Raw genomic sequence first — 55,104 nt, 5'->3', positions numbered from 1 at the left:
TCAATGGTCCATTCTGTCCAGATCAGCGCCTGTTCCAGATCGCCGCCTGCCAGCGCCAGCATCGCCTTCAGCTCACCAATGCGCAGCGTATACCAGCCGTTGTCTTTGCCCGTCGCCAGACCCAGCAGTTCGCGCACGCGGGTAAAATCGTCATTACCTTCATCGTCGAGCTGTTCAATCAGCGCGAGATAATCTTCTTTCTCCCACTCACTGCCCGGCAGGGAAAGCAGGGTTTCGCGCAAATGGCTGCCCATGCTGTTATTCGCCAGCCACAGATCTTCTGCCGGATAAATGTCAGACATCCCCGGAACGATGATGCGGCAAGCGTAGACGCTCAGGTGCTCGTAGTCAGCGATGTAAACTTCTTTATCTTCTTGTTTGAAGATGGCCATCAGGGTCGCGAACTCTTCTTCCGTCGTACCGGAGAAGTTCCAGTCGACGAACGGGTAGTCGGCATCCTGCTTGAACATATCCCAGGAGATTAAACCGCTGGAGTCAATAAAGTGGGTTTCAAGGTTGGCATGCTCGGCGACCTCTTCATCATCGAAGGTCGGCGGCGTGAAGACATCGAGATCTTTCAGGCTGCGGCCTTGCAGCAGCTCGGTGACGGTACGTTCCAGCGCGACGCCGAAATCCGGGTGGGCGCCGAAGGAGGCGAAGCAGGTCCCGTTCGTCGGGTTAAACAGCACCACGCAGATCACCGGGTATTTGCCGCCCAGCGAGCCATCGTAGGCAAAAATCGGGAAACCCTCCGCTTCCAGCTTATTGATGGACTCCACCACGCCCGGGTAGCGCGCCATCACCTCAGCCGGGATTTCCGGCAGGCTGATGCTTTCAGCGATAATGCGGTTTTTAATGTGACGCTCAAAAACTTCCGACAGGCCCTGAACACGCGCTTCATTCGGGGTATTACCCGCAGACATGCCGTTAGATACATACAGGTTGCCGACGATATTCATCGGAATATAGACGGTTTCGCCATCGGACTGACGGGTGAACGGCAGGCCGCAAACCCCGCGCTCATCGTTACCTGATTGCAGATCTACCAGCATGCTGGCGGTCAGCTGATCGTCAGGATCGTAGAATGCGCGCAGGCGCGGATCCAGCAGGCCCTCCGGCACGTCGTCGTTTTCAGTCAGCGGGAACCATTTTTCGTTCGGGTAGTGAACGAACGGCCCGTTGGCGATCGTTTCGCCCAGCCAGAAGTCGGCGAAGAAATAGTTGGTGGACAGACGTTCGAAGTATTCGCCCAGAGCAGAGGCCAGCGCCGCTTTTTTGGTCGCGCCTTTACCGTTGGTGAAGCACAGCGAACACTCTTTATCGCGGATATGTACTGACCACACGTGGGGTACCGGGTTCAGCCATGAGGCCTCTTCAATATCAAATCCGAGGTCGAGCAACTTCTGCTGGAAGCGAGCGATGGAGTCTTCCAGGGCGGCGTCTTTGCCGGGAATAAACGTTTGAGTCATGGCGATCACTTTTATCGTACGTAAAGCGCGCAATGATACGGCTTTTAGATGACCGGCGCTATCTCCATCGTCTGGCTATCCTTACTGACACCCGATAACTGTTCAGGCGTTAACCATGAAGGCATTTGATTGGCATCGTATGGCGTTGGATAAAGTGCCAGTGGATTTTTTGGCTGAGGTGGCGCTGCGCAGCGTGTACACCTTTGTACTGGTCTTTATTTTTCTTAAAATCACCGGCCGACGCGGTGTGCGGCAGATGTCGCTGTTTGAAGTTCTCATTATTCTGACCCTCGGTTCCGCGGCGGGCGATGTCGCTTTTTATGATGATGTCCCGATGCTGCCGGTGCTGGTGGTCTTTGTCACCCTGGCGCTGCTTTACCGGCTGATTATGTGGCTGATGGGCAAAAGCGAGAAGCTGGAGGACTTACTGGAGGGCAAACCGATCGCGGTCATCGAACAGGGTGAACTGGCCTGGGAAAAATTACAGGCGGAAAACATGACCGAATTCGAGTTTTTTATGGAGCTGCGGGTCAACGGTGTTGAACAGCTGGGTCAGGTCAGGTTGGCTATTCTGGAAACGAACGGACAAATTAGTCTCTACTACTATCCTGATCGAGACGTTAAAGCCGGCCTGTCCATTTTACCTCCGCCGCACAACGCGAGCTTCGCCACCATTCCGCGCGACGATGAATATGCCTGCGTACGTTGTAGCGCAGTTCTTAGGCTACGCGCCGGGGATAAACAATTATGTCCGCGCTGCGCAAATGCAGAATGGTCGCGGGCCAGCCGGGCGAAAAGAGTCACCTGACAGCAATTATGTCGGTTTTATGACGTCAAGCTGGTAGATTCTTTTGTGTGACGGCGGCCGCATTTCGTGGCCGCTTAGTTTTACTCGTTGCGGTGTGTGTCACTGAATGATAAAACCGATAGCCACAGGAATAACTTATGCTCGCGATGGTTCGCGGGCAGACAACATAGCAACGTGGTGAGGGGAAATGGCTCAGGTCTATAACTTTAGTTCGGGCCCGGCAATGCTGCCGGCGGAAGTTCTCAAACTGGCACAGCAGGAATTGTGTGACTGGCATGGTCTGGGGACGTCGGTCATGGAAATCAGTCACCGTGGCAAAGAGTTTATCCAGGTGGCCGAGGCGGCAGAACAGGATTTTCGCGATCTGCTCAATATCCCTTCCAACTACAAAGTTTTATTCTGCCACGGCGGCGGTCGCGGTCAGTTCGCGGGCGTTCCGCTGAACCTGCTGGGTGATAAAACCACCGCAGACTACGTCGATGCGGGTTACTGGGCGGCAAGCGCGGTTAAAGAAGCGAAAAAATACTGTTCGCCCAATACCATCGACGCCAAAGTGACGGTTGATGGCCTGCGGGCGGTCAAACCGATGAGCGAGTGGCAGCTGACCCCTGGCGCGGCGTATCTGCACTATTGCCCGAATGAAACCATCGACGGTATTGCGATTGATGAAACGCCGAATTTTGCTGACGACGTGATTGTTGCGGCCGATTTCTCCTCCACCATTCTTTCTGCGCCGATCGATGTCAGCCGTTACGGTGTTATCTATGCCGGCGCGCAGAAAAACATTGGTCCGGCGGGCCTGACGCTGGTCATCGTACGCGAAGATCTGCTGGGTAAAGCCAACGTCGCCTGTCCGTCAATCCTTGACTACACCGTGCTGGATGCCAACGACTCGATGTTTAACACCCCGCCGACGTTTGCCTGGTACCTGGCGGGCCTGGTGTTCAAATGGCTGAAAGAGCAGGGCGGGGTGGCCGCAATGGACCAGATCAACCAGCAAAAAGCCGATCTGCTCTATGGCGTTATCGATCGCAGCAGCTTCTATCGTAACGACGTGGCGGCGGCCAACCGTTCCCGTATGAACGTGCCGTTCCAGCTGGCCGACAGCGCGCTGGATAAACTGTTCTTTGAAGAGTCCTTCGCCGCGGGCCTGCACGCGCTGAAAGGCCACCGGGTGGTTGGCGGTATGCGTGCCTCTATCTATAACGCGATGCCGCTGGCGGGCGTGAAGGCGCTGACCGACTTTATGCAGGACTTTGAACGTCGTCACGGCTAATCACGGTCTTGCTTTTCATCCCCGCAGCTGGCCTGCGGGGTTTTTATTCTGTTTGTTTGAGAGTTGAGTTTGATGGAATCCCTGACGTTACAACCCATTGCGCGAGTCGATGGCACCGTGAACCTGCCTGGGTCAAAAAGTGTCTCTAACCGCGCTTTGCTGCTGGCGGCATTAGCCCGTGGCACTACGGTGCTGACCAATCTGCTGGACAGCGACGATGTACGCCATATGCTGAATGCCCTGAGCGCCCTGGGAGTTCATTATGCCCTGTCAGCCGATCGTACCCGCTGTGAAGTGACCGGCAACGCTGGTCCGCTGCGGGCCGGTAGCGCGCTGGAGCTGTTCCTCGGTAACGCCGGGACCGCGATGCGTCCGCTGGCGGCCGCGCTGTGCCTGGGAAGCAACGATATCGTGCTGACCGGCGAGCCGCGGATGAAAGAGCGCCCGATTGGTCATCTGGTCGATGCTCTACGTCAGGGCGGCGCGCAAATTGATTATCTGGAGCAGGAAAACTATCCGCCTCTGCGCCTGCGCGGTGGTTTTGCCGGCGGCCAGGTTGAAGTGGACGGCAGCGTCTCCAGCCAGTTCCTGACCGCGTTGCTGATGGCCGCGCCTCTGGCGCCGCAGGATACTACGATCGCCATTAAAGGCGATCTGGTTTCCAAACCGTATATTGATATCACCCTGCATCTGATGAAAACCTTTGGGGTTGAGGTCGAGAACCAGGCTTATCAGCGTTTTGTCATCAGCGGCAATCAGCAGTACCAGTCGCCGGGCGATTATCTGGTGGAAGGCGATGCCTCTTCGGCTTCCTATTTCCTCGCCGCCGGGGCGATCAAAGGCGGTACCGTAAAAGTGACCGGCATCGGTCGCAATAGCGTGCAGGGCGATATCCGCTTTGCCGACGTGCTGGAAAATATGGGGGCCACCGTCACCTGGGGTGAAGACTATATTGCCTGCACTCGCGGTGAGCTGAATGCGATTGATATGGATATGAACCATATCCCGGATGCGGCGATGACCATCGCTACCGCGGCGCTGTTTGCGAAGGGGACCACCACCTTACGTAACATCTATAACTGGCGCGTCAAAGAGACCGACCGTCTGTTTGCGATGGCGACCGAACTGCGTAAAGTGGGCGCCGAAGTGGAAGAGGGTGAGGATTATATCCGCATCACGCCGCCGCTCGAACTGCAGTTTGCCGAGATTGGCACCTATAACGATCATCGCATGGCGATGTGCTTCTCGCTGGTGGCGCTGTCCGATACGCCGGTGACCATTCTCGATCCAAAGTGCACGGCGAAAACCTTCCCGGATTACTTCGAGCAGCTGGCGCGGATCAGTACGCTGGCTTAACGTTCGCCGACGCAAAAAAGTAAAACATTGTCATCTCCCGGGCTGATGTTCCATCGGCCCGCTATAATTGCGCAATTCTTCTGCATTACATTTCTGGTAGTCCGTAATTTGCAAGCAATGCTCACTTTCCGGCGTATAGATGCGTATAATGCGCGGCGTTTATATTCTATGCGCCTTGCTGAAGGAGAAAAAGATGACGGCAAATATTCCGGTAATCACCATTGATGGGCCTGGCGGCGCGGGTAAAGGCACGTTGTGCAAGGCAATGGCGGAAGCGCTGGGCTGGCATCTGCTGGATTCCGGTGCTATCTATCGCGTTCTGGCCCTCGCGGCGCTGCATCATCATGTTGATGTCGAATCGGAAGAGGCGCTGGTGCCGTTGGCCGCACATCTGGATGTACGTTTTATTTCCACCGACGGTCATCTGGAGGTCGTGCTGGAAGGCGAAGACGTCAGCGCTGAAATCCGTACCCAGGAAGTGGCGAATACCGCCTCGAAAGTGGCTGCGTTTCCGCGCGTGCGTGAAGCGTTACTCCGTCGTCAGCGCGCTTTTCGTGAATTGCCCGGCCTGATTGCCGATGGACGTGACATGGGAACCGTGGTGTTTCCCGATGCGCCGGTGAAAATTTTCCTTGATGCATCCGCGCAGGAGCGTGCCCACAGACGCATGCTGCAGTTGCAGGAAAAGGGCTTTAGTGTTAACTTTGAACGTCTTTTGTCCGAGATAAAAGAGCGTGACGATCGCGACCGCAATCGCAGCGTGGCGCCGCTTGTCCCGGCCGCTGATGCTTTAGTTCTCGATTCGACTGAACTAAACATTGAGCAAGTTATTGAAAAAGCGCTACACTATGCGCGCGAAAAATTGGCAGTCGCCTGACCGTTAAACGGTGAAGCGCCAGGCCTCCGAATTATAGCAGTACCCCCGCAGCAATGGAGTGTTAGCGGGTATGTTAAACAACCCCATCCGGCATGGAGCCAGGTGGACGTTAAATATGAAACCTGAAGATTAAACATGACTGAATCTTTTGCTCAACTATTTGAAGAATCCTTAAAAACAATCGAAACCCGTCCGGGTTCCATCGTTCGTGGTGTTGTTGTTGCTATCGACAAAGATATCGTACTGGTTGACGCCGGTCTGAAATCTGAGTCTGCCATTCCGGCAGAGCAGTTCAAAAACGCCCAGGGCGAGCTGGAAATCCAGGTCGGTGACGAAGTTGACGTTGCCCTGGATGCAGTAGAAGACGGCTTCGGTGAAACCCTGCTGTCCCGTGAAAAAGCTAAACGTCACGAAGCTTGGATCACGCTGGAAAAAGCTTACGAAGAAGCTGAAACTGTAGTCGGTGTTATCAACGGCAAAGTTAAAGGTGGCTTCACTGTTGAGCTGAATGGTATTCGCGCGTTCCTGCCGGGTTCCCTGGTTGACGTTCGTCCGGTTCGCGACACCCTGCACCTGGAAGGCAAAGAGCTTGAGTTCAAAGTCATCAAGCTTGACCAGAAGCGTAACAACGTTGTTGTTTCCCGTCGTGCCGTTATCGAATCCGAAAACAGCGCAGAACGCGATCAGCTGCTGGAAAACCTGCAGGAAGGCATGGAAGTCAAAGGTATCGTTAAGAACCTCACTGACTACGGCGCATTCGTTGATCTGGGCGGCGTTGACGGCCTGCTGCACATCACCGACATGGCGTGGAAACGCGTTAAGCACCCGAGCGAAATCGTCAATGTTGGCGACGAAATCACGGTTAAAGTGCTGAAGTTCGACCGCGAGCGTACTCGTGTATCTCTGGGCCTGAAACAGCTGGGCGAAGATCCGTGGGTAGCTATCGCTAAGCGTTATCCGGAAGGTACCAAACTGACCGGTCGCGTGACCAACCTGACCGACTACGGCTGCTTCGTTGAAATCGAAGAAGGCGTTGAAGGCCTGGTTCACGTTTCCGAAATGGATTGGACCAACAAAAACATCCACCCGTCCAAAGTTGTTAACGTTGGCGACGTAGTGGAAGTTATGGTTCTGGATATCGACGAAGAACGTCGTCGTATCTCCCTGGGTCTGAAGCAGTGCAAAAACAACCCGTGGCAGCAGTTTGCGGAAACCCACAACAAGGGCGACCGTGTTGAAGGTAAAATCAAGTCTATCACTGACTTCGGTATCTTCATCGGCCTGGACGGCGGCATCGACGGCCTGGTTCACCTGTCTGACATCTCCTGGAACGTTGCAGGCGAAGAAGCAGTACGTGAATACAAAAAAGGCGACGAAATCGCAGCGGTTGTTCTGCAGGTTGACGCAGAGCGTGAGCGTATCTCTCTGGGCGTTAAACAGCTCGCAGAAGATCCGTTCAACAACTGGGTTGCACTGAACAAGAAAGGCGCAATCGTCAACGGTAAAGTCACTGCAGTTGACGCTAAAGGCGCAACCGTAGAACTGGCTGACGGCGTTGAAGGTTACCTGCGCGCTTCTGAAGCTTCCCGCGACCGCGTTGAAGATGCGACTCTGGTTCTGAGCGTTGGCGATGACGTTGAAGCTAAATTCACCGGCGTTGATCGTAAAAACCGCGCAATCAGCCTGTCTGTTCGTGCTAAAGACGAAGCTGATGAGAAAGATGCTATCGCCACTGTTAACAAACAGGAAGATGCAAACTTCTCTAACAACGCAATGGCTGAAGCTTTCAAAGCAGCTAAAGGCGAGTAATTTTCGTCATTCAGGTTACAACAACCTGAATTATGACGAGTTTACTTGACAGATTGCAGGATTCGTCCTGTAATCAAGCACAAAGGGCGGCTACGGCCGCCCTTGTTTAAAGCAGTTAGCTAATTTTGCCTTGAAGGAAACCGGAGGAATAATGACCAAGTCAGAATTGATAGAAAGACTTGCCAGCCAGCAATCTCACATTCCTGCGAAAGCGGTCGAAGATGCTGTTAAAGAAATGCTGGAACATATGGCCTCAACGCTTGCTCAAGGTGAGCGCATTGAAATCCGCGGTTTCGGCAGTTTCTCTTTGCATTATCGAGCACCTCGCACCGGGCGTAACCCGAAAACTGGCGATAAAGTCGAACTGGAAGGTAAGTACGTTCCGCACTTTAAGCCCGGGAAAGAATTACGCGACCGCGCCAATATTTACGAAGAGTAAGTCTCGCAGAACGGCGACAACGTACTCTGACAATAAAAAAAGCACCGCAGAAGGTGCTTTTTTTATGCCTGCTATTTGTCCCTCCTCACAAAAAAACATCCTCTTTGCGGCAAGCCGAATGTTTCTGCGGAAGCAAAAATCCGGGCTAATCGAACGGTGACTGACGAGCCTCTGGCTTAGCGTGATACTTCTGGTTAACAGGGAGGGCGCTATGCGTTTGCCACAGCTTGCCGGGTGCGCGATTTGCGGGATGTTACCGCTGTTGTTATTACCTGATTTACCCACGTTGGCCACCGTACAGGGCACCGTTGTCGGCGCTCTGCTGGTCGCGCTGTCCCGCAGAACCGTTGCCCGCTATCTGGCACTGACAATGCTGTTTTTCGCGTGGGGCGTACTCCACGCGCAGCAGGCGCTATGGCCGACTCAGGCGTTAGCGGGCGGTTCCCGTCAGATAGAGGTTGAGCTGAGCGCCGTGGACGGGGAGACCACGTTCCAGGGAAATATCACCCGTTTAAACGGGCGGCGCCTGTCTCCCGCACCGGGCGTTACGTTTTACGGCCGTTCTCTTCCCGAGCCACCGTGCGCCGGGCAGCGCTGGCGAATGACCGCCCGGATTCGGCCGATCCATAGCCAGCTCAATGAGGGGGGCTTTGACGGCCAGCGTTACGCCCTGGCCCAGCATCGCGCTTTAACCGGGCGCTTTACCTCCGCTGAGGCGCTCGACCTGAACTGCAGCCTGCGGGCGCGCTATCTGGCGTCGTTAGAGCATACCCTTACCGCATTCCCCTGGCAGTCGGTGATATTAGGGCTCGGGATGGGGGAGCGTCTGGTGGTGCCGGGAGAGATAAAAGTCCTGATGCAGGAAACCGGAACCTCGCATCTGATGGCGATATCCGGCCTGCATATTGCGCTGGGGGCATTGCTGGGTGGGTTAGCGGTACGTGGCCTGCAATTCTTTTTGCCCTGCCGCTGGATAGGCTGGCAGATGCCATTACTCACGGGCCTGGTCTGTGCGTTATTTTATGCCTGGCTGACCGGGATGCAGCCGCCGGCCCTGCGGACCTGCGTCGCGTTAGGCGCGGGGGTAGGCCTGCGCTTATCCGGCAGGCACTGGTCGCCCTGGCAGATATGGGGATGCGGTATCGCCGCGATTTTATTCGCCGATCCGCTGGCGGTGTTGTCCGATAGCCTGTGGCTGTCGGCATTTGCCGTCGCGACGCTGATTTTCTGGTATCAGCTGGTGCCGGTGTCATTACACGCCTGCCGCTGGCCGCTGCGCCAGATACTGGCTTTATGCCACCTGCAGTTCGGACTGATGTTCCTGCTATTACCTCTCCAGATCGTCCTCTTTCACGGCATGAGTATGACTTCCTGGGTGGCGAATCTTATTGCCGTCCCGTTAGTGACCTTTGTTATCGTGCCCCTCATTCTGGGGGCGATGGTGGTACACCTCTGCGGACCCGTGCTGGCCGAGATGGCTTTGTGGCTGCTGGCCGACCGGCTGCTGGCGGGGTTATTCTGGTTTTTGCGTCTGCTGCCACAGGGCTGGCTCAGCCTGGATTTCCGCTGGGCAGGGGTGAGCGTCCTGCCGTGGCTGATGCTTCTGGTCTGGCGCTTTCATGCCTGGCGTTCGCTCCCGGCTGTCTGTCTCAGTAGCACCGTGCTGCTGAGCTGGCCCTTCTGGCGCCACCTGCCACAGGATGAATGGCGGGTGACGATGCTGGATGTCGGGCAGGGGCTGGCGCTGGTTATCGAGCGCCAGGGCGCGGCTATCCTTTATGATACCGGGCTGGCCTGGCCCGACGGCGATAGCGGTCGGCAGATTATTATTCCCTGGCTCCGCTGGCATAACCTGCGTCCGGAAGGCATTATCCTGAGCCATGAGCATCTCGATCATCGCGGCGGTCTGAACTCGCTCCTCGAGGCCTGGCCCGGGCTCTGGGTCCGCAGCCCTCTGGACTGGGCGGGGCATCGGACATGCCGCCGCGGTGAAAGCTGGCAGTGGCGCGGGTTAACTTTTCGCGCGCTTTGGCCACTGCCGGGGAGCAGCGCAACCGGCAATAATCGCTCCTGCGTGGTGCGAATCGATGATGGAAAGCGCAGCATTCTGCTGACCGGAGATATTGAAATTCCAGCGGAAAGGGCCATGTTGAGCCGCTACTGGCAGCATCTTGCGTCTACACTTATCCAGGTTCCGCATCATGGCAGCAATACCTCTTCTTCGCTGGCGCTATTGCAGCGAACCGGAGGTGCGGCGGCGCTGGCCTCTCTGTCCCGCTATAATGCGTGGCATATGCCTGCAGAAAAGGTTATTCAGCGCTATCGGCAACAGGGCTATCAGTGGTTCGATACGCCGCATCAGGGGCAAATTACGGTGAGTTTTTCCGCAGAGGGTTGGCAAATCCACGGCTTACGAGATCAACTTTTACCGCGTTGGTATCATCAGTGGTTTGGCGAGACCGCGGATAACGGGTAGAATATGCGGCTATTTCAACACAAGCTGGTTTATTGAATGCAGAACGATAAAGACCTCTCCACGTGGCAGACCTTCCGCCGACTCTGGCCGATTATTGCGCCGTTTAAAACCGGACTGATCGTGGCGGCAGTCGCGTTAGTGTTTAACGCGGGTAGTGATACCTTCATGCTATCGCTTCTTAAACCGTTACTGGATGATGGTTTTGGTAAAACGGATCGCTCAGTGCTGCTCTGGATGCCGCTGGTAGTGATCGGCCTGATGGTGCTGCGCGGCGTCACCAGCTATATTTCAAGCTACTGTATCTCCTGGGTTTCCGGCAAAGTGGTTATGACCATGCGTCGCCGACTGTTCAGCCATATGATGGGGATGCCGGTTTCCTTCTTTGACAAGCAGTCGACAGGGACCCTGCTGTCGCGTATCACCTACGACTCCGAACAGGTGGCGTCATCCTCTTCCAGCGCGCTGATCACCGTGGTGCGCGAAGGGGCTTCGATCATCGGCCTGTTTATCATGATGTTCTACTACAGCTGGCAGCTGTCGCTGATTCTGATCGTGTTGGCTCCTATCGTCTCAATGGCGATTCGCGTGGTATCCAAACGTTTTCGTAATATCAGTAAAAACATGCAGAATACCATGGGGCAGGTGACCACCAGCGCTGAACAGATGCTGAAAGGGCATAAAGAAGTGCTGATGTTCGGCGGCCAGGCGGTAGAAAGCAGCCGTTTTGATAAGGTCAGCAACAAGATGCGTTTGCAGGGGATGAAAATGGTCTCCGCGTCGTCTATCTCCGATCCGATCATTCAGCTGATCGCCTCGCTGGCTTTGGCGTTTGTTCTGTATGCCGCCAGCTTCCCCAGCGTGATGGAAACCTTGACCGCCGGTACGATCACCGTCGTCTTCTCTTCCATGATTGCCCTGATGCGCCCGCTGAAATCCCTGACTAACGTCAACGCCCAGTTCCAGCGCGGGATGGCCGCCTGCCAGACGCTGTTTGCGATCCTTGATTCCGAACAGGAAAAAGACGAGGGTAAGCGGGTTATCGAGCGTGCGAAAGGCAACCTCGAGTTCAACAACGTCACCTTTACCTACCCGGGCCGCGATGCGCCGGCGCTGCGTAATATCAATCTGAGTATCCATGAGGGTAAAACGGTCGCGCTGGTGGGGCGTTCGGGGTCGGGTAAATCGACTATCGCCAGCCTGATCACCCGCTTTTATGATATCGATGAAGGGCAGATTACGCTGGATGGGCACGACCTGCGCGAATACACCCTGGCTTCTCTGCGCGATCAGGTCGCGCTGGTATCGCAAAACGTCCATCTGTTCAACGATACGGTGGCGAATAACATCGCCTACGCGCGCACAGAAGAGTACAGCCGTGAGCAGATCGAAGAAGCGGCGCGGATGGCCTATGCCATGGACTTTATCAGCAAAATGGATAATGGCCTGGATACGGTTATCGGCGAGAATGGCGTCCTGCTTTCCGGCGGTCAGCGTCAGCGTATTGCCATCGCGCGGGCGCTGCTGCGTAACAGCCCGATCCTGATTCTGGACGAAGCAACCTCGGCGCTGGATACCGAATCCGAACGCGCCATCCAGGCTGCGCTCGACGAACTGCAAAAGAACCGCACTTCGCTGGTGATTGCTCACCGCCTGTCAACCATCGAGCAAGCCGACGAAATTGTGGTGGTGGAAGAGGGTCATATCGTTGAACGCGGTAGCCATGCCGATCTGCTGGCGCACCGCGGCGTATATGCCCAACTGCATAAGATGCAATTTGGCCAATGATTGCGCGTATCTGGTCCGGTGAGTCGCCTTTATGGCGACTTCTGCTGCCGCTCTCCTGGCTTTATGGCCTGGTGAGCGGGCTGATTCGCCTCAGCTACCGGCTGGGGCTGAAGAAGGCCTGGCGGGCGCCGGTGCCGGTGGTGGTGGTGGGCAACCTTACCGCAGGCGGCAACGGCAAGACGCCGGTGGTCATCTGGCTGGTGGAGCAGCTACAGCAGCGCGGGATCCGGGTCGGCGTGGTGTCGCGCGGCTATGGCGGTAAAGCGCCGGGCTACCCGCTATTGCTCAGCAATCGCACCAGCACCGCGGAAGCGGGCGATGAGCCGGTGCTGATTTTCCAACGCACCGGCGCGCCGGTTGCCGTCTCGCCGGTGCGCAGCGAGGCGGTGCAGGCGCTGCTCGCCGCCCATGATGTGCAGCTGATCGTCACTGATGACGGTCTGCAGCACTATAAGCTGGCGCGTGATAAAGAAATTGTCGTCATTGATGGCGTGCGCCGTTTTGGTAACGGCTGGTGGCTGCCGGCCGGGCCGATGCGTGAACGCGCTTCCCGTTTACGCAGCGTCGATGCGATCATCGTCAACGGCGGCGTCGCGCAGCCGGGAGAGATCCCGATGCAATTGCGTCCCGGGCTGGCGGTGAATGTGTTAAGCGGTGAGCGACGTCAGGTGGCGTCATTCGCTAATGTCGTGGCGATGGCGGGAATTGGTCATCCGCCGCGCTTTTTTGCCACTCTGGAAAGCTGCGGCGTGCAGCCGGTGAAAACCGTCGCGCTCGCTGACCATCAGGCATTAACTCAGGCGGGCGTGTCCGCCCTCGTGACCGCGCAGCAAACGCTGCTGATGACCGAGAAAGACGCGGTAAAATGTCGCGGGTTTGCCGAAGCGAACTGGTGGTATTTACCCGTCGACGCCATCATGACGGATGAACGCGCACAGCGCTTGCTGACGGATCTGGTGACGCTGGCGCAACGTTAGTGCTGCCACGCTGGCTTTCACCGACGCTGTGCTGCAGTCCTTTACGGAGAACCTGCATGTCGGTATTAGCACTGTCACTCAAAGAAGCCCGTCATCTCCACCTTGCGGCGCAGGGGTTACTGAAAAAACCCCGACGTCGTGCCCGCGCCGGTGACATTCTGCAAACTATTCAGCAGATGTCGCTGCTGCAAATCGATACCATTAACGTCGTGGCCCGCAGCCCCTACCTGGTCCTGTTTAGCCGTCTTGGCAGCTACCCGCAAGGCTGGCTGGAAGAGGCGCTGCGCGCCGGGGAGCTGATGGAATACTGGGCCCATGAGGCCTGTTTTTTGCCGCGTAGCGATTTTCCCCTGATACGTCATCGGATGCTGACGCCCGATAATATGGGCTGGAAGTACCGCAAAGCGTGGATGGCGGAACACGCCGAGGAGATTCAGCAGCTGCGTGAGCATATTGCGCAGAATGGCCCGGTACGTTCGGCCGATTTTGCACATTCGCGCAAAGGCGCCAGCGGCTGGTGGGAGTGGAAACCGCACAAACGCCATCTGGAAGGGTTGTTTACCGCCGGGGAAGTGATGGTGGTGGAGCGACGCAATTTTCAGCGGGTATATGACCTGACGCAGCGGGTGATGCCGCACTGGGACGACGCGCGCGATGCATTGTCACAGGCGCAGGCGGAAGAGAGAATGTTGCGTAACAGCGCCCGGAGCCTGGGCATTTTCCGCCCGCAGTGGCTGGCCGATTACTATCGGCTGCGGCGGCCCGCGTTGCCGAATCTGCTGGCCAACTGGCAGGAAGAGGGGCTGGTGGTGCCAGTGAAGGTGGAAGAGTTAGGCGAGATGTGGCTCCACCGCGAAGCGCTCGGGCTGCTGGAATCGGCGCCCGGCGGTAAACTCTCCGCCAGCCACAGCGCCGTGCTCTCGCCATTTGACCCGGTGGTCTGGGACCGGAAACGCGCCGAGCAGTTATTCAATTTTAGCTATCGTCTTGAGTGCTATACCCCGGCGCCAAAGCGGCAGTATGGCTACTTTGTCCTGCCGCTGCTGCACCATGGCAAACTGGTGGGCAGAATGGACAGCAAAATACATCGCAAAACCGGGGTGCTGGAAGTGTTCTCGCTGTGGCTGGAAGAGGGGGTCAAGGTGACTCCAGGCCTGGAAAAGGGGCTGCAGCGGGCGCTTGAAGAGTTCGCCCTCTGGCAGTCGGCCCGGCGAATCGCCATCGGGCGTCTGCCGCCGATGCTCTTTGCCGACCGGCGTGAGGGCTGGGAAATCGAACCGGCCTGAGCCGCAGGCCACGTCCCGCTCAGCGCGACCGCAAACGGATCCCTGAGTTTGCCATCATGTGCTATGCTGCTGCGGAATCTATTCGGTCCATCAGGAGGAATCATGGATCACCGTTTACTTGAAATCATCGCCTGTCCTGTCTGCAACGGTAAACTCTACTACAGCCAGGATAAGCAAGAGCTGATCTGCAAAATTGACAGCCTGGCCTTTCCTTTTCGTGACGGCATCCCCGTGTTGCTGGAAACCGAAGCCCGCGCGCTAGCCGTGGGAGAAAGCCATTCATGAGTTTCGTGGTCATCATCCCTGCGCGCTTTGCCTCCACGCGCCTGCCGGGAAAACCTTTACAGGATATCAACGGTAAGCCGATGATCGTTCATGTGCTGGAGCGCGCGCGCGAGTCCGGCGCCGAGCGTATTATCGTGGCGACGGACCATGAAGACGTTGCCCGCGCCGTCGAAGCGGCCGGGGGGGAAGTGTGCATGACGCGTGCGGATCATCAGTCCGGTACCGAACGTCTGGCTGAAGTCGTGGAAAAATGCGCCTTCAGCGATGACACCATCATCGTCAATATTCAGGGCGACGAGCCGATGATCCCGCCGGCGATTGTCCGTCAGGTGGCTGACAATCTGGCGGCCAGCAGCAGCGGGATGGCGACGCTGGCCGTGCCCATTCACGATGCCGAAGAGGCGTTTAACCCGAATGCGGTGAAAGTGGTTATGGATGAACAAGGCTACGCCCTGTACTTCTCCCGCGCCACCATTCCGTGGGATCGCGATCGCTTTGCCAAATCCCGTGAGGCCATCGGCGATTCGCTGCTACGCCATATCGGTATTTACGCTTACCGCGCCGGCTTTATCCGTCGCTATGTCAGCTGGGCTCCCAGCCCGCTGGAGCAGATCGAAATGCTGGAGCAGCTGCGCGTGCTGTGGTACGGCGAAAAAATCCATGTCGCGGTGGCCGAAGTTGTCCCGGGCACCGGCGTTGATACACCGGAAGATCTGGAGCGCGTTCGCGCAGAGCTGCGTTAATCCCTCTGTCCCCTCCGTCGTGAGGGGATATTTCCACGTTTTTTTTCCATATTTTTTCCGCTAATTTTTGATCTTACCCGATGTGATTAGAAGTGAGATAAATGAACAGGGTTAGGCGAGATAATTATGGGATTCTGTGGTTGACCCGGGGATTTATTGGGATAGTTACTGTAAAACATTTGCATATTGTGAAAGAAGAAACGGGCAGAAAAATTTCTTCTCCTGCCCATAATATTACTCGTTATCGCCGAAAGAAAACAGCTGTGGTTGTCGATGGGCAATCACCTGCTTATGGGCTCGCTGGATCAATTTTCTTAACCCACGCTCAGTAATATTGTACTTCGAGCTTAGTTCTGCCCAGTTGTTACCCCGGAACTCATCATAAATCTGCATATCGCGAATCGACAGCTTATAAGCGTAGTCACGGGGAAATGTGAAGTTTTGCCCACCAAAGTGACTCGCCAGAAAATCTGCCACAGCCAGCCCCAATTGTTCAGCCTGTTCGGATGATAAACCGTAATCAACGCCGGTCTCTGTAACGTGGTCAGCAACTTCAGACAGCAGTTTATGCCGCTTATGCTCCATTGGTGTTGTCATGGTGACCTCCAGAAATCACTTTGCGCACTGCAGGGCTTCCTGCGCCTTACGTTCGCGACTCTGCCACTGCTTCAGTGTCTCAATAACCCGGCTTGCTGCCCATGAATTGAGCCAGTCAAGGCGGCTGACGCCTGTTATGCGATGCACATATACGTTGATTGCCCGTTCGGTGCGGTCGCGAATAAAACCTTCGTCAGCCATTTCCAGCCACAGCGACCGAATCTTCTTTGACTGATCGTCGGTGGCCGTCAGCTTCTCTTTTTTCTGAGTCCTGACTTTAAATCCGATGCTTTTCATCGCGTCGAGGATCTGGTTCAGCTGTTTGATGTCCATTTCACGGGTGGATTCAATACCAGCGTAGGTATTCAGTAACTGGCGGTAAGTATCTTCATCCATGCGCAGTTCACGCTTTGCCACATGAATGATCTTAATCAGCTGGGAACGGGTCATTTACCTGCCTCCTGAGTAACAAGGGGCGAATCCGGGGTATTGATATTGCCCGGACCATGCGCCAGGGCAAGCGCCGCAATAATGAAAACAGAGCCGATGATACCCAGCATGGCCGGTACAGGGCTTAGATTATTTGCTGATAAATACCCAGCCATTATAGCGAGTAAAAGGCCAATAATAGTTAAAATCAGTGCGCCAATAATCATAACATATCCATCAAAGAAAATTAAAAATGAAGAAACCTGTTAAGGCAGCGGCTAAAGTTCCCAGGGTTAACAACCAGAACCTTTTACGCTCCTGTGATGACTGAAACCGTGAGGCTTCAGCCATGAGCCTTTTATTCATATATGTAATCCTCTTACGGTTTATGAAATGCTCCAAAACAGCAATGATGGTGTAATAGCCAATAAAACCTACTGCACACCAGAGGAGAATACCTCCCAGTGCGATCAATAAGAGGACATTACCGACGGTTAATTTCATGATTTGTACTCCAGAGAAAGGGATGAATCCTTGCCGGAAACGCCGTGGTTTAAACGAGCTTTTAAACCTTCATTAAATCCCGCTTCCGCTGCATCTTGATCACCACGACATTTTTTAGCTTCACGCGGGGTCAAGTTAGATAAATCCTGCTCTTTCTTCATCTTTGCCAGAAAATTCGCCATCAGTGTTTTTTCGGTATCCGTCACCACAAATGGCTCAATAGCCTGATATGCACCCTCGGCCCACCCTTCGCAGAACTGGTCAGCGCGGGCCGTTTTGGTGGCAGGCTTAATATTCTTACGCAGAGAACCAATAAAGGTGCGTCGGGCTTTGACCATCTGCCGGGAAAGAACGTCGAAGGCATAAGCAGCAATTTCCGGACGCTCGTCAGGACCATAAAAAATGACGGTATTTTGCTTCTGGCCGTTCGTATAATTGCGGCTGAACGAGTAATAGCAGTTAACGCCCATCGCACGACAAATTAACTGGCCCAGAAACGTCATATAACGAGGGATGCTTTGTGCATGGGATGGTGCACCTTTACTGGCCTTGCTGGTGATATCCATCAGGTCGATATCATTCTGGCTCAGCTTGTGTTTGCGCATCAGTGCCTGCGCCTGATTCAGCGCCGCTGCTGCTTCATGAGGATTGGAGCTGCGACGGGCCAGATTCAGGAGTTTTTTAATTTTGGCCAGATATTTTTCACTTTCATTCGTCATGATTATCACCTTGCAGAGGTTGTAATTCAGAGGTGGGGACAAATGCGTTATAGGACAGCCCACAGTGAGGGCATTTCAGAATCAGATCGACACACCATGTACCATCAAAACTTTCCATAATGGTCGCCTGTTCAAAATCCAGATCATCGACCGGATTATCACAACGTTTACAGGTCAGAGACATTTATCATTCCTCACGCCAAACTTCGCCGCAAATTAATACTGATTCAGGGGCTCTTTCCTGAACCAGTTCCATAACCAGCTCGCACGATTGCTTATTCAGGTAAATATCATCAGAAACAGGTAATGCATCACAGGCATCGGTACCACAGGTTGAAACCAGCAAAACAAATCCGGATAAAGCTAACATTTATATGTACCTTTTAACTGGAACCGGCGTGCAGAGACCCGCAGCGCTGACGCCGGTATAAATTCGGAAGTAAATTAATAAAGGGTGTTGGCTGCTGTTATTGTACTTCCTGCTCAAACGGAATAATGGAGAAATCTTCAACATCCGTTTTTATGGTAATGCCGGGGATATTTTTCACGGCATCTTTTTCATTCAGCATCGCCTCTTTATTTAACTCTTCTTTAGTACGAATGAAACGTTTAAGGCCCAGTCGTTTCAGGAAATCAATAACCGCATCAGCCCCGCGAATACTGACTGACGGCGGGCGGTTACGCCATTGCACCTCTCCGGTAGTGAGATTGGCAAATTTAACCTTGCCGTTATTGGTCAGTTCGTCACGATGTGCTTCGCACCACGTCTGAATCCCGTTCTGTAACTCCTCCATTTTGGCTTTCAGTCCCTCGATAGCCGGGGAATGACTGGCGGTAATCTCCGCGATTGAATCATTCATTTCTGTTTCAACACGGATAAGTTCCCGCTGAATATCGCCAAGTAGCTTAATCCCTGTAATAACCTCTTCTTTCGTCTGAGCGACATATAATGCAGCAGTTGCTTTAAGTCGCTTTTTTGCTTTTGCCATTTTTATTCTCCTTCAGTGAAGTAAAGATTCGGACCAGATAACCCTGCAGCCGTACAACTCAATTTCTCCCTGCCGAAATCGCCCCTGATGGTCAATGCCGGTCATCATATAACCGGACTCCTGCTCCCTGAATTGACTGACGCACGGACTGTCACGGGAGACGCGAATAACCGGTTTTCCTGAATAAATCATGATGCTGGCAACAGGCGTATTCATGGCGTTGAGTGCGGCAATGGCCGTCATCACATTAGCCAGCTGTTGATTAATATTCGGGACTGTTTTCATTAAACCCCCTTAATAACGTCGGCATTGACAACCGGAACGCCGAGCTGCGCGGCCATATTCATTGCGGCAATAATCAGATTGCTGATGGCCAGCGGATATAACAGGCTGACAACCCCCCGGCGACCGCCAATATTGTTGCTGAGGCGTGCGCGAATCGCGTCGACGGCACTGTTATCAAGAACATCCGAGACGGATTTACCGGCCCGTTTAAATTTAAATTCCAGGAACCGCTCCAGCTCTGTATCCAGCGGCAGCAACTCGACGACCTCGCAACGCTGTACAACCTCGCGCACTTCCTGGTTACGTTCTGACAGCTTCATCGCGAGTTCAGGCTGGCCAATCAGTACGATGGACAGCAGTTTTTTAAAGCCATGTTCCAGCTCAAAGAAGCGCTTCAGGTGTTTCAGGGTAGGCAACGGCAGTGAATGCGCCTCTTCAATCACCAGAACATGGCTGTAACCGGCGTTGCTGGAGTCCTTCAGGACACGGTGTAACTGGCGGAAACGGGCCTCCTGACTGCGTTTGACACTTTCCAGCGGTGCGATAGTACTGATGATCGCCTCAGCGATGCTGGCCGCTTTCAGGGTCTTGCCTTTATTGTCATTGTCCTCCATCGCGATGATGTAGGGCTCAATGACGATGACCGGCGTATTTTCGCGATGGATACGTTCGATCAGATCGCGGCGCAGCGTGCTTTTCCCCGCGCCGGATTCCCCGATAACCGCCATAAAACCACCGTGCCGGGCTGTCTGATACAACGCCTCGCGGACGTAGCGGATATCCGGCGTGGTAAACACATCATCGGAACTCTGCATCGCGTCATCCGCAAACGGGTCGCGGAAAATACCGAATTGCTTTTTAGTAGCTGGATTTAATACCTGTTTTGCCAGTAACATATTCTCGTCCTCTTCGTTTTTTGCCTGTTGCGGGACGGAGGTACTGGCGGATTCCGCCGCCAGTACCTCATCAAACGCCCGGGACAAATCCTGCCCGAGCCCGCGTGATGCCAGAAAATTCATTATTTTTTGCCGCACTTCTTCAGGGCGACGTTTCGGCCAGATGCCGTGGTTAATCAGCTGTGAAACGGCAGGCTGGGAAACCGATGCCGCCATAGCAACCTCCGTCTGTTCGATACCGTGCTGCTTCATCAGGACTTTCAGTACCAGCATGTGTGCCTCCCGTTAATGGCCGTTAACGATGCTGAGTAGTGGCGCTTTGTTCCCGTCCAGTTCCTCCGCAATAGCGTCAATATTTTCTGCCGGAACGCCTTCCGGATAGCGACTGACCAGTTGGGCGTAATGTTCCGGGAGCCAGTTATGACCAGCAACCGTCAGGCGTTCTCGCAGCAATTTAGCTGCCTCAACATGGGATAACGGGCGTTGTTCGATACGCGGGCCGCGAACTTCGCTTTCCTGACCCCGACGCGGTAAATACGCCGGGAGTTCTGCTTCATCGACACGACGGTAAGGGTCAAAGCGCCCACCGAACGGAAGTTCTTTAGCTGCACGGGCCGCAGATGCCTCTCCTGCTGAACTCGTGCCCGTTACCAGTTGCTCAATCTCCTGACTGGTGTGCTGGGCAACCGTATCTGCCGGGCGTTTGTGCTCCTTCCCGATAACAGCCGCATTAACGGAAAACCCAAACTCGTTCTCGGGGACTTCATCCACCAGGTGGAAAACGTCGTGTCCGTCCTCACCCTGCAGGACAATCTGTGCAGCATCAGTACGCCAGGGATTGCGTGTCACCATGACGTATTCGCCAATCATTACGCCCGGTACGGAGGAAACGTCGTATTTCCGCCCCTGGAATGATATCTCCAGCGTTGGCTGTACTTTACGGCGTTCAGGGGACGCCACGGCGAGTTCACGGCATACCTCTACCGTGGGCGCTTTAATCAGCTGTTCAGCCGTTATCCGCAACCAGATGTCGTTACGTGTTGCACCGTGACGGCTGTGGATAGCCGTGGCATTGAAATGGCACCGCCATTTTTTGGCGAGCATGTTCAGCTCATCCAGGCTTGATACGTTCACGAATTTAAGGCCAGGTTCGAACTTGCGTTCGATGATGTCGCGGGCCTTTTCCACCTGACCTGTTGCCCTGGCATTGCCTGCAGCATGAGCGATCACGTCAATTCCGAGGGAACGGCACAGATTTTTAGTCATCGCGGCGGTGTTAGCAGAGCCCGGGTCCATAAACAGAATGCCAGGAACACCATGCAATACATCAGCACCACCTCGTTCCTGCATGGCATTAATCAGCACCGAACAGAGGTTTTCACCTGATTCTGCCCCCATGACATACTCCACGTAGATCCAGCCGCTGGTGTGGTCGGTAATTTCATAGCTCCACACCCTGTCGCTGGCGATACGAGCCAGGTTTTTCGGCTTATTTTTGTAGAACTGTGCGCTGTCCATTACCTGCAGGCCGGAAGTTTTACGGCCATTCTGGAGGTAATACAACGTGCAGAGAGAGGCATCCACCAACCAGACGTGATTCGGGTGCAGACTGGCCAGGCGGGTAACAGGCGCAGGGGCCATCAGTTGATCGGGATGAACACCATAGCAGCGCATGGCGCGAATAATGGCGCTTTCAGACAGCTGACGGGCTTCCCCGGTAGCTTTGTCTATAAACTCGGCAGTTATCATATTGTTAGCCCGCAGCTCGTTCACAGCATCTGCCACGGAATACAACCGTTTTCCGTTTTTACGGGTTGACTCAGTCAATAACGCCGAAATCATCATGGCATCTTCGCGTGTCAGAGCGCTGGTACCAGCATCGATACGACGTTTACGGGTTTCTGTCATAGCAACCTCTTTTATTTTGCGTAGCAATGTGGCGCGGGATATCCCCAGCTCCGCACATGCCGCAGCATAGATTGCACCGCGCTCACCGTGCCCGGCGCTGCGGGCAGCCTGCGCTATCGCAACCAGTCGTTCGGTCAGAGCTGCGCTCATGGGTTATTCTCCCTGCTGTCCGAGGTCAAGTGACGCATCAATCCAGTCCGGGCGGCTACCAGGGCGAAACTCTTCGAGGTTGAAGTTTTCTCGGACCTTATCCAGGGACTGCTGTAACTGATTGAGTAACCCGGCCATAAACGCATCAGGATATTCGCCAGCATCGTTATCAGTGATATAGGTGGTCAGAACGCTAAAACCTTCCCGCAGTTTGCCGGTAATGATGGCTTCGGCTTCGAAAGCGATCGCCGTCACTTCCTTACGCAGCTTTTCGGCCTCCACGTCAGGTGCTGGTGGTGCTATCCGGGATTGCTTCTGTAGCTTTTTATTCAGATCGTCTATTTTGTCGTTCTTATCAGAAAGGAGACGACGTTGGGCGTCAGCATCCTCACGGGCATCACGCAATGCCGCTTTTAGTTCGCGGCTGGTCATGCGATCAATTTCGTCGAGGGTCATGCCAGCAACGGTGCCACCTTCCGCTAATGCCGCCAGTTCTTCATCGTCTTCCGTCATCAGCTCAAAAAGCTTTGTCTTACCCAAAACGGCAAGCGCTTGCCGTTTTGGTTCTAACTGTGGTGAGCAATATTTAACGGCTGCCTGCATCACTAAACGTGCAGTTCTCTCTGCCAGACCGAGTTGCTCGGTAACGATGAGGGAAAAATCACCATGAGGTTCATTCTCTTTGAGTATCACCAGGCGTTTACCAGCTTCCAGCATGGCCTCCGCACTCTGTGCCATATAGAAGCGGGCTTCATGAACGATCCGATCCCGTTCATAGGGTAAACCATCACCAAACTGCGCCATGACCTGTTGTTGACGAAGGGCCATTTCGTTTTGGTTGGCAGAAAGGTCTTCAGCAAATTGCATGTCTTCAACTAAGACGGCGGCTGGGCTCTTGGTTCTTGGCATTTGTTATCTCCTTATCGGGAACCGGCGAGAATACGTTGGTTGGTTTCATCCATACGTGCCTTCATGCGGGACATGTGCTCTGCATGGGCAGTGGCGATCTGCAGCATTTGAACGCTGTGCGCATAGCGGCCATTGTCGAGCTGGATCACCAGACCTGACTCAACAAGCGTTGCAAGGTCACGACTGATATTTGCGGGAGAGACATTCAGTGCTTTGGCCAGTTCGCCGTTAGAAAGGCCAGTCATCGTATGCCCTTTAAGGGCAATAAGAACTAGCAAGGTACGCCTCGCTGAAGTAGATACACCAGATTTATGGGCCATAAACGTGGACTCCTCTTTTTAATATAGGTAACACTTTTACACTTCTGGTTTAGGTGCTATAAAATCAAATAGTGTTATGCAGCTGCGGCTTTTAAACCTAATTTCACAGCGATCTCATGACCTTTTCCATATTTGGCTTTCGTTAACCCATTGAGAACACGGTAAACATCCGTGGGCGAATAACCGTTATCGATAGCCCACTGGTTGAAGGTCCAGCCATTCTGGCGAAATTGTTGTTTGACTTGATCAGGGGTCTTCATTTGTAGCTCCTTATCGTCGAAGAAATGCGTAACTTATGCGTAAGATTATGGTTCACAATCGTAAACCAGTCAAGGATATAAAAGGTGGTGTTTTGAGTACCCTAAATGAGCGTTTGAGAGAAGAACGGAATCGTATTGGACTTAACCAAACTGAGTTCGGAGCCCTTGCAGGCGTTGGAAAGACGACGCAAATCAACTATGAAAACGGGAACCGCACACCAAGTGCAGACTATTTAGCCGCAATTTTCGAGCATAGTGTTGATATTCAATATGTTGTGACTGGCGTAAGAAGCCAGGTGGTTCACGAAAGAGAACCACTTGATGATGCTCTATTCTTGAAAATTGTTACTACATTAGAACGGGTTGCTTCACGCAGTAGCCGTCAATGGCCGACGCAGGACTTAATAACTACGGCCATTAAGGTTTATAACTTTCTGATAAAGGAAGATGCAGTGGATTCCGACAAGATTGAAAGGTTATTGAAGCTGGTAGTAAATAACTAAGCCTGGGGGTATGTATGGATAGTCGTGATCGTGAATTGTATGAATTAAGCAGCCAAATAGCTGAAAAACTGAGTGGGTTACCTGATGATGGAAAACCAAAAACAATAACCGTGACGCAATCAGGTGATGGAACAATTGTTCTAGGGTCCCAGGTTATAATTAACCCACCGTCCAAAAATGACGCTCGTAGGGAAATCCCCATTCAGGAACAATCCAACTCTTGGTTGCTCTCGGCTATCAGAGAGAACAAACATCACATCAGTGCAGCTAGAAGGCGAAAATGGTTAAGTCTTCCAACGATAAGCTTTGTATTTGTTGTTCTCGTTCTAATCCTTTACGCACTAACTTTTTTGCTGGGATTGATGCACAGTCAATCGTCTGAATTTATCGTACCGTTTTTTGAGATGCTGACTGGCAACCCTATCTTCCTAGCAGTCTTTTCTGCGATTCTTGCGTTACTTGGTTTTTGGATGGATAGGAACAGAAAAATCGAGGATCGAATTATTGCTGAAAGCTCAGAAACCATTCAATTGCTTACTTCAATACTGAGACGGAGACAAGGATGAGGGTCTTTATTTTGCTGATTATGGTGCTGACTGCCGGTGGTTGTGGTGACAAAAATCAGGAGGCGAGATCCTACGCTGAGTCAATTATTAATTCCTATCTGAAAGATCCAGACACTGCAAAATACAAAAATGTTACGGTCAGTCGTATCAAACAATCGGGGAGTCATCCTGATATGGTCCACGTTTGTGGTCTTGTGAATGCAAGGAATGGTTTCGGTGCATACACAGGGAATAGCAAGTTCGTCGTTAGTTTTCTGGACTCACCATCACCCGAGTTGATTCATAAAGAAGTAGCGACACCTAATACGATCACTGATGATTCATCTTCAAGTTATTGGCAGACATACTGCACAGTAAAGAATTCGTAAGTTCTTAAAAAGACCGGTGCAATGCACCGGTCTGGCTTACATTCGAGTGATGATAAGTTCGCTTCGAAGTTCAGATTGTCTGCCAGAACCTTGCAGGCTATAGGTTAGTTGGACTTTTTTTATCTCTAATTTCGAAAAAATTTCTCTCATTTCAGGGATATCATTCACTGAAATAATCATATTCCCTTCTACTGAGTGTGCCAATTCAGCTAACCGGATGTAGTTACTGAAGTCAAAGTCTACCCCATAGCCTTCAGTCCCCCAGTACGGAGGATCGCAGTAAAACAGCGTATGCGGGCGATCATATTTCAAAATGCAATCTTCCCAGCTCAGATGTTCAATCATCGTTCTGGCCAGGCGAAGGTGTGCTAGTGATAGTTCCTCCTCTATACGCAACAAATTAAGTCTAGGAGGGCTCGTTGTCGCCGTTCCAAGGGTCTGACCTTCGAGTTTTCCACCAAATGACTGTTTCTGTAGATAGTAGAACCGGGCGGCCCTCTGTATATCCGTCAGAGTTTCAGTAGGGGTCATTTGCAACCAGCGGTACAACTCTCGGCTGACCAGAGCCCAACGGAACTGCCTGATAAATTCATCTAAATGGTGCTGAATTACCCGATAGAGGTTGATTAATTCCCCATTTATATCGTTGATAACCTCTGCCTTGCTGGGTTCCTTCATGAAATAGAGTGCAGCGGCTCCGCAGAAGGGTTCTACATAGCAAGTATGTCTTGGGAACAGTGGCAGGATATGACGTGCCAGACGACGTTTGCCGCCTATCCAGGGTATGATCGGTGTCGATTTCATATGCTGTAAGCCTTTTTCATTGAATGAAAATGCAGTAGGCTGAATCTGTCTCGCGAGACGGACTGAGCCTCCGGTCGACTCACAGGCAAGGACTGTGTGTTGATGGCCTGCGGGATGTTAGCGCATCCCGCAGGCCGCTCTTTCTTTCGGGAGCCTGGGAATTGTGTTTCTGAATGACTGCCCGTGTCGTTTGTCCACGGGCAAAAAATGGGAGTCAGTGAATGGACGTAAACGCCTTAATCTCCAGCCTTACCTCCATCGGGACCATTGGTAAGGCGCTTATTGACGAGCGCGACAGCCAGAAACTGGCGACCCTCAAGAGTGATCTCACGAATAAAATCATTGAGGCTCAGTCCCAGTTCATGCAACTGCATAGCACCGTCATCGAGCAGCAACGGTCGATCCTTACCCTGGAGCAACGTATCCGCGAGCTGGAAGCTGCTGGCGCTGAAAAAGCTCGTTATCAACTTACCAAACTCGGAACTGACGGGGAGTTCTTCGCTTATGCTCTGCGTCCCGAGTCCGAACTTCCGGAGGGCACTGGCGAGGTCGCTCATTTCCTCTGCCAGCCTTGCTTCGATGCCGGGAAGAAGGTTGTCCTCGCTGGTAACGGGGATGGGTACTGGCGATGTCATATCTGTAACCACGGTGCCCAGGTGACACCCAGTAGATACGATGGATTTAGTACCGGAAGTAATTACGATATCGGGGGATATTAATTTATCAGTAGATTGTTCATTATTCATGATGACACTCCTTAGTAGTGATTCAAACTAACGTCTCTTCATTCTGGAGGCCTCACTCCTGCTCATAATCTGCCCGGGGGCAAATTACTCCTCACCCCGATATACCGCACACTAACTCCTGATTTATTCAGCCTTTTGGCCTTCTTCAGGAGAACCGCATGTCACTACTTCATAAAGTTCGTCACCAGCGGCTGCGCAATTGGATCATCCTCGCCGTTGCGCTGCTGGCCGCTATCGCCTTCATTTCTCCGGAACAGCTCGGCGTCACGCTGTACAAGCTGTCTCTGGTTTCCATCGCCGCCATTCTCGGCTATCACCTCGACCGGGCGCTGTTCCCCTATGCCAGCCCGGGGAGCTACCTGATTGACGACTGGAAAGAGAACCTCGGAAAACCGGTGCCGGTGAGCCGTAACGAACCTGAATACCCAGTGGCAACAGGCTACGAGCTGATTTTTGCTGCCGTCCTGCTGCGACGGGCGCTGATTGTCGCGGCCATCTGCCTCGGCGTGACGATGGGGCTCTGACCATGACCCGGCTCGCTCTTTCCGTCATTCTCCTTTGTCTGTTGAGCGGTTGTCATCCGGTTCTCGCGGCCAGCATTCCGGTTGAGGCCCGACAATACCAGCGCGAGCTGACCCGCAATGCCCGCGTCGTCTGGGGGCTCAATGCCCCGGTTTCCACCTTCGCCGCCCAAATCCACCAGGAATCACAGTGGAACACCCGGGCCCGTTCACCGGTCGGAGCACAGGGGCTGGCGCAGTTTATGCCCGCCACAGCCAGCTAGATTGCCGGTATTTACCCTGAGCAACTGAAATCCAATCAGCCTTACAACCCGTCGTGGTCCATGCGAGCGCTGGTGCAGTACAACTGGTGGCACTGGCAGCGGATCACCGGTACCGCCAGCGACTGTGAACGCATGGCATTCGTGTTATCGGCGTATAACGGCGGGCTTGGCTGGGTTCAGAAAGACCGGAGGCTAGCTAGCAGTCGCGGGTTGGATGCCAGCCGTTACTGGAATCACGTCGAGCAGGTGAATGCGGGCCGTAGCGCTGCCAACTTTCGCGAGAACCGGGGCTATCCCCTGAAAATCATCTATACCTGGCAACCGCTGTATCTGGCGTCTGGCTGGGGGCCGGGAGAGTGTAATGACTCTGAATAAATGGTTCCTCCTGGGAGGTTTCATCGGTCTGGCAGGCGTTATCTGGTTCATCCGGAATGATGCCTACAACGATGGTCTGGCTGCAGGTCGGCTGGAGTGCTCCAGAGGGCAGACTCAACAGGCCGCTGATGCCCTGAATCAGTTTATCGCCGGAACAAAGCAACTGACCGCGCAGGCTAATCAGGCCAGCACGTTGCTGTCGCAACAAATCGACGCCCGCCAGCTGGCGGATGAGAAATCCACGGAGGCCATTCGTGAAGCACTTAAAAAGAACGCTGCCAGCCGTGCTGGTTGCCGGTTTGATGCTGACGTCATGCAGGAACTCACCAGAGCTCGCGAGCAGGCCGCAACAACCGCTACCTCTGGTTTTACCCGCCCGCCTGACCGTCCCGTGCCCACGTCCGGTTTATCCGGCCAGTAACGGCATGGACGATCTCGCGGTAGCTCAGAAGCAATTATATGACCAGTATGGCCTCTGCGCCGGACAGCTGGTCGAAGTGATCAAGTGTGCCCAGGAGGGTAACTGTGGGAATAAATGAACTGAGATTCGACTGGGCATTTCTGCAATGGGCAGTTATGGCTGTAGTCGGTGTTTATACGTGGCTGATTGGACGCCAGTCGGCCAGCCAGAAGGAGTTGCTGGAGCTACGCACACGGCTGACCACGCTGGAGGTGCAGGTTAAATCCGTGCCCACTCAGTCACAAATCACCGAGCTCATTCGCAAACTCAGCAGTACAGAGGCGCATCTGCAGGGGATGCAGGAGCAGATGTCGGCGACGGCCCGCCGGACCGAGAATATTGAATCTTATCTGCTGCAGAAGAAATAACGGAGGACCCCATGAATTTTGCCAGTTTTTTGCGTGAGGACCAGCGCCTTGTCATGCTGCGTTTTTTGTCAGAAATGCCGAGCTACAGCTCCAACAGTTCTGTCATTTATCAGGCTCTGACCCGCTATGGCCACGCGCCCAGTCGTGATGTGGTCAAATCAGAACTGCGCTGGCTTGAAGAGCAAGGGCTGGTGACGGTTGAGGATATCGAGACGGTACTGGTTGCCCGGTTGACCGAGCGTGGTGCTGATGTGGCCACCGGTCGTGCAGTCGTGCCTGGCGTGAAACGTCCCGGCGCGGGAGGTTGATATGGGCCGTAAATCGACAATCCATCGCCTTGAGCCTGACGTCCGCGCCCATATCGAGCGCCGCCTGCGTGAAGACCGCATGACGCTCGACGAGCTGCTGGCCGATATCCACAAGCACTTCCCGGGCGAGGATACCCCCAGCCGCAGTGCGCTGGGCCGCTACAAGCAGTCGTTTGGCGAAATGGTCGGGCGTATGCGCGAGCAGGACCAGATGGCCCGCCTGCTGGTCAGTGAGCTGGGCGAAAACCCCGACGAACGCGCCGGGGCGTTGATGGTCCAGGCCGTCACCACACTCACCACCCACGCCGCCTTCACCGCCCAGCAGGAAGCCGAGCCGGATATTGATACTGTGCGCCACCTCGCCCGGGCCGCAAAAGACGTCCTGCAGTCGCGTAAGGCCAGTCTCGACGAGCGCCGCGAGATTGAGCGTGCCGCCCGTGAACGCCTGCTTCAAGAGCAGAACGAAAACTTGAAACAGGTCGCTACCGCACAAGGGCTTAGCGAAGAGCAGGTGCAGTTCTGGCGTGAGAAGTTCCTGGGGATCAAGTGATGAAGCCATTAGCCTCGACAGTCCGTAACATTGAATGGGATGAACTTCCGGATCGTGCAAAGTCCATTCCGTTCAGTTTCAACCCGTTTGCTGATGGTGTGCTTATGGCCCACCAGGTGAAGTGTCTCAAGTTTGATGTATCCATCCTCGCCATCCCGAAAGGCCGTCGTACTGGCATCACCTTTGCCTGGGGGCTGAACTCTACCTTGATAGCCGGTGCTCAGAAGGCCGCTGGCGGCGACAACGTCTACTACATCGGCGATACCAAAGAAAAAGGGCTGGAGTTCATTGGCTACGTGGCCAAGTTCGCCCGCGTCATCGCGGCCCAGCAGGCGCAGGATGTCTCATCGATTGAGGAGTTCCTCTTCGAGGACCAGGACGCTCAGGGTAACACCCGGATGATTACCGCATACCGTGTGCGGTTCGCCAGCGGGTTCCAGGTAGCCGCGCTCTCTTCCCGACCTGCCAACATTCGTGGTCTGCAGGGCGTCGTCATTATCGACGAAGCCGCATTCCATGCGGATGTGCAGGGCGTGCTGGATGCGGCTACCGCGCTGCTGATCTGGGGCGGGCGTATTGTGGTGATCAGTTCAGAGAATGGCAAAAATAACCCGTTCCACCAGTTCTGTAAGGATATCGAAGAGGGGCGCTACGGTGACGATGCCGCCGTGTTACGTATCACCTTCGATGATGCAGTGGCGAACGGTCTGTACGAGCGGGTCTGCGCCATGAAAGGCGAAGCGGCAACCGTCGAGGGTAAAAAAACCTGGTATAGCCGCATCCGTAACGCCTATGGCCCGCGTAAAGCGGCGATGCGCGAGGAACTGGACGCCATCGCCCGGGACGGTAACGGTATCTGTATTCCCGGCGTCTGGATCGAGCGGGCGATGCCGGAGGACCGCCCGGTAATTCGCCTGGCGCTGGATGATGATTTTATCGGTCTGAGCGAGGTGGAGCGTGCCGCGTGGGGTAACGACTGGATTGACCGCGAGCTACGTCCGGTGATGGCGGAGACCCTCAACCCGCAGTGGCGGCACGTGTTCGGCATGGACTTTGCCCGCCACCGACACTTTTCCGCCATCCTGCCGATGGCCATCACCCAGAACCTGCGCCGTGAGGTGCCGTTTCTGCTGGAACTGAACAACGTCCCGTCAGCACTCCAGCAGCAGATCCTGTACTGGTTTATCGACCACCTGCCGCGCCAGTCCGGCGGCGCTATCGACGCCACCGGGCCGGGGCTGGTGCTGGCCGAGTACACCGCCGACCGCTACGGCCGCCCGCGTATCGCGGAGATCACCCTGAGTCAGAAATGGTATGGCGTGTGGATGCCGAAATTCACCGGCCTGTTTGAGGACAGCATGATCACTCTACCGCGTGATGAGAACGTGGCGCAGGACCTGCGAACTGTGGAGAACATCGACGGCGTGCCGATGGTGGCGCGTCTGGAGAAAAAAGACCTCAAAGACCCGGAACTGGTACGCCACGGCGACACCGCGATTGCCGGGTGTCTGGCGAACTATGCATCACTCAATCTGGCGACAGAGATCGCGTTTGAGTCCACCGGAGAGCGCGATATTTTCCGCGTGTTGTCTGGATTTGGCGATAGCAGCAGCGCCGGAGAGCTCACCGATACCGGGTTTGGAACCGTGCGCGGTATTAACGATTTCGGAGGATATCTATGAGCATTCTGGGGGCAATTAAAGGCGCGTTGGGACGTAAGCCACCCCGGCCCAAGCTCGGGCAGGAATTTGCGAGCACGGGCGATGGTCGGGATATCACCCGCCCCTGGACCGGGGCTCTGGCCTTGTCAGATGACAGTGTTTTGCAGCACCGCGGTGCGCCCGACCTCAAAATATACAGGGAGGTACTGAGTGATGATGAGGTCAAATCGGCATTCAGTCAGCGCCAGGATGCGCTGATATCCCGTGAGATTAAGGTCGAGGCCGGTGGCGAACGCCCGGTTGATATCGAGGCAGCCGATGCCATGCGCCAGCAAATTGAGTCGCTGGGCTTCGATCGTATCACCCGCCTGATGCACTACGGCGTGTTTTATGGCTATGCGGTGTCAGAACTGATTTATGGTGTCCGGGACAACTTACTGTGGATTGACGACATTAAGGTCCGGGATCGTCGCCGCTTCCGTTTCAGCCCGAAAGGCGAATTGCGCCTGTTGACGCCGCAAAATATGACCGTCGGGGAAGCCTGTGAGAGTCCGTATTTCTGGTCATTTTCCACCGGCGCAGATCATGATGACGAGCCTTATGGTCTGGGGCTGGCGCACTGGCTGTACTGGCCGACGTTCTTCAAACGCAACGATATCAAGTTCTGGCTGATTTTCCTGGACAAGTTCGGGATGCCGACCGTCGCCGGGAAACACCCCGAAGGGGCCACGCCGGAGCAGAAACGTAACCTGCTGGCGCTGACCCGGGCCATTTCGACCGACAGTGGCGTCATTATGCCCGAGGGGATGACCGTCGAACTGATGTCTGCGGCCCGTTCCGGTGCCGCTGACTATCAGGCTATGTACAACGCGATGAATGAGGCTATCCGCCGCGTGACGGTGGGGCAGATATCCAGCTCAGGTGGCGCGGCAAAAGGTATCGGCGGTAACGAGTCCCTGCAGGACAAGGTGCTGGACTCCATCGTCAAGGCCGATGCGGATGTTATCTGCGAGTCCTGGAACCGTGGTCCGGGCAAATGGTTTACCGAATTTAACTTCCCCGATGCCGCAGTGCCGGTGGTGTCCCGCGTCTTCGAAGAGGCGGAAGACCTGAAAGACCGGGCTGAGCGCGACAAAACCATCAGCGATACCACCGGCTATCGCCCGACGCTGGCTTACGTCAAAGAGACCTACGGCGGCGAGTGGGAGCCGAAGCCTGAGCAACCGGTATCCGTTCCCCGGGCCGCTGCGCCGTCGTCATTTGCGGAGCATGACCCGGACCATAATGATACCGCCACGCTGATGGCCGGTCGCCTCAATACCGAACTGCGCCCGGTCATGGATGGGTGGATTAATCAGATAAAAGCGCTGGTCGATTCTGCTGAGACCACCGACGAGCTGCGTGACGGCCTGACAACGCTGATACCCGATATGTCGCTGGATGACTATGCCCGTATTCTGGGTGAAGCGATGTCTGCTGCTGCCCTGGCGGGACGTAACGATCTGCTGGAGGAAATGAATGGCCGGTAACGTCAGCTATGGCTCTCTGCCGTTCAGCGAGCAGATCGCCTTCTTCCGTCGCAAGTTCAACACGAAGACAGATGCCTGGACAGATGTCTACGGCTCCGCGCATGACAATGAGTTCATGGTGGCCGGTGCCAACCGGGATGACCTGCTGGCAGACCTGCGTACCGCAGTCGAGAAGGGGCTAACTGGTGGCACGCTGGAGTCGTTCCGCCGGGATTTTGCGGCGATTGTCACCCGCTACGGCTGGAGCTATAACGGTGGTTTCGAGTGGCGTTCGCGCACGATTTACGAGACCAATCTGCGCTCGTCGTATATGGCCGGGCGGTTCCGGCAGTTGATGGATATGCGTGACACCCACCCCTATTGGGAGTATGTCCACAGCGACGCAGTGGAACACCCCCGCGAAGAACATCTGGGGTGGAACGGCATGATTTTGCGGGCAGACGACCCCTGGTGGATCTACCATTTCCCGATTAACGCCTGGGGATGTGAGTGCAGCGTGATCGGCCGCACCGACGACGACCTGAAACGGCTGGGGAAAAGCGGGCCGGATACCGCGCCGCCAATAAAATTCATCCCTCGTACCATTGGTCAGCGTAGCCCGGGTGAGCCGCGCACGGTGCTGGTGCCGGAGGGGATCGACCCGGGGTTTGAACACACCCCGGGCCGCAGCCGGTATTTCAGCGAAGTGCCTCCGCCCCGTGGCGGCAGTCCGGTCGGAGACGGTCCGTTCACGCCGGTCACCGAAGCCCCGACCAAACCTGCGCCACTGCCTGCTCCGCGCCCGGCTCCGGTACCTGAAGGCGAGACCGATCCTGTGGATGCGTTCCTGCAGCTGTTCGGCGCGACCGGCGATCAGGACGCGGCGTTCCGTGACCCGACAGGACAGCGCATCGCCATTGGCAGCGACATGTTCGCTTCACCAGATAGTCAGGGCCAGATACCCCTGACGCTGGCACAGGCACTGCAGCTGGCAGAGACCATCCGCAACCCCGACGAAATCTGGGCGCAGATTGTCTGGTTGCCGGAGGAGCAGCAGTCGCTGGTCAGACGCTATTATTTGGCCCGTCTGCAGCAGGAAGGTGAAGCGGACCCGCTGTCGGTGGTGTTCGCCACAGGCCGCGATGGCTGGGCTGGTAACATTTCAGCTGACGATACGCTGCTGCAGTCGCTGCGCCAGGGTATCCAGCTGTGGTCGCGGGAGGACTGACGATGTCGGGTGTGACGCTGACGTTTAATGCTCAGGATGCGCTGAGCAAACTGTGGGATGCCCGGGCAGAAATGATGCGCCCGGAACCGCTGCTGCGTTCAATGGGGGAGCGCCTGCTTGAGTTTCACAAGCTGCGCTTCCAGGAGCAAAAGTCGCCGGAAGGCATCGAATGGGCTGCACTTAAGCCCCGGTACCAGCGGCGTAAGCGGAAAAACGCAGACAAGATCCTCACCCGTGACGGTTATCTGAAAAATACCCTGCGCTGGCAGGTCAATGCCGACGAGTTGCTGTTCGGTACAGACCGGGTATACGGTGCCATTCATCAGTTTGGTGGGACCATCGAAATCGCCGCCCGCAGCCAGCAGGCGTATTACCGCCAGAAGAAGAACGGCAAGATTGCCAACGAGTTCGTTCGCAAGGGCAAGTCAAACTTCGCGCAGTGGCATACCATCCCGGCCTACAAAATTAAGATTGAGGCTCGCCCGTGGCTGGGTGTGTCAAAATCAGAGGGTGAAACGCTTATCGATATGGCGAAAAACTACCTGCAGGGGGTGTTTAACTGACGTCCTCGTCAGACGCCCTGTAACGCGTTCTGGTGGTCGCCTGGCTACGATGACGCAATCCACGCTGGCGACCCGTATTATAATACGTTTTAATACGGTTCCCGGCCCTGTTCCTCCCCCGCGCTGGCCCTCAGAATTACCTTCCGTCCCGTTTTTATCTGCCCGTGGGCAGATTACCCTCTGAGCACGTTTCGTCATGATGTCGCCATAACCCCTGACAACCGAAAATGACGACAGCCATGACGACGAGCACTGCTAAAGCGACACTTGCGGTTTTTGCCCCCGGTACCCACACCGCGATGGATGGCCGGACTATCACCTTCACGACGGAAAACTGCATCGATCTGGCCAACAGCTATGACCCTTCAGTATCGGAGGCCCCCTTTGTCATCGGGCATCCGAGCCTGACCGCCCCGGCGTATGGCTGGGCAGAACGTCTCGAGTTCCGTGACGGCATCGTGTATGCCGCGCCGCGACAGGTCAATCCGGCCTTTGCGGAAGCTTTTAACGCGGGCAGCTACAAAAAACGCTCCCTTTCCATTTATCAGCCTGACAGCCCCGGCAATCCGAAACCCGGTCATTACTATGCCCGCCATGTCGGTTTTCTGGGGGCCGTCCCTCCCGGTGTGAAAGGTCTTCCTGATGCGCAGTTCGCAGAGACCAGCGGCGATAACGGTCCGCTGGAGTTCGCGTTGCCGTGGGAGGCCGACAACCTGGCCAGCCTGTTTCAGTCGATTCGTGACTGGGTGATCCAGGAAAAAAGCATCGAGCAGGCCGATTCCATCATTCCTCAGTGGCGTATCCAGTCGATTCTGGACTCCGCTACTGAAGATCGTCAGTCATCTATCTCACCACTGGCCTATGCCGAGGAGAATAATGTGGACCCGAACCAAACGACCACCGTTACGGCGGAGGAGCTCACCCGGCGTGAAACCGCGCTGGCAGAGCGAGAAGAGAAACTACGCAAGGATGAAGAAACCGCAAAACTACGCGACGCGAAGGTGCGCCGCGACGCGGTTGTCAGCTATGCAGACGGGTTGGTTAAAGCGGGATCTATCCTGCCACGCCAGAAAAATACTGTGGTTGAGGTACTGCTTAGCCTTGACTCCACACCGCTGTCTTTTGCCGATGGTGATGCCACGGTGAACAAAACACCGGAAGAGCTGTTGCGTGATGTGCTGAGCCAGAGACCCAAAGTCGTGGACTTCAGCGAAAAAACCGGCACGGCTGATGACCCTGTCGATTTTGCCGATGCCTCCGCGCTGGCCACTGCCGCCCAGAACTATCAGGCAGAGCAGGCTAAACAGGGTCGCACCATCTCCATGACGGACGCTGTTAACCACGTGAAGAAAGGAGCCCAGCAATGAATATTCCGGGTCTGATCACCTGCCATAAAGCAGAAGTGGCACTGGCTGCGCGTCGTATGGTCACGCATGGCACTGTGCAGGACGAAATCACTCTCGCCATCGATGGCAGCAAACTGATTATCGGCGTCACCACCCTTGTTGCCGCCAGTGTCGGGGAACCCGCCGACGTGGTCCGCAGCCAGCTGACGCCGGTTGTCTATGGCGATGATGTGGCCGCCGGTGACCCGCTGACCGCTGATGCTGAGGGGCGAGCTGTTCCGGCCACCGCTGGCCAGTTCTATCTCGGCTTTGCCGAATATGACGGTGCTGAAGACGATCTCGGTTCGGTCTGGATTGCTCCGGGCAAACTCCCGGCCGCCAGTGGCGGTTGATAGTCCTTTTCACTGAAAAACGGGAGTAATGACTGTGGAAAATCAGCACAGAAAAATCAGCGGTTATCGGGAACTGTCTCCTGAAGAGATCGACCTGATGAACCGAATCAAAGCCAAAGGCGCAGAATTACTGGCGCTTCAGGTTGAACTGGCGGGGCGTCTTAACACGGATCATGAAGTCAAGCTTGCGTCTGCGAGTTCGGCAGAAAGCAAGACCGGGTCAGACGCTTATCAGGGGTCATCAGCAGAGGCGGTTGAGCTCCGGCGCTTTATTGCTGCCGAACCAGAGCGCTGGGATGCGATCGGGAAGACCAACATTCAGACCGGCATCATGGCACTGGTTCGGGCTGTCGCTCAGCCAACGACCTGCTGATGCCATCGTCCGATCAGGAGAACACTATGTCGCGCATTGTACTGACCCTCGACCAGATACGGAGTCTTGCCGCTTTTGCCGAGGGTGAAGGTCAGCCTGCCTACACCATCACCGACGGAAACATCCCGGCCTTTGAGGCTGATGATGGTTCGGTGGTTCCCGAATATACCGGCCTGATTGTTTATTCGGGGTCAGAGCAAGGTGGCGTACTGCAGTTAGCTGACCAGTAACCGGCCATTTAACGTTTATGGCCGGTTTATCCGGCCCTTTTCAGGAGTTCAAGAGTATGTCCAAAGCACCGTTTCCCATTGACCCTCACCTGACAGCGATCGCCATCGGGTACCGTAACCTCTCCCTGATTGCCGACAGCGTGTTACCGCGCGTACCGGTAAGTAAGGCCGAATTCAAATGGTGGAAGTTCGATCTCGGACAGGGTTTCACTGTGCCGACCACCACCGTTGGACGGACGTCGCAGCCCAATCAGGTTGAGTTTGATGCGACGGATGAGACCTCCTCGACCAATGATTACGCTCTCGATGCGCCGGTCCCGCAATCTGACATTGATAACGCTCCGGATAATTACGACCCGCTGGGCCGGGCCGCCGAGCGCGTGTCCGATATCATTCTGCTCGATCGCGAAGTGCGTACCAGTAAAGAAGTGTTTAACGCGGCCAATTATCCGGTGGGTAACAAAGAAAACCTGGCAGCTGCCGACCAGTGGGACAACGCTTCTAGCAAACCGATTAAGAAAATTGTCACCGCACTCGACAAGATGGTCATGCGTCCGAACGTAGCGGTGCTGGGCCGCTCAACTGCGACAGCCCTGCGTCAGAACCCGTCGATCGTTAAAGCGTACAACGGTACACAGGGTGAAGACGGCATGGTACCGCTTGATTTTGTCCGTCAATTGCTGGAGCTCGATGAAATTGTTGTGGGCTCGGCGTTTGTCAATATCGCCCGTCCGGGCCAGAAACCGGTGCTGGTACGAGCCTGGGCAAACCATGCCGCCTTTATCTACCGCAACCTGCTGGCTGATACCCAGGGTGGTGTCACTTTCGGTATCACCGCGCAGTTCGGCAACCGTATTTCCGGTGTGATTATCGACCCGGATATGGGGATGCGCGGTGGTCAGCGAGTCCGTGTCGGTGAGGCCGTGCGCGAGCTGATTGTGGCTCAGGACTGCGGCTACTTCTTCCAGAATGCCGTATCGGCCTAAGCGGAGGCGAGTGATGGCCGTGACCTGGTATATCTCCCTTGCTGAACTGGCTGACCGCCCGGGTGCGGTCGAACTGTCTCAGGTGACACAGCTTCCTGGCAAGCCTCCGGCCCGACCGGAGCTGCTGGATGCGGTGTTACGTGGGGAAGAGACCACGTCATGGCCACCTGCTGAAGTGGCCGTGGCCCTTGAGGTGGTGGAGCGCATTGGCGGTGCGGTGGAAGAAGCCCAGAACCTGATTGACGGTTATCTCCGCCAGCGTGGTTACACCCTTCCACTGGTGAAGGTCCACCCGATTCTGAGCAGCTGGGGCCGCTCCGTCGTGCGCTACAAGCTGCATCAGCATCGTATTTCTGATGAACGTACCGACCCGATTGTCCGTGATTACCGCGATGCGATGAAACTGATGGAGCAGCTAGCCAACGGCAAATTCAGCCTCGGCGCGACCGATACGCAGAAACCCGCTGGCGGTCCGCCGATGGTGGATGGCCCCGGTCGCACGTTCAGCATGGACTCACTGAGGGATTTCGGAAAATGAGCAGCGAACCGTTTTCCATCAGTCTGATCGTCGAGCGCCTGCAGCCACTGACGCCGTCCCCGTTGAGCTTCCTCGGCACCATCGTCGAATACAGCCAGGTGACGGAGTTATCCGGTTTTGCGGTCCCCGGGGCGTATGTGCTGATGGGACCTGAGCGCGGTGTTCCGGGGAACGGGAGCCGGGCGCAGGTTGCCGAGGCAGTCTTCGGTGTGGCCGTTGCGGTGCGCAACTATGGCCAGGGTGCTGACGGTCTGACGCATGAAATCAGCCCGCTGATAGGTCAGATACGCGACCAGCTGATTGGTTGGGTACCGGGGACGCTGGCCACAACCGGCATCCAGTGGGTCAAAGGTGACATTCTGGATTATGACGGCGGCACACTGCTGTGGATGGACACGTTTCAGGTCAATCATGTTATCGGAGGCAGACGATGCCCGACGTAAAACTCCTGCAGCCGCATACCCATCAGGGTAAGCGCTTTGCAGCCGGTGAAACCATCACCGTGACCGAAGCCGAAGAAGTCTGGCTCCGGGACCATCAACTTATCGGGGTTGCCACTCCGGTCGTCAGCGACACTCAGGGCAACCGTGGCAAAAGCAAACAACAGGAGCCAGAAGACAATGGCACAGCTTGAAACCTACTACTACGGCCAGGGGAAAGTGTTTCTGGCCCGTCGTCTGGCTAACGGGAAGCCCGGTGCATTCCGCTGGGTTGGCGATGTGTCGGCCTTATCGCTGGCGCTGACGGTTGAGCGTCTTAACCACAAAGAGAGTTATTCCGGACGCCGGGGCACGGTGCGCAGCTTTGTCACCAACCAGGACGGTACGCTGACGTCAACGTGGCACGATCTGGCCCCGGAGAATCTGGCCGTGGTGCTGTACGGTGAGCAGGTTGTGATCCCTGCAGGCACCATCACCGGCGAACTTCTTCCGGCAGGTATTGTGGCGGGTGAACGCTACATTCTGGACCATCAGCGCGTCAGTGACGTGGTTATCGGTACCCTGGTGGAAGGGACCGACTACGAAGTGGATTACACCTACGGGGCGATCACCTTCCTGACCGCTCAGGCAACGGCACCGTCCGTGAATTATGAGTATGCAGGTTCGGTCAACACCACGCTGTTCACGCAGCAGCCGGAAGATTTTTACCTGCGTTTCGAGGGGATCAACCTTGCCGAAGGTGGTGCAGCGAAGATTCTGGAGCTTTACAAAATCTCCTTCTCCCCGGCTTCTGCGCTGGCTCTAATTCAGGGCGACACTTCTCTGGCCGGGCTGGAGACCACCTCCACCGTGCTGTACGACAATGCCCGACCGGACGACCCGACCATTGGTCGCTTTGGCCGCGTCATTGATGTTGCGGAGCCTGTCGCATGAGCAAGCAGAAACCCGCCGATACCGAAGACGAGCTGAGCGTGCTGCTCTCCACCCGCAATATCACGATTGCGGGTCGGGGACTGGTCATCCGCGAATACAACCTGATGGATATGCTGCAGCTGGGTGACAAGCTGGATGCGCTCACCCACAGCCTGGCAGAGGTTATGGATAATCCGTGGCCACCTGTGGAGGAAGTTGAGGCAGTTCTGCGAAAACACGCCGATGATATCCCGGAGCTCATTGCCTGTACCGTGGATCAACCGATCCAGTGGGTGGCGCTGCTGCCTGCCAGTGACGGTCAAACCCTGATTGACTGGTGGTGGACCCAGAACCGACGTTTTTTTATGAACGCTGTCGTCCGGCTGGTAGGAATCAGGACAACACGGGCGAAATTGTCGGCTTCGGCAGCATCTTCGCAACCCTCGTCCGGGCCGGGCATGACCCGGGCAGGCTCGGAACCTACACCCTCCGCCAGCTGACGCTGTATTACAGCGAAGCGCTACGGCAACACCGGCAGGAATGCATTGACCGCGTGATTGATGTCAATGCCGCCTATGCCGGTGGTAACTACGCCACTCAGCGAGTTAATGCCCTGAAATCCTGATCGGGGCTCTTTCTTCCTTTATATACAGGTGCGTCATGGCCGATAACTCCACCCTGAATTTAATGCTGAAAATCCGCGCCGACCTTGCGGATGCCAGCCGTGCGCTGCAGGACCTGGCCGGGGATGTGGAAGACGTTGGCTCTGCAGCAACAACCAGCTCACAGAAACTTGATACCGCCGCACGGGCACAGGAAAACGTCGCTGAATCAGCACGTGGACAGGCTCAGGCGGAACAGAGTGCAGCCGCCGCTGCGTCACAGACCGGCGATGCCGTCCAGCAGGCGGCGACAGATTATGCCGGTTATCAGGCAGCCATTGCCCGCACCCGGGCGGAGATGGGGTCTATCCAGAACGGTCTGGATGGCACCACCGCAGATATTGATGCCCAACGTGCTGCGCTGACCGCACTGGTCAACCGTATCGATCCGGTTGTCGCGGCATATGGTCGACTGGATGAAATGCAGGAACAGCTTAATGCGTTCCGTGGTGCAGGTCTGGTCGGTGATGATGACTTTGAGCAGTATTCCTCACGTCTGAACGAACTGCGCCTGCAGGTGGAAAAATCCGCCTATGCTGCGACTGATGCTGGCCGCAAAGAGGCGGCTGCAGCCCGGGAAGCCGCACAGGCTGAAGCGCAGGCTGCGGCCACCAAAGAACAGTTCATCAACCGGCTGCGCGAGCAGGCCGAGACTCTGAACCTGACCACCACCGAACTGCTGCAGTATAAAGCGGCCCAGTTAGGTATTTCGGCGGAAGCCGCGCCGTTTATCCAGAAGATTACCGACCAGAACGCCGCCATGAGTAAAGGCGGTATCAGCGCCGGTCAGTATGCTCAGGCGATGCGCTACCTGCCGATGCAGATCACCGACGTCGTCACCTCACTGGCCAGCGGGATGCCGGTCTGGCTCGTGGCCATTCAGCAAGGCGGACAAATCAAGGACTCGTTTGGTGGTGTAGGCAACACCTTTAAAGCACTTCTGAGCATCATCACCCCCGCCCGTTTAGCGATGGGGGGGCTGGTTGGTATTGTCGCGGCGGCAGGGATTGCTGCAGTTTCAGCGATGAATGACCAGGACGAGTTTAACCGCTCGATCCAGAAAACCGGCAACTATGCCGGTGTGACCTCGGGCGAACTGGAGCAGATGGCCCTGCAAGGGGGCCAGTTACGCGGTAATTACAGCCAGGTCCGCGATATCCTGAATGGTCTGGTCAGCAGTGGTCGGTTCACCGGAGAAACGCTGACCTCAGTGGCCCAGGCTGCAACGTTGATGGCGGAACTGTCCGGCGATTCGGCGGATCAGGTCGTGTCGAACTTCCTGAAGATGAGCGACAGCGCAACCACCTGGGCCGCCAACACCAACCAGCAGTATCACTTTCTCGATCTGGAGACCTACCAGCGTATCCAGAGTCTGGAGGACCAGGGGCGGAAAGAGGAAGCCATTGAAGTCGCTTCTCAGGCGTTTAAGAAGGCCAGCGAAGAACGCCTTCGCGCAATGGAGCAACAGCTCAATTGGGTTGCTAAGGCATGGAACAATGTTAAAAATTCGGCACAGGGAGCTTGGCAGGCGTTTAAAAGCCAAAGCAGCGCTGTTTTAGACCTTGATTCTCCAACTGAAGCCCGTGATAGAGAAATTGCCTCTATAAAAAAAGACTTAAGCAATGTTGGAAGTGACGTTGATATCGCATTAAAGGGGAATGAATACTCTGCGTGGGTTAATCAACAAAAAGAGCGTTTATCATCCCTTGAAGCTGAAAAAGCTGCTGAAGAAAAAGCTGCGGCTGCTGAAGCTAAACGCCTGCAGACTAATGCTGAGACCATCGCTGCAGCTGAGAAACTCCGCAAAATCTGGAAGGATAATCGCTCTGATATTGAGAAAGAGCAGGATTCGGTTGAGGACCTGCAGAAGCAATACCAGACCCTGTGGTCCAGTGCCAGTGGGCGGGATTTATTGCAGTCCCGGGGAGTTACTTCAACAGACGGTAAAAATTTTTCCGGTGGTCAGTGGGATATCGATACCAAAAAGCTCGATACAGCAGGTCAAAAAGCCGATCAGTACAACAAACAGCTGCAGCAGACACTTAATCAGAAAAAAGCGATCACCGAACTGGACCGCGTCGAAGCCGAAATTCGTAATGGCACGCTCTCAAGTGCGACCAAAGCCCAGCAGGATGAAGCCCGGGCGCTGGCAAAAAAAATTGATGCGGCCAACGCGGCCAATAAGGCGACAAAAGAAGGTCAGTCGCTGGCCAAACAGCAGGAAACCTCCAATAAAAATTTCGTCAAACAGCTTGAGGATCAGGCAGCAAAACGCACTCAGGGTGCCGCAGCGACCCGCGCCCAGGAGATTGCGACCCGCAACCTGACCGCCGAGCAGCGCCGTCAGGCCGAAGCGGCGAATGCAGCCATCACCGCACAGGAGTTTAAGGGGCAGAACCTCCAGCTGCAGCTGGAGTACATGCGCGATACCGGCGACACCGCTGGCGCATCGATGCTCGAGCTGCAGAACCGCGTATCCGATCTGCGCCGCGAGTTTGAAGCCAGCGGTAACACCGAAGGGCTGAACTGGCTCGACAAGCTTCTGCCGGTCGCTGAAACCAAAATCCGCGTCGATGACCTCAAAAAGCAGCTCGACGACCTGTTCACATACCAGTCCCAGCAGGAAACCAGCATTCAGGCGCAGGTACAGGGTGGTCTGCTCAATGAAATTCAGGGGCGGCAGCGCCTCGTCGATCTCCACCAGGAGGTCGGCGACAAAATCAAAGGTTACCTGCCGCAACTGAAGGAGCTGGCCACCGCCCCGGGAGAAGCGGGTGACAAAATCCGGGAGATGATCCGCCAGCTCGAAGAACAGCTGGGCAAGCTGAACCAGGCGGGGAACGAACTGACCCAGGCATTCCGCGATGGCCTGCAGAACGGTATTGAGACTTCCCTTGTCGGACTGGCAAAGGGAACGATGAGCCTTTCCGATGCGGTGCGGAATCTGGCGCTGAGCATCGTTGATAGCATGGCTAAAATTGCCGCCCAGCAGCTGGCTCAGATGGCGACATCAAGTCTGGTCGGCGCATCAGGTGGCATGGGCGGTCTGCTGGCCAGCGTTTTTGCGGCTGATGGTGGTCAGGTTCGTGGCCCGGGGAGCACCACCTCCGATTCCATTCCGGCAATGCTCTCCGACCAGGAATTTGTGACCCGCGCCGCTGTGGTTCAGCAGCCAGGAGCCCTCGGGTTTCTGCATGATTTCAACCGCCACGGCATGGCCGCGCTGGAGGGCTGGTTGCCCCGCGTTCGTCATGCGACCGGTGGTCTGGCAGGCATTCCCGCGCAGAATATGCCGGTACCTGCCAACGTCCCTGAAACTGCGATGGCCACACCTGCAGCGGCGGGTACTCAGCAGATCAGCCTGCAACAGCAACTGGTTTTAGATGCCGGGGAAGCCTACACCGCCGGAGCCCAGACGTTAGCTGGCCAGCGTCAGTTCACCACTCAGTTGAAGGCGATGGTACCCACGCTGAAGCAATGGCTGGGGAATAAATAATGGCGTTATTTCCCTGGCTGGCAGACCCCGACTGGTCCCGGGGCATGACTGAGACGCTGGAGTGGAAGACCGATGTGCTGCAGTCGCCAACCGGCGCAGAGCAGCGGATTTCCCGTCGTCTCTCGCCGCGCCGGACTTTCGAGTTCACGACGCTGGTGCATGACACAGGCCGTCAGCGTTTTGAGAATATGTTGTGGCAGGGTTGTGCCGGCACATGGGCCATACCGGTGTATCCGGATGTTTTCGCGCTGCCGGCAGCGGTATCCAGCGGCGCGACTGCGCTCTCCATTCCGACCGCAGGGCGTGACTTTTCTGTCGGCGGAACGGTGTTGCTGAAAACCGACGAATCCCCTGACGCAACCAGCCGGATGGTCACCGTTGCCGCGATTACCGGTGATGCCCTGCAGCTGGCATCACCGTTGACCGACAGCTGGCCTGCGGGCTCGCTGGTTTATCCGGTACGTCCGGCAGTACTGACAGAGCCGCCGTCACTCTCCCGCCTGACCGATACCGCAACGACCGCGCAGGTGCGCTTCCGTATCGCTGACCACAATGCCTTCAGTGATGCGCCGGTGCTCATGCAGTACCGTGGTCACCCGGTGCTCGAGGCTGAAACCGACTGGGGCGAGTCTGTCAGCACCAGCTATCAGCCTCTGATCCGTGAGCTGGATAACGGCAGCAGTATTCCATACAGGCTGGACACCGCCGGTCGTCCGTTCTGGCGGCAGACGCACAGCTGGTTCACCGCTAACCGTCAGGCGCAGACGTCACTTCGCCAACTTCTGTGGTATCTCCGGGGCCGTCAGCGCCCGATATGGGTACCAGGTCAGACGATGGACTTTTCCCCGACCGGCGCTATCAACGGCAACCTTCTGACCGTGAGAGACGCGGGCTTTACCGAGCTGGGTATCCGCCCGGGTCGCCGCGACATCTGTATTTTACTGGCAGATGGTACGCGGTATTACCGCCGCATCACTGCTGTGAGCCTGGTCAGCGGTGCGGAACGCCTCGTGCTTGATGGCGACGCCATTACTGCAAGTCAGAACCAGATCGTTGCCATTTCCCTGATGACCCTGGCCCGCCAGGACTCTGACACTGTGTCCTGGGAGCATGTGACCGACGCCGACGGCGTGGCCCGGGTCGCCACCACTTTTACCGGAGTACGTGATGAGCTGGAGTGAGTTTGAATATTCCGTCGCCGATGGTCAGCCGCTGACGCTGTATGAGTTCCGGCTGGGCGACAGCCTGTTCTGGCGTTACAGCAACGCCGACAAAGATATCGACTTTGCCGGTCAGGTCTGGGAGGCACAGGCCATCAGCAACAGCGGCCTCAGTTCCGGCAGCGGTGACGGGATGGATATCACGGTCCCGGCCAGTAATCCGGTCGCGCAGCTGTTTCGTGCCACACCACCATCGCGTGCTGTCAGGGTGCGGGTGATGCGCTGGCACGCAACCGATACGTCCGGGGAGTTCAGGGTCGTCTGGATCGGGGAAATCAGCAGCGTCAAACGCGAGCAGATTGAATCCTGCAAGTTGATCACCATCAGTCTGGCCAGCACGTTCTCCCGGGTCGGACTCCGTCTCACCTGGGGACGTCAGTGCCCGTATGCGCTGTACGATCATAACTGCCGTGTTGACCCGCTCCAGTTCGCGGTCAGCGGTGTGGTGGTCACCGCCCTCGATGGCTCCTCCATTACCGCGAACCTGCCTGCAGGTCTTGCCAGCGACTGGTTTTCTGGTGGTTACATTGAGTTTGACCGCAATGGCTATACCGAGCGGCGCGGCCTCCGTGAGCAGGACAGTAACACGCTGCATCTTTTTGGCGGCACAACCGGCCTGCAGGTCGGGCAGTCCGTCACGCTGTACCCGGGTTGCGATCGCACGATTGCGACCTGTGACAGCAAGTTTGCCAATCATCTGAACTACGGTGGCCAGCCGCATATGCCCGGTAAGTCGCCTTACACCATTATCAAACTGTTTTAGGAGGGGTACGCCATGTGGTGGGCAGTAGCTAAATTCGTGGCGGTTCTGATTGCATCATATGTGATCAATACCGCATTAGCGCCGAAGCAAAAAAACTCCACGCCGGAGGCTGCTACCGAGGATGACTGGAATATGCCTATGCCCGATGAAGGCACCCCTCAGTGCGTCTTCTTTGGTGACTGCTGGACGGCTGACTGGTTCGTGCTCGGGTACGGCAATTATCGCTATCAGGCCATCAAAAAGTAACGGAGGCGCTATGTGGATCACGATGGAACATATTCGCGCCGGTGGCGGCTGTGCATGGGGGCTACGGACCTTCTTTTCCCGCTATAACCTCGACCTGCAGGCGTTCATCCGTGACGGCGGGATTGATTCAGACCTGCTGGTCGGAACCGGCGACGCGCTGGCGATTCAGATCGTCGAACTGGCGCAACAGACTCAGAAAGAAGCAGGAGCATAAATGGGCGGTAAAGGTTCAAAAAAAGTCACCGTGGGCTATCGCTATTCCTGGGATGTACAGGCGGGGCTAGGGCGCGGTCCGGTCAACGAAATTGTATCGATCATGGCCGATAAAAAGACGGTCTTTGCCGGTACGCCGGGGCAGATTTCATCCAGCACCTCGGTGTACATCGACAAACCCGGACTGTTCGGCGGCGATGATACCGGTGGTGAGGGAGGCATACAGGGTCAGCTGGATATCATGATGGGCGAACCGGATCAGGTGCCACCGGCATCGCTCCTGAAGTTGCTGACAGGACTGGTGCCGGGATTTCGTGGCGTGGTGACCACTTTCTTCAGTGGCCTGGTCAGCTGCTACAGCGCCAGCCCCAAACCGTGGTTATACCGCGTTCGCCGCACGACTAAAGGCTGGGATGGTGATGTCTGGTATCCGGAGAAAGCCACCATCATGCTGGAGAACACTGAGGGCCAGCTTGATGACGAGAGCGATCTGCTGCCGGACCAGATTTCCAATCTGCGGGCCATTCATGCCATGAACCCGGCGCACATCCTGGTGGAATGTGCCACTAATCGCGACTGGGGGCGTCAGTTGACGCTCGCCGATGACCTGAACCTCGACAGTTATCGCGCTGCTGCTGATACGTTGTATGAGGAAGGGTTTGGCCTGTGCTTCCGCTATAACCGTCAGGACGGGCTGGACACGTTCGTTCAGCAGGTTCTCGATCATGTCGGCGCGGTGCAGTATGCCGATCTCGAAACCGGCAAGCTAACCCTGAAGCTGCTGCGCGGGGATTACAGTGTCGATGACCTGCCGCTCTTCACTTACGATAACGGGATTATCGCCGTTCAGGATGACGACAGCGCCAGTACCACGTCGAACCCGAATGAGATTGTCGTGACCTGGAATGACCCTGTCACAAACGCCGATGGCGAGGTCCGGGCGCAGAACCTCGGAGCAATACAGAATACCGGACTCAACAGCAGTTCGGTCGAGTACAAAGCGATCCCGACACATTCACTTGCCGCCCGCGTAGCCCAACGCGACCTGGAAACCGCGCAGTCAGAACTGACCCGTCAGGTCATCCAGTTCGACCGGCGCGGCGGTATTTTGCGCCCGGGTGATGTTTTCCGCGTCCAGTTGCCGGACCGAAATATCGACAATATGGTGTTGCGCGTGGGGAAAATAGAGGAAAGCGACACCGGCGTGCTGACACTGACTGTGGTTCAGGATGTTTTCGGCCTGCCATCCACCTCTTACAGCTCCGGGCAACAGGACAGCGGCTGGACACCGCCAGATAAATCCGCCCGGCCTGTCTCCATCCAGCGGCTGATTGAGCTTCCTTATGCTGTGCTGGCCGGGACCATCAGCGAGGCTGACCTGAACTATCTGAAACCTGAATCCGGCTATCCTGGCGTGATGGCCGTCGCGCCGACGTCGCTCAGTATCAACTATCTGCTGCAGACCCGTGCAGCGGGAGCCACGTTCGCAGAGCGTGGCCAGGGAGACTGGACGCCTTCAGGAACGCTGACGGCCCCTGTCGGGCGACTCGATTCCGTCCTGCATGTCGGCATGGCCATCTTCCCGACTGTTGGTGACGGCCTGATGATTAATGATGAGATCATGCGTGTTGACGCTGTCGACATTCTTGCTGGCACCATCGCCGTCGGGCGTGGTTGCATGGACTCACTGCCGTCAGGGCATTACGCCGGGGACCGGTGCTGGGCGTATCAGGATGCGCTGGACTCGGACGGTCTGGAATATCTTTCCGGTGAAACGGTGGAGGTTCGTTTGCTCACCCGGACAAGTACGGAGACGCTGGCGGAATCTGCCGCCCCGGTGACCATGCTGACCATGTCCGGGCGTCAGGCCAGACCGTATCTGCCCGGGAATATCCGGATCAACGGCGTCTCATATCCCGATGTTGTGGCCAGCGCAGATACCTTTACCCTGGCGTTCTCTCATCGTGACCGCCTACTGCAGGCTGACCGCCTGATTGACTGTACCGAAAACAGTATCGGTCCCGAACCCGGTACAGAGTATGTGGTGAAACTGATTGCTCAGAGTACCGGCACGGAGGTCTGGTCGATGGCCAGCAGTGACGCCAGCATTCCGATCCCTTATGTCACCGGCGGTGATGATGCTGCTGTACATACCCTGGCGTTGCAGAGCAAACGCGATGGCCTGATGTCGCTCTATTCGTTCCGGACGGAACTGCCAGCAGGTCGTTACCAGGCATTCCCGATCACCGTCACCCTGTCTCTGACCATTGTTGATGGTAACGACTGGGCCACAGCAACGCCGGAAGATACCGAAACCGGAGCGGTACCTGAGCTACACGCCATTGCCGATGCCGCCGGAGTCACAGCCTGGTATCCCCCCGACCTCGTAGCCAGCGGTCTTTCCATTCCTGCCGATGATATTGAATGGCCAGCCGGAACCTGGCCGACGTCGCCGTGGTCGTTCGGCACCCACCCTGTGCTGGCCATCGCGCAGTGGACGGAAACCAGCGGTCCACTGACCGTGCTGGCGCTGGGTGGAGACGCCTCTGCGCTACTGCTGGATTCCGCAACCGGGGCGGCAGCGGCTATCGAATGGGACGCCGGTATTTATCTCGCAGAAATGGATATCACTATTTTTACGACAGACGGTCCCGTTTTGAACGAGGGCATAATCTCCCTGAAACTGACTGAACGGAGTATCGGACCATGAGGGAAAACTATTATTATGGTCAGGGTAAGGTGTTCCTGGCTCCGAGAGATAATAAGCGTGCATTTCGTTGGGTCGGTGATGTTTCAACATTGAAAATAGCGTTTTCGTATGAGCAACAAATAACGAAAGCATCACGGGGCGGACAGCTCTATCAGAATCAGAGAATCATTACCGGTGCCAGCGGTTCTGTCAGTTCAACCTGGCATAATTTCTCGGTTGAAAATCTGGCGCTGTTATTGGGAGCCCAACCGGTAGATGAGCCATTTTCATTTAATGAGCAATTCGCCTTACCTGATGGGATCGTCAAAGGGGATATTATCGCGCTTCCCCATACCACGGTTTATAACGTCAGTATTAATGGTCTGGAACGTGATACTGATTATGTTATTGACCGCCAGTTCGGCACGATTGAGTTTCTGGTAACACCCGAAACTGTGGGCCTGATAGTGGCTTACGAACACCTGTTTAACCAGTGGCTACCGTTTTTCTCTACGAAAACACAGGAATTTTATTTACGTTTTCAGGGGGTAAATCTTGCAGAAGGTTCGGCACCTGTGCTGCTGGAACTGTACCGGGTCTCAGTTGATCCTCTGGCAGCGCTGGAGATGATTAGCAGCGGGAATGACATTGCAGGCATGGATATGACCTCATTAATTCTCCCTGATTTTACTCATCAGGCGGAATCGGCCTTCAGCTATTTCGGCAATCTTCAGATAGTTAATTCTCAATCAGCACAATCACCGCAATCGGCCCTGACCTATAACGGTCGGGCTAAATATGACGGTCAATATCAATACCGAGGTAAGTAATATGTCAAACTTGCAGGAAAGTCCTGTCTGGGTCGATGGTATTTATCAGCTCACCGAAGAGACCCCCGTGCTCGGTAAACAAGAAAACGTTCCAGGTGGTGGACCATCAAACATACAGGCAGAGCAACTTGCTAACCGCACTCTTTTTCTAAAAGAACAGATGGAATCTATTCCGGATTACCGCGAATTTACATTTTACAAAACCGAAACAGATCCTGACGGAACAATCGCTGGTCTCGCCGCAACAGAAAATGGGCAATCATTCCGTGTTGGGCAAGGTATAGATAACGAAAGCTCTTTTATTTATTACGAAAATCGTAATGGGGTCGCTGTACCTGGTGCAGCATGGCCGGGTACTGAGGCCGTTAATGAAGTGAAACGGAACTTTCAAATTCTTCCTGATGGCACCTTTGCAATTTTAGGTGAAAACGGCATTGTTTTTGCCATTGATCCTACGGCGCTTTCTCACATGGTTTCTCTTGCCGTTCAGGATCTAATCTCTGTCGGCGGTGCATCATTTCAGATTTATCAAAATGCCGGTGGTTTATATGTTTTCGGAGCTAACGGCATGCCTCTGGCGCTGGGGCCTGACAGCGTGCTACGCCTCGTCGCTGCAAATATCGGTGGGGTCGGTTTTGAAACGGATTTGATGGGTGTTCCTCTGTTAATCAGAGGTAATAACGGTATCGCCGGGGCCTTAGATAATGAAGGTAATTTAAGAACTCCGGGTGTTATTACTGATAAATTAATTGTTGGTGGCAAGGAAATTACTGCTGGCGGCGGTGGTGATGGGGATGCGGCATTTAGTCAGGGCGACAGGTACGTTAATTCCAACGGGGATCTTGTGCGCCTTCTGCCGGATACAAAAAAAATGTCGTGCTGGGGATCGTCATCTCTGGTCGTATCAGGGGGAAGCGAAAATTTTTCAGTAATGGCGTCAGAACTGGGTATCGAAGACTGGAGCAACCAGGGGCAACCCGGTGAATCCTCCTTCCAAAGTGCCGCCCGCTTCGGTGGGGTGCCCTATACCTTGATCTTCCCAGGAAATACGATTCCGGCAAGCGGCGCAGTTAACGTAACGTGCGCTCAAACCCCGAGCAACTTCCGTAATTCGTTTTTAAAGTCATTTACAGGGGTAGTCGGTGGGGTGGCAGGAACGTTATCCTGGTCCTCTTCATCACTGCGATTTACCCGAGCGACAGCAGGAGCCGAGGTCACCCTGGAGGGTGGCGCTGATTTCATACCTACACTACCGGCATCTTACCGGGACGGGGTTGTTTTGCTATGGATGTATAAAAACGATATTAAATGGGATGCGGTAGCAAACCAGGAAGTTAACGAGGATGTGATTTTCAATAACGTGTTAAAGACCGTAATGCACCTGACAACGTTAGGAAAACGCGCCTTAGTAATCGGTATCTTTAATGACTCCTCTTATTCAAATCCAATCTGGAAAACACGACTGGAAAGCCTGAATAATCGAATGAGAGATTATTTCGAGGATTTGTACTGCGATACACAAGATTACATCTGTAGCGCCAAAATTTGGGCGGACACCGGAATTACGCCATCTGCCAATGACCTTACGATGCAGGCTCAAGGGTATAAGGCAACTTCGATATCAGCTGACGCCGGACACTTAAATCAAGTGGCAAATAATGCGGTTGTTCAGAGTGTAATTAAACCCAAACTGATCAGCCTTGGCTGGTACAAGTAAAGGTCATTTATTATGAAATCAGGATTAGCTATTAACGTTCCATCATCATTCTCTCGGGTGCTAAGTGATTTATCATTTATCCCAGACGTCAGGAGTGAAAATCTCACGTACACAGGGATTTTTGGCGGTAGCCTAAATGATTCTCTGGTCAATTCGGCCAATGACACCGCCGGTAACGTCATTGAAATAACCGGTCGCTCGCCTGAGCGATTGGCCTTCAGTCAGGGATTCTTCTCCTTCACTGGCCCTGGCGGCGATATTTCGGCAGGTACAGGCATTCGCACGGAGGTTAAATCAGATAATCTAATCACTGCCGGTTACCCGTGTACGATAGCTGTGGCAATTCGGTCAATCAAAAAAGCGGAGAAGGAGGCATCGCGCAGGCTGTATCCCATTATGTCATTTTTTACAAATCCGTGGGGCACACCGGCGGTGGCGCAGCCCGCTTTGCTCCTGTCCGCGACAATACTTGATACCGGCCAGCATATTCTATCCGCGTGGTCTGGCGGCCTGGGTGGTTCGAGTTCAGACGCGCTCGCTTCTCGCTGTTCCGTACCGGTCGATTGGTCCGCTACCAATGACGTGATTTGCGCAGCGATATCGCGTGCCGCTGATGGCAGGATAAATCTGGCGGTTAAAAAAGGTTCCGACGCCATCTTAACGTCTACGTTCGGTTTCCCTGTTCAGACACCGCCTGCCAGTTCAACGGCAACACGTATTTTGTTTGGCACCAGCGAATCCCGGACGCTTGATAGCGGCGATATTTTAATGGGCCAATACTGGCATAACACGGCGTTGACTATGTCGGAGTTGCAGCAGCAGGTATCTTTGATTCAACTAAAAGCAGAGGCTAGGCTCTAATTATTAATTTGTAATTTCATCTCAAATAGTGAAAAACAAAAGCGCGGCGATTATCGCGCTTTTATAGTTCGATTTATCGCGCCCGGCATCACCGATGACATCCCCGCGGCTGGCGCTCATTATAAAACCAGTAGTATTCACAGGGGCAATCAATAATGGAACAATTGCGAACCGAACTGAGCCACCTGCTGGGGGAAAAACTCAGCCGCGTGGAGTGTGTCAGTGAGAAGCCCTCGTCGGCGCTGTGGTCGCTATACGATGCGCAGGGAAATCCGCTACCGCTGCTGGCGAGAAGTTTCACCACTCCCGGCGTTGCCCGCCAGCTGGCATGGAAAATCTCAACCCTGGCGCGGAGCGGCACCGCGCGCATGCCGGTGGTCTACGGGGTGTTGACCCATGAAGAGCATCCTGGCCCCGACGTGTTGCTGATTGAGCGGCTGCGCGGAGTATCGGCAGAAGCGCCGGCCCGTACGCCGGAGCGCTGGGAACAGCTGCAGGAGCAGATCGTGGAAGCGCTTCTGGCATGGCATCGGCACGATAGCGGCGGCTGCGTCGGTATGGTCGACAGCACCCAGGAAAACCTGTGGCCGAACTGGTACCGTCAGCGGGTTGAGATGCTGTGGAGTACCCTTAATCTGTATCAGGATACCGGCCTGACGATGCAGGATAAACGAATTTTGTTCCGCGCCCGCGAGTGCCTCCCGGATTTATTGCAAGATTTTAATGATAACTGCGTGCTGGTACACGGCAGCTTCACGCTGCGCAGCATGCTGAAAGATGCGCGCAGCGATCAGCTGCTGGCGATGGTCGGGCCGGGCATGATGCTGTGGGCGCCGCGAGAATATGAGCTGTTCCGCCTGTCTGACGGCGGACAGGCGGAACAGCTGCTGTGGCACTATCTGCGCCGCGCGCCGGTGGCGGAGTCCTTCCTGTGGCGGCGCTGGCTCTATCTGCTGTGGGACGAGGTGGATAACCTGGTCAATACCGGGCGCTTTGACCGCGGCCGCTTTGATTTAGCGGCGAAATCAATCCTCCCCTGGCTTGCCTGACGCTCCTTTCAGCCACTGCCAGATGCGCCCCAGCGTTTCATAGCCTACGCGATCGCTGTGCATCAGCCAGAAAGGCGAAGGGATTGCCCGCTCCCACGGGTTGAGCGGCGACTCCACCGCCAGCTGGTTGGCGGGCGCTGGCAGAGGGTTCAGCCCGGCATGACGGAAGAAAATCATCGCCCGCGGCAAATGTGACGCGGAGGTCACCAGCAGGAACGGCGCATCGCCGATCGTCTGTTTCACCGCCGCGGCTTCTTCCTCGGTATCTTTCGGCCGATCGAGTACGATAATCTCGCTGCGCGGCACGCCAAGGCTTTGCGCGACCCGCGCGCCGGCCTCCGCCGTGCTGACCGGGTTGGTTTTCGCCGCGGCGCCGGTAAAGATCATCTTCGATCCCGGATTCTCCTGCCATAGCCGTATCCCCTCGGTCAGTCGCGGCAGGCTGTTATTAATCAGGTTTGAGCTGGGAGCCCACTGCGGATTCCACGTATACCCGCCGCCGAGCACCACCACGTACTGAACGTGCTGTGTACCGCGCCATGTCGGATAGGTCTCTTCTATCGGTTTAAGTAAACCGTCGGCCACCGGTTGCAGGCTGAGCAGCGCCAGCAGTAGCCAGCCGACGCTGACGCAGGTCTTGCCGGTGCGTTGAAAACGACTGAACCAGAGCAGCGCGATACCCACCGCAATCAGCAGCAGCAGCAGCGGAAGCGGCAGCATCATGCCGCCAATATACTTTTTCAGCGTAAAAAGCATGCCAGATGGCTCCTTTTTTAACCATATAACCAAAGTTATGCCCGGATCTTATAACAGATCGCTTCATTCTCAGCGTGGGTATGACAAAATAGCGGCTTTGTGGTGGCAGGTGGAGTCGTCCGTGCAGGATCGTAATTTCGATGACATGGCTGAAAAGTTTTCGCGCAATATCTACGGCACCACCAAGGGCGAACTGCGTCAGGCGATCCTCTGGCAGGATCTGCAACCGTTGCTGAGCCAGCTTGGGCCCGGGCCGCTGCGGGTTCTTGACGCCGGCGGCGGGGAAGGGCAGACGGCGGTGCGGGTGGCGGAAATGGGCCACCACGTGACGTTATGCGATCTTTCCGCTGAAATGGTGGCCCGCGCCCGGCAGGCGGCTGCCGATAAAGGTGTGATCGACAACATGCATTTTGTACAATGCGCGGCTCAGGATATTGCGCAGCATTTGGAAAGCCCGGTCGATCTGATACTGTTTCATGCGGTACTGGAATGGGTGGCCGAGCCGCAGGAGATGTTGCGCACGCTGTGGTCGGTGCTACGCCCCGGCGGCGCGTTGTCGCTAATGTTCTACAATGCTAACGGTCTGCTGATGCACAACATGGTCGTCGGGAACTTCGACTACGTACAGCTTGGCATGCCGAAAAAGAAAAAACGCACGCTATCGCCGGACTATCCGCGTTCCCCGGAGCAGGTGTATGGCTGGCTGGAAGAGCTGGGCTGGCAGATTACCGGGAAAACCGGCGTGCGGGTGTTTCATGATTATCTGCGTGAAAAACGCAAACAGCGCGACAACTTTGCGGCGCTGCTGGAGCTGGAGACGCGCTACTGTCGCCAGGAGCCGTATATCAGTCTGGGGCGTTATATTCATGTCACCGCGATTAAGCGCCAGGCTCAGAGCTGCAGATGCAAGGATAAAGTATGAGTGAATTTTCCCAGACAGTCCCCGAACTGGTTGCCTGGGCCAGAAAAAATGATTTTTCTATTTCGCTGCCGGTGGACAGACTCTCTTTTCTGCTGGCCGTTGCCACGCTGAACGGCGAG

General features: G+C 55.4%; 64 protein-coding genes and 1 pseudogene (1 of these 65 running past the window's edge). 47 read left to right on the top strand and 18 right to left on the bottom strand.

Going from position 1 to position 55,104, the window contains the following annotated elements:
• Positions 1–1,469, bottom strand: the 5' portion of a protein-coding gene (ycaO, locus tag ACI2JR_RS17775; protein ID WP_462479124.1) for a 30S ribosomal protein S12 methylthiotransferase accessory factor YcaO. It extends 292 nt beyond the left edge of the window; 1,469 of the gene's 1,761 nt are visible here — the first part of the coding sequence; its start codon is at positions 1,467–1,469; its stop codon lies beyond the left edge, outside the window.
• A 115-nt stretch (positions 1,470–1,584) separates the two neighbouring features.
• Between ycaO and ACI2JR_RS17770 the strand changes: the two genes are divergently transcribed.
• The 12 genes from ACI2JR_RS17770 (at position 1,585) to kdsB (ending at position 15,586) form a co-directional block, all read left to right on the top strand.
• Positions 1,585–2,277, top strand: coding sequence for a DUF421 domain-containing protein (locus ACI2JR_RS17770; RefSeq protein WP_132727553.1), 693 nt, complete (start codon positions 1,585–1,587; stop codon positions 2,275–2,277).
• A 187-nt stretch (positions 2,278–2,464) separates the two neighbouring features.
• Positions 2,465–3,553, top strand: a complete 1,089-nt coding sequence (gene serC / locus ACI2JR_RS17765) for a 3-phosphoserine/phosphohydroxythreonine transaminase (RefSeq protein WP_462479123.1) — start codon at positions 2,465–2,467, stop codon at positions 3,551–3,553.
• 72 nt (positions 3,554–3,625) lie between these two features.
• Complete coding sequence (aroA, locus tag ACI2JR_RS17760) at positions 3,626–4,909, top strand: 3-phosphoshikimate 1-carboxyvinyltransferase (protein ID WP_462479122.1); 1,284 nt, start codon at positions 3,626–3,628, stop codon at positions 4,907–4,909.
• 193 nt (positions 4,910–5,102) lie between these two features.
• A complete protein-coding gene (cmk, locus tag ACI2JR_RS17755) occupies positions 5,103–5,786 on the top strand; it encodes a (d)CMP kinase (RefSeq protein ID WP_132727544.1) in 684 nt (227 codons plus the stop codon).
• 135 nt (positions 5,787–5,921) lie between these two features.
• The gene (rpsA, locus tag ACI2JR_RS17750; RefSeq protein WP_004860074.1) at positions 5,922–7,595 is read left to right on the top strand and encodes a 30S ribosomal protein S1; all 1,674 of its coding nucleotides are present in this window, start codon (positions 5,922–5,924) and stop codon (positions 7,593–7,595) included.
• Between the two features lie 151 nt (positions 7,596–7,746).
• Positions 7,747–8,034, top strand: a complete 288-nt coding sequence (ihfB, locus tag ACI2JR_RS17745) for an integration host factor subunit beta (protein WP_004100704.1) — start codon at positions 7,747–7,749, stop codon at positions 8,032–8,034.
• A gap of 211 nt (positions 8,035–8,245) precedes the next feature.
• Positions 8,246–10,510, top strand: a complete 2,265-nt coding sequence (locus ACI2JR_RS17740; RefSeq protein ID WP_462479121.1) for a ComEC family protein — start codon at positions 8,246–8,248, stop codon at positions 10,508–10,510.
• Positions 10,511–10,546: 36 nt separating this feature from the next.
• On the top strand, positions 10,547–12,295 hold the full coding sequence (gene msbA, locus ACI2JR_RS17735) for a lipid A ABC transporter ATP-binding protein/permease MsbA (protein WP_132727538.1): 1,749 nt from the start codon (positions 10,547–10,549) through the stop codon (positions 12,293–12,295).
• Positions 12,292–13,272 carry a tetraacyldisaccharide 4'-kinase gene (gene lpxK / locus ACI2JR_RS17730; protein WP_462479120.1) on the top strand — a complete coding sequence of 327 codons (981 nt, stop codon included), beginning with the start codon at positions 12,292–12,294 and terminating at the stop codon, positions 13,270–13,272. Before msbA ends, lpxK begins: the two co-directional genes overlap by 4 nt.
• Positions 13,273–13,328: 56 nt before the next feature.
• The gene (locus ACI2JR_RS17725) at positions 13,329–14,558 is read left to right on the top strand and encodes a winged helix-turn-helix domain-containing protein (RefSeq protein ID WP_462479119.1); all 1,230 of its coding nucleotides are present in this window, start codon (positions 13,329–13,331) and stop codon (positions 14,556–14,558) included.
• Positions 14,559–14,660: 102 nt separating this feature from the next.
• Positions 14,661–14,843, top strand: coding sequence for a protein YcaR (gene ycaR, locus ACI2JR_RS17720; protein ID WP_132727529.1), 183 nt, complete (start codon positions 14,661–14,663; stop codon positions 14,841–14,843).
• Positions 14,840–15,586: a 3-deoxy-manno-octulosonate cytidylyltransferase gene (kdsB, locus tag ACI2JR_RS17715; RefSeq protein WP_132727526.1), complete on the top strand. Its 747-nt coding sequence runs from the start codon at positions 14,840–14,842 to the stop codon at positions 15,584–15,586. Before ycaR ends, kdsB begins: the two co-directional genes overlap by 4 nt.
• 234 nt (positions 15,587–15,820) lie before the next feature.
• Here kdsB and ACI2JR_RS17710 read toward each other — a convergent pair whose 3' ends face one another.
• From ACI2JR_RS17710 to ACI2JR_RS17645, 14 genes are all read right to left on the bottom strand, one after another.
• Positions 15,821–16,183: a Mor transcription activator family protein gene (locus ACI2JR_RS17710; RefSeq protein WP_462479118.1), complete on the bottom strand. Its 363-nt coding sequence runs from the start codon at positions 16,181–16,183 to the stop codon at positions 15,821–15,823.
• 15 nt (positions 16,184–16,198) lie between these two features.
• The gene (locus ACI2JR_RS17705) at positions 16,199–16,633 is read right to left on the bottom strand and encodes a gp16 family protein (protein ID WP_462479117.1); all 435 of its coding nucleotides are present in this window, start codon (positions 16,631–16,633) and stop codon (positions 16,199–16,201) included.
• Entirely contained in the window at positions 16,630–16,839 is a 210-nt protein-coding gene (locus ACI2JR_RS17700) for a hypothetical protein (RefSeq protein ID WP_462479116.1), read from the bottom strand. Before ACI2JR_RS17700 ends, ACI2JR_RS17705 begins: the two co-directional genes overlap by 4 nt.
• Before the next feature lie 10 nt (positions 16,840–16,849).
• On the bottom strand, positions 16,850–17,116 hold the full coding sequence (locus ACI2JR_RS17695; RefSeq protein ID WP_462479115.1) for a hypothetical protein: 267 nt from the start codon (positions 17,114–17,116) through the stop codon (positions 16,850–16,852).
• Entirely contained in the window at positions 17,113–17,835 is a 723-nt protein-coding gene (locus ACI2JR_RS17690) for a DUF2786 domain-containing protein (protein ID WP_462479114.1), read from the bottom strand. Before ACI2JR_RS17690 ends, ACI2JR_RS17695 begins: the two co-directional genes overlap by 4 nt.
• Positions 17,825–18,019 carry a hypothetical protein gene (locus ACI2JR_RS17685; protein WP_040211998.1) on the bottom strand — a complete coding sequence of 65 codons (195 nt, stop codon included), beginning with the start codon at positions 18,017–18,019 and terminating at the stop codon, positions 17,825–17,827. Before ACI2JR_RS17685 ends, ACI2JR_RS17690 begins: the two co-directional genes overlap by 11 nt.
• A gap of 3 nt (positions 18,020–18,022) precedes the next feature.
• Positions 18,023–18,205 carry a hypothetical protein gene (locus tag ACI2JR_RS17680; RefSeq protein WP_408877066.1) on the bottom strand — a complete coding sequence of 61 codons (183 nt, stop codon included), beginning with the start codon at positions 18,203–18,205 and terminating at the stop codon, positions 18,023–18,025.
• 97 nt (positions 18,206–18,302) lie between these two features.
• Positions 18,303–18,824: a host-nuclease inhibitor Gam family protein gene (locus tag ACI2JR_RS17675; protein WP_418611712.1), complete on the bottom strand. Its 522-nt coding sequence runs from the start codon at positions 18,822–18,824 to the stop codon at positions 18,303–18,305.
• A 12-nt stretch (positions 18,825–18,836) separates the two neighbouring features.
• A complete protein-coding gene (locus ACI2JR_RS17670) occupies positions 18,837–19,109 on the bottom strand; it encodes a hypothetical protein (protein WP_040212002.1) in 273 nt (90 codons plus the stop codon).
• Positions 19,109–20,278: an ExeA family protein gene (locus ACI2JR_RS17665; RefSeq protein WP_462479113.1), complete on the bottom strand. Its 1,170-nt coding sequence runs from the start codon at positions 20,276–20,278 to the stop codon at positions 19,109–19,111. The genes ACI2JR_RS17670 and ACI2JR_RS17665 overlap by 1 nt, the downstream gene beginning before the upstream one ends.
• Positions 20,279–20,290: 12 nt before the next feature.
• Positions 20,291–22,063: an integrase gene (locus ACI2JR_RS17660; RefSeq protein ID WP_462479112.1), complete on the bottom strand. Its 1,773-nt coding sequence runs from the start codon at positions 22,061–22,063 to the stop codon at positions 20,291–20,293.
• 3 nt (positions 22,064–22,066) lie between these two features.
• A complete protein-coding gene (locus ACI2JR_RS17655; RefSeq protein ID WP_462479111.1) occupies positions 22,067–22,972 on the bottom strand; it encodes a DUF3102 domain-containing protein in 906 nt (301 codons plus the stop codon).
• 11 nt (positions 22,973–22,983) lie between these two features.
• Positions 22,984–23,292, bottom strand: coding sequence for an HTH domain-containing protein (locus tag ACI2JR_RS17650; protein ID WP_462479110.1), 309 nt, complete (start codon positions 23,290–23,292; stop codon positions 22,984–22,986).
• A 74-nt stretch (positions 23,293–23,366) separates the two neighbouring features.
• Positions 23,367–23,552 carry a DNA-binding protein gene (locus ACI2JR_RS17645; RefSeq protein ID WP_462479109.1) on the bottom strand — a complete coding sequence of 62 codons (186 nt, stop codon included), beginning with the start codon at positions 23,550–23,552 and terminating at the stop codon, positions 23,367–23,369.
• Between the two features lie 35 nt (positions 23,553–23,587).
• Here ACI2JR_RS17645 and ACI2JR_RS17640 point away from each other — a divergent pair, with 35 nt between their 5' ends.
• Genes ACI2JR_RS17640 through ACI2JR_RS17630 form a run of 3 tightly spaced genes read left to right on the top strand, consistent with a single transcriptional unit; the run spans position 23,588 to position 24,989 of the window.
• Entirely contained in the window at positions 23,588–24,055 is a 468-nt protein-coding gene (locus ACI2JR_RS17640; protein ID WP_462479108.1) for a helix-turn-helix domain-containing protein, read from the top strand.
• A gap of 14 nt (positions 24,056–24,069) precedes the next feature.
• Positions 24,070–24,621, top strand: a complete 552-nt coding sequence (locus ACI2JR_RS17635; protein WP_462479107.1) for a hypothetical protein — start codon at positions 24,070–24,072, stop codon at positions 24,619–24,621.
• Positions 24,618–24,989 carry a hypothetical protein gene (locus ACI2JR_RS17630; RefSeq protein ID WP_462479106.1) on the top strand — a complete coding sequence of 124 codons (372 nt, stop codon included), beginning with the start codon at positions 24,618–24,620 and terminating at the stop codon, positions 24,987–24,989. Before ACI2JR_RS17635 ends, ACI2JR_RS17630 begins: the two co-directional genes overlap by 4 nt.
• Before the next feature lie 36 nt (positions 24,990–25,025).
• Here the strand turns inward: ACI2JR_RS17630 and ACI2JR_RS17625 are convergent, their stop codons facing one another.
• On the bottom strand, positions 25,026–25,793 hold the full coding sequence (locus tag ACI2JR_RS17625; protein WP_462479105.1) for a DNA adenine methylase: 768 nt from the start codon (positions 25,791–25,793) through the stop codon (positions 25,026–25,028).
• Between the two features lie 236 nt (positions 25,794–26,029).
• Positions 26,030–26,539 carry a hypothetical protein gene (locus tag ACI2JR_RS17620; protein WP_462479104.1) on the bottom strand — a complete coding sequence of 170 codons (510 nt, stop codon included), beginning with the start codon at positions 26,537–26,539 and terminating at the stop codon, positions 26,030–26,032.
• A 158-nt stretch (positions 26,540–26,697) separates the two neighbouring features.
• Between ACI2JR_RS17620 and ACI2JR_RS17615 the strand changes: the two genes are divergently transcribed.
• From ACI2JR_RS17615 to ACI2JR_RS17470, 30 genes and pseudogenes are all read left to right on the top strand, one after another.
• Complete coding sequence (locus ACI2JR_RS17615) at positions 26,698–27,063, top strand: putative holin (protein ID WP_425715157.1); 366 nt, start codon at positions 26,698–26,700, stop codon at positions 27,061–27,063.
• Between the two features lie 2 nt (positions 27,064–27,065).
• Positions 27,066–27,698: pseudogene (locus ACI2JR_RS17610) on the top strand (transglycosylase SLT domain-containing protein).
• Entirely contained in the window at positions 27,685–28,119 is a 435-nt protein-coding gene (locus ACI2JR_RS17605; protein ID WP_462479103.1) for a hypothetical protein, read from the top strand. Before ACI2JR_RS17610 ends, ACI2JR_RS17605 begins: the two are co-directional and overlap by 14 nt.
• 86 nt (positions 28,120–28,205) lie before the next feature.
• The gene (locus ACI2JR_RS17600; protein ID WP_348639047.1) at positions 28,206–28,526 is read left to right on the top strand and encodes a DUF2730 family protein; all 321 of its coding nucleotides are present in this window, start codon (positions 28,206–28,208) and stop codon (positions 28,524–28,526) included.
• 11 nt (positions 28,527–28,537) lie between these two features.
• Positions 28,538–28,834 carry a VpaChn25_0724 family phage protein gene (locus ACI2JR_RS17595; protein WP_247098473.1) on the top strand — a complete coding sequence of 99 codons (297 nt, stop codon included), beginning with the start codon at positions 28,538–28,540 and terminating at the stop codon, positions 28,832–28,834.
• Between the two features lies 1 nt (position 28,835).
• On the top strand, positions 28,836–29,384 hold the full coding sequence (locus tag ACI2JR_RS17590) for a phage protein Gp27 family protein (protein WP_462479102.1): 549 nt from the start codon (positions 28,836–28,838) through the stop codon (positions 29,382–29,384).
• The gene (locus tag ACI2JR_RS17585) at positions 29,384–31,066 is read left to right on the top strand and encodes a hypothetical protein (RefSeq protein WP_462479101.1); all 1,683 of its coding nucleotides are present in this window, start codon (positions 29,384–29,386) and stop codon (positions 31,064–31,066) included. The genes ACI2JR_RS17590 and ACI2JR_RS17585 overlap by 1 nt, the downstream gene beginning before the upstream one ends.
• The gene (locus ACI2JR_RS17580; RefSeq protein WP_462479100.1) at positions 31,063–32,574 is read left to right on the top strand and encodes a DUF935 domain-containing protein; all 1,512 of its coding nucleotides are present in this window, start codon (positions 31,063–31,065) and stop codon (positions 32,572–32,574) included. Before ACI2JR_RS17585 ends, ACI2JR_RS17580 begins: the two co-directional genes overlap by 4 nt.
• Positions 32,564–33,781 carry a PBECR2 nuclease fold domain-containing protein gene (locus tag ACI2JR_RS17575; RefSeq protein ID WP_462479099.1) on the top strand — a complete coding sequence of 406 codons (1,218 nt, stop codon included), beginning with the start codon at positions 32,564–32,566 and terminating at the stop codon, positions 33,779–33,781. The genes ACI2JR_RS17580 and ACI2JR_RS17575 overlap by 11 nt, the downstream gene beginning before the upstream one ends.
• Positions 33,782–33,783: 2 nt before the next feature.
• Complete coding sequence (locus ACI2JR_RS17570) at positions 33,784–34,344, top strand: phage virion morphogenesis protein (protein ID WP_462479098.1); 561 nt, start codon at positions 33,784–33,786, stop codon at positions 34,342–34,344.
• A gap of 239 nt (positions 34,345–34,583) precedes the next feature.
• On the top strand, positions 34,584–35,711 hold the full coding sequence (locus ACI2JR_RS17565) for a peptidase (protein WP_462479097.1): 1,128 nt from the start codon (positions 34,584–34,586) through the stop codon (positions 35,709–35,711).
• Positions 35,708–36,082, top strand: a complete 375-nt coding sequence (locus ACI2JR_RS17560) for a capsid cement protein (RefSeq protein ID WP_316948122.1) — start codon at positions 35,708–35,710, stop codon at positions 36,080–36,082. Before ACI2JR_RS17565 ends, ACI2JR_RS17560 begins: the two co-directional genes overlap by 4 nt.
• Before the next feature lie 34 nt (positions 36,083–36,116).
• A complete protein-coding gene (locus tag ACI2JR_RS17555; RefSeq protein ID WP_462479096.1) occupies positions 36,117–36,455 on the top strand; it encodes a hypothetical protein in 339 nt (112 codons plus the stop codon).
• Between the two features lie 26 nt (positions 36,456–36,481).
• Positions 36,482–36,685 carry a hypothetical protein gene (locus tag ACI2JR_RS17550; protein ID WP_462479095.1) on the top strand — a complete coding sequence of 68 codons (204 nt, stop codon included), beginning with the start codon at positions 36,482–36,484 and terminating at the stop codon, positions 36,683–36,685.
• Between the two features lie 56 nt (positions 36,686–36,741).
• Positions 36,742–37,671, top strand: a complete 930-nt coding sequence (locus ACI2JR_RS17545; protein ID WP_462479094.1) for a phage capsid protein — start codon at positions 36,742–36,744, stop codon at positions 37,669–37,671.
• 13 nt (positions 37,672–37,684) lie between these two features.
• The gene (locus ACI2JR_RS17540) at positions 37,685–38,209 is read left to right on the top strand and encodes a gp436 family protein (protein WP_016808576.1); all 525 of its coding nucleotides are present in this window, start codon (positions 37,685–37,687) and stop codon (positions 38,207–38,209) included.
• Entirely contained in the window at positions 38,206–38,652 is a 447-nt protein-coding gene (locus tag ACI2JR_RS17535; protein WP_462479093.1) for a hypothetical protein, read from the top strand. Before ACI2JR_RS17540 ends, ACI2JR_RS17535 begins: the two co-directional genes overlap by 4 nt.
• Positions 38,640–38,843 (top strand): DUF7210 family protein, encoded by a 204-nt coding sequence (locus tag ACI2JR_RS17530; RefSeq protein WP_025712861.1) that lies wholly within the window; start codon positions 38,640–38,642, stop codon positions 38,841–38,843. The genes ACI2JR_RS17535 and ACI2JR_RS17530 overlap by 13 nt, the downstream gene beginning before the upstream one ends.
• Positions 38,830–39,582 carry a phage tail tube protein gene (locus ACI2JR_RS17525; RefSeq protein ID WP_064392242.1) on the top strand — a complete coding sequence of 251 codons (753 nt, stop codon included), beginning with the start codon at positions 38,830–38,832 and terminating at the stop codon, positions 39,580–39,582. The genes ACI2JR_RS17530 and ACI2JR_RS17525 overlap by 14 nt, the downstream gene beginning before the upstream one ends.
• Positions 39,579–40,061, top strand: coding sequence for a DUF6631 family protein (locus tag ACI2JR_RS17520; protein WP_180817844.1), 483 nt, complete (start codon positions 39,579–39,581; stop codon positions 40,059–40,061). The genes ACI2JR_RS17525 and ACI2JR_RS17520 overlap by 4 nt, the downstream gene beginning before the upstream one ends.
• A gap of 160 nt (positions 40,062–40,221) precedes the next feature.
• Positions 40,222–43,719 (top strand): phage tail length tape measure family protein, encoded by a 3,498-nt coding sequence (locus ACI2JR_RS17515; RefSeq protein WP_462479092.1) that lies wholly within the window; start codon positions 40,222–40,224, stop codon positions 43,717–43,719.
• Positions 43,719–44,900 (top strand): hypothetical protein, encoded by a 1,182-nt coding sequence (locus tag ACI2JR_RS17510; protein ID WP_462479091.1) that lies wholly within the window; start codon positions 43,719–43,721, stop codon positions 44,898–44,900. The genes ACI2JR_RS17515 and ACI2JR_RS17510 overlap by 1 nt, the downstream gene beginning before the upstream one ends.
• Entirely contained in the window at positions 44,887–45,702 is an 816-nt protein-coding gene (locus tag ACI2JR_RS17505) for a phage BR0599 family protein (protein ID WP_274801014.1), read from the top strand. The genes ACI2JR_RS17510 and ACI2JR_RS17505 overlap by 14 nt, the downstream gene beginning before the upstream one ends.
• Positions 45,703–45,714: 12 nt before the next feature.
• A complete protein-coding gene (locus tag ACI2JR_RS17500; protein WP_025712855.1) occupies positions 45,715–45,948 on the top strand; it encodes a hypothetical protein in 234 nt (77 codons plus the stop codon).
• Positions 45,949–45,958: 10 nt separating this feature from the next.
• Positions 45,959–46,162 carry a hypothetical protein gene (locus tag ACI2JR_RS17495; RefSeq protein WP_264974214.1) on the top strand — a complete coding sequence of 68 codons (204 nt, stop codon included), beginning with the start codon at positions 45,959–45,961 and terminating at the stop codon, positions 46,160–46,162.
• Complete coding sequence (locus ACI2JR_RS17490) at positions 46,163–48,871, top strand: phage tail protein (protein WP_462479090.1); 2,709 nt, start codon at positions 46,163–46,165, stop codon at positions 48,869–48,871.
• Positions 48,868–49,680, top strand: a complete 813-nt coding sequence (locus ACI2JR_RS17485; protein WP_462479089.1) for a hypothetical protein — start codon at positions 48,868–48,870, stop codon at positions 49,678–49,680. Before ACI2JR_RS17490 ends, ACI2JR_RS17485 begins: the two co-directional genes overlap by 4 nt.
• Before the next feature lies 1 nt (position 49,681).
• Positions 49,682–51,397: a hypothetical protein gene (locus ACI2JR_RS17480; protein WP_462479088.1), complete on the top strand. Its 1,716-nt coding sequence runs from the start codon at positions 49,682–49,684 to the stop codon at positions 51,395–51,397.
• 12 nt (positions 51,398–51,409) lie between these two features.
• Entirely contained in the window at positions 51,410–52,258 is an 849-nt protein-coding gene (locus tag ACI2JR_RS17475) for a hypothetical protein (protein WP_462479087.1), read from the top strand.
• Positions 52,259–52,413: 155 nt separating this feature from the next.
• Positions 52,414–53,307: a YcbJ family phosphotransferase gene (locus ACI2JR_RS17470; RefSeq protein ID WP_132727523.1), complete on the top strand. Its 894-nt coding sequence runs from the start codon at positions 52,414–52,416 to the stop codon at positions 53,305–53,307.
• Here ACI2JR_RS17470 and elyC read toward each other — a convergent pair.
• Entirely contained in the window at positions 53,284–54,063 is a 780-nt protein-coding gene (gene elyC, locus ACI2JR_RS17465) for an envelope biogenesis factor ElyC (RefSeq protein ID WP_132727520.1), read from the bottom strand. The genes ACI2JR_RS17470 and elyC overlap by 24 nt on opposite strands.
• 121 nt (positions 54,064–54,184) lie before the next feature.
• On the opposite strand from elyC, the gene cmoM reads away from it, so the two are divergent.
• A complete protein-coding gene (cmoM, locus tag ACI2JR_RS17460; RefSeq protein ID WP_132727517.1) occupies positions 54,185–54,985 on the top strand; it encodes a tRNA uridine 5-oxyacetic acid(34) methyltransferase CmoM in 801 nt (266 codons plus the stop codon).
• The coding region (locus ACI2JR_RS17455) for a hypothetical protein (RefSeq protein WP_191642294.1) at positions 54,982–55,104 on the top strand (123 nt) is incomplete at its 3' end. The genes cmoM and ACI2JR_RS17455, both read left to right, overlap by 4 nt.

This window comes from Klebsiella sp. NPDC088457, from assembly GCF_044900465.1.
Classification (GTDB): domain Bacteria; phylum Pseudomonadota; class Gammaproteobacteria; order Enterobacterales; family Enterobacteriaceae; genus Klebsiella.
Note: the sequence above shows the minus strand (reverse complement) of the source record. Positions and strands in the feature narration are given on the sequence as shown.

Excerpts from the sequence above, each read along its gene's own strand:
- ACI2JR_RS17770 (WP_132727553.1), top strand. The coding sequence starts at position 1,585 with ATGAAGGCATTTGATTGGCATCGTATGGCGTTGGATAAAGTGCCAGTG.
- serC (WP_462479123.1), top strand. The coding sequence starts at position 2,465 with ATGGCTCAGGTCTATAACTTTAGTTCGGGCCCGGCAATGCTGCCGGCG.
- aroA (WP_462479122.1), top strand. The coding sequence starts at position 3,626 with ATGGAATCCCTGACGTTACAACCCATTGCGCGAGTCGATGGCACCGTG.
- cmk (WP_132727544.1), top strand. The coding sequence starts at position 5,103 with ATGACGGCAAATATTCCGGTAATCACCATTGATGGGCCTGGCGGCGCG.
- rpsA (WP_004860074.1), top strand. The coding sequence starts at position 5,922 with ATGACTGAATCTTTTGCTCAACTATTTGAAGAATCCTTAAAAACAATC.
- ihfB (WP_004100704.1), top strand. The coding sequence starts at position 7,747 with ATGACCAAGTCAGAATTGATAGAAAGACTTGCCAGCCAGCAATCTCAC.
- ACI2JR_RS17740 (WP_462479121.1), top strand. The coding sequence starts at position 8,246 with ATGCGTTTGCCACAGCTTGCCGGGTGCGCGATTTGCGGGATGTTACCG.
- msbA (WP_132727538.1), top strand. The coding sequence starts at position 10,547 with ATGCAGAACGATAAAGACCTCTCCACGTGGCAGACCTTCCGCCGACTC.
- lpxK (WP_462479120.1), top strand. The coding sequence starts at position 12,292 with ATGATTGCGCGTATCTGGTCCGGTGAGTCGCCTTTATGGCGACTTCTG.
- ACI2JR_RS17725 (WP_462479119.1), top strand. The coding sequence starts at position 13,329 with ATGTCGGTATTAGCACTGTCACTCAAAGAAGCCCGTCATCTCCACCTT.
- ycaR (WP_132727529.1), top strand. The coding sequence starts at position 14,661 with ATGGATCACCGTTTACTTGAAATCATCGCCTGTCCTGTCTGCAACGGT.
- kdsB (WP_132727526.1), top strand. The coding sequence starts at position 14,840 with ATGAGTTTCGTGGTCATCATCCCTGCGCGCTTTGCCTCCACGCGCCTG.
- ACI2JR_RS17710 (WP_462479118.1), bottom strand. The coding sequence starts at position 16,183 with ATGACAACACCAATGGAGCATAAGCGGCATAAACTGCTGTCTGAAGTT.
- ACI2JR_RS17705 (WP_462479117.1), bottom strand. The coding sequence starts at position 16,633 with ATGACCCGTTCCCAGCTGATTAAGATCATTCATGTGGCAAAGCGTGAA.
- ACI2JR_RS17700 (WP_462479116.1), bottom strand. The coding sequence starts at position 16,839 with ATGATTATTGGCGCACTGATTTTAACTATTATTGGCCTTTTACTCGCT.
- ACI2JR_RS17695 (WP_462479115.1), bottom strand. The coding sequence starts at position 17,116 with ATGAAATTAACCGTCGGTAATGTCCTCTTATTGATCGCACTGGGAGGT.
- ACI2JR_RS17690 (WP_462479114.1), bottom strand. The coding sequence starts at position 17,835 with ATGACGAATGAAAGTGAAAAATATCTGGCCAAAATTAAAAAACTCCTG.
- ACI2JR_RS17685 (WP_040211998.1), bottom strand. The coding sequence starts at position 18,019 with ATGTCTCTGACCTGTAAACGTTGTGATAATCCGGTCGATGATCTGGAT.
- ACI2JR_RS17680 (WP_408877066.1), bottom strand. The coding sequence starts at position 18,205 with ATGTTAGCTTTATCCGGATTTGTTTTGCTGGTTTCAACCTGTGGTACC.
- ACI2JR_RS17675 (WP_418611712.1), bottom strand. The coding sequence starts at position 18,824 with ATGGCAAAAGCAAAAAAGCGACTTAAAGCAACTGCTGCATTATATGTC.
- ACI2JR_RS17670 (WP_040212002.1), bottom strand. The coding sequence starts at position 19,109 with ATGAAAACAGTCCCGAATATTAATCAACAGCTGGCTAATGTGATGACG.
- ACI2JR_RS17665 (WP_462479113.1), bottom strand. The coding sequence starts at position 20,278 with ATGCTGGTACTGAAAGTCCTGATGAAGCAGCACGGTATCGAACAGACG.
- ACI2JR_RS17660 (WP_462479112.1), bottom strand. The coding sequence starts at position 22,063 with ATGAGCGCAGCTCTGACCGAACGACTGGTTGCGATAGCGCAGGCTGCC.
- ACI2JR_RS17655 (WP_462479111.1), bottom strand. The coding sequence starts at position 22,972 with ATGCCAAGAACCAAGAGCCCAGCCGCCGTCTTAGTTGAAGACATGCAA.
- ACI2JR_RS17650 (WP_462479110.1), bottom strand. The coding sequence starts at position 23,292 with ATGGCCCATAAATCTGGTGTATCTACTTCAGCGAGGCGTACCTTGCTA.
- ACI2JR_RS17645 (WP_462479109.1), bottom strand. The coding sequence starts at position 23,552 with ATGAAGACCCCTGATCAAGTCAAACAACAATTTCGCCAGAATGGCTGG.
- ACI2JR_RS17640 (WP_462479108.1), top strand. The coding sequence starts at position 23,588 with ATGCGTAAGATTATGGTTCACAATCGTAAACCAGTCAAGGATATAAAA.
- ACI2JR_RS17635 (WP_462479107.1), top strand. The coding sequence starts at position 24,070 with ATGGATAGTCGTGATCGTGAATTGTATGAATTAAGCAGCCAAATAGCT.
- ACI2JR_RS17630 (WP_462479106.1), top strand. The coding sequence starts at position 24,618 with ATGAGGGTCTTTATTTTGCTGATTATGGTGCTGACTGCCGGTGGTTGT.
- ACI2JR_RS17625 (WP_462479105.1), bottom strand. The coding sequence starts at position 25,793 with ATGAAATCGACACCGATCATACCCTGGATAGGCGGCAAACGTCGTCTG.
- ACI2JR_RS17620 (WP_462479104.1), bottom strand. The coding sequence starts at position 26,539 with ATGAATAATGAACAATCTACTGATAAATTAATATCCCCCGATATCGTA.
- ACI2JR_RS17615 (WP_425715157.1), top strand. The coding sequence starts at position 26,698 with ATGTCACTACTTCATAAAGTTCGTCACCAGCGGCTGCGCAATTGGATC.
- ACI2JR_RS17605 (WP_462479103.1), top strand. The coding sequence starts at position 27,685 with ATGACTCTGAATAAATGGTTCCTCCTGGGAGGTTTCATCGGTCTGGCA.
- ACI2JR_RS17595 (WP_247098473.1), top strand. The coding sequence starts at position 28,538 with ATGAATTTTGCCAGTTTTTTGCGTGAGGACCAGCGCCTTGTCATGCTG.
- ACI2JR_RS17590 (WP_462479102.1), top strand. The coding sequence starts at position 28,836 with ATGGGCCGTAAATCGACAATCCATCGCCTTGAGCCTGACGTCCGCGCC.
- ACI2JR_RS17585 (WP_462479101.1), top strand. The coding sequence starts at position 29,384 with ATGAAGCCATTAGCCTCGACAGTCCGTAACATTGAATGGGATGAACTT.
- ACI2JR_RS17580 (WP_462479100.1), top strand. The coding sequence starts at position 31,063 with ATGAGCATTCTGGGGGCAATTAAAGGCGCGTTGGGACGTAAGCCACCC.
- ACI2JR_RS17575 (WP_462479099.1), top strand. The coding sequence starts at position 32,564 with ATGGCCGGTAACGTCAGCTATGGCTCTCTGCCGTTCAGCGAGCAGATC.
- ACI2JR_RS17570 (WP_462479098.1), top strand. The coding sequence starts at position 33,784 with ATGTCGGGTGTGACGCTGACGTTTAATGCTCAGGATGCGCTGAGCAAA.
- ACI2JR_RS17565 (WP_462479097.1), top strand. The coding sequence starts at position 34,584 with ATGACGACGAGCACTGCTAAAGCGACACTTGCGGTTTTTGCCCCCGGT.
- ACI2JR_RS17560 (WP_316948122.1), top strand. The coding sequence starts at position 35,708 with ATGAATATTCCGGGTCTGATCACCTGCCATAAAGCAGAAGTGGCACTG.
- ACI2JR_RS17550 (WP_462479095.1), top strand. The coding sequence starts at position 36,482 with ATGTCGCGCATTGTACTGACCCTCGACCAGATACGGAGTCTTGCCGCT.
- ACI2JR_RS17545 (WP_462479094.1), top strand. The coding sequence starts at position 36,742 with ATGTCCAAAGCACCGTTTCCCATTGACCCTCACCTGACAGCGATCGCC.
- ACI2JR_RS17540 (WP_016808576.1), top strand. The coding sequence starts at position 37,685 with ATGGCCGTGACCTGGTATATCTCCCTTGCTGAACTGGCTGACCGCCCG.
- ACI2JR_RS17535 (WP_462479093.1), top strand. The coding sequence starts at position 38,206 with ATGAGCAGCGAACCGTTTTCCATCAGTCTGATCGTCGAGCGCCTGCAG.
- ACI2JR_RS17530 (WP_025712861.1), top strand. The coding sequence starts at position 38,640 with ATGCCCGACGTAAAACTCCTGCAGCCGCATACCCATCAGGGTAAGCGC.
- ACI2JR_RS17525 (WP_064392242.1), top strand. The coding sequence starts at position 38,830 with ATGGCACAGCTTGAAACCTACTACTACGGCCAGGGGAAAGTGTTTCTG.
- ACI2JR_RS17520 (WP_180817844.1), top strand. The coding sequence starts at position 39,579 with ATGAGCAAGCAGAAACCCGCCGATACCGAAGACGAGCTGAGCGTGCTG.
- ACI2JR_RS17515 (WP_462479092.1), top strand. The coding sequence starts at position 40,222 with ATGGCCGATAACTCCACCCTGAATTTAATGCTGAAAATCCGCGCCGAC.
- ACI2JR_RS17510 (WP_462479091.1), top strand. The coding sequence starts at position 43,719 with ATGGCGTTATTTCCCTGGCTGGCAGACCCCGACTGGTCCCGGGGCATG.
- ACI2JR_RS17505 (WP_274801014.1), top strand. The coding sequence starts at position 44,887 with ATGAGCTGGAGTGAGTTTGAATATTCCGTCGCCGATGGTCAGCCGCTG.
- ACI2JR_RS17500 (WP_025712855.1), top strand. The coding sequence starts at position 45,715 with ATGTGGTGGGCAGTAGCTAAATTCGTGGCGGTTCTGATTGCATCATAT.
- ACI2JR_RS17495 (WP_264974214.1), top strand. The coding sequence starts at position 45,959 with ATGTGGATCACGATGGAACATATTCGCGCCGGTGGCGGCTGTGCATGG.
- ACI2JR_RS17490 (WP_462479090.1), top strand. The coding sequence starts at position 46,163 with ATGGGCGGTAAAGGTTCAAAAAAAGTCACCGTGGGCTATCGCTATTCC.
- ACI2JR_RS17485 (WP_462479089.1), top strand. The coding sequence starts at position 48,868 with ATGAGGGAAAACTATTATTATGGTCAGGGTAAGGTGTTCCTGGCTCCG.
- ACI2JR_RS17480 (WP_462479088.1), top strand. The coding sequence starts at position 49,682 with ATGTCAAACTTGCAGGAAAGTCCTGTCTGGGTCGATGGTATTTATCAG.
- ACI2JR_RS17475 (WP_462479087.1), top strand. The coding sequence starts at position 51,410 with ATGAAATCAGGATTAGCTATTAACGTTCCATCATCATTCTCTCGGGTG.
- ACI2JR_RS17470 (WP_132727523.1), top strand. The coding sequence starts at position 52,414 with ATGGAACAATTGCGAACCGAACTGAGCCACCTGCTGGGGGAAAAACTC.
- elyC (WP_132727520.1), bottom strand. The coding sequence starts at position 54,063 with ATGCTTTTTACGCTGAAAAAGTATATTGGCGGCATGATGCTGCCGCTT.